Below are 40,559 nucleotides of genomic sequence, written 5' to 3' on the forward strand. Positions count from 1 at the left end.
TGACGACCATAGCGTGCGGGAACCACCTGATCCCTTGCCGAACTCAGCAGTGAAACCGCTCAGCGCCGATGGTAGTGTGGGGTCTCCCCATGCGAGAGTAGGTCATCGTCAGGCACTTATTCCGAGAAAGCCTCGGTGCGAAAGCACCGAGGCTTTTTCATATCTGCCTGGATAATGATGTCAGGGCCTTCCATGGAGCATAGACCTCAGCCTATTCCGTGGGCAGCCCCAATCTTGTCGGACCATGATTCGGAACAGACCCCGGGCTCGAGAGAACTCGGGGTCTTTGCATTCTGGCGCCTTTGCCAGCCGCTAAGGAGAACTCGAGCTCGATGAGTTCGGGGGCTTTCTTGCTTCCCCCCTTCCTGAGTTTCCGGGCCACGTCGGCGACATGACAGGGCGTCATCCGTGGTAGGCAGGGTGACCACCTCCCCCTTGCCACCGCATCCTTGATGCCATGACTCCACACTCACCCTTGCCACAGAGGAGAGCACGGCCGACCCCGGTGTTTCCGGCCGTATCAAGCGCATGAGCCATACCAACGCAACACCCTCGACCCCCGAGACCCAGTCCGCGAGGCGCCTGGGCGATCCCCTGGTGCTTGGCCTGAGTGTCGGCTTCATCCTCGGCTTCCTGGCCCTGTCGCTGTACGACATCGACATGGTGGCCGGCGGGATCGCCAGCGGCTTTGCCTGGACGGCCAGTACCCTGGGCAGCTATTTCCAGCTGCTGCTGCTGCTGACCTTCCTGGTGGCCATGGGGCTGGCCTTCTCGCCGGTGGCGAGTGCCCGGATCGGCAACCTCGACCGCCCCGAGCTCAGCACCTTCAAGTGGCTGTCGATCATCATGTGCACCCTGCTGGCCGGGGGAGGCGTCTTCTTCGCCGCCGGCGAGCCGATCTATCATTTCGTGGTGACGCCACCGGCCTTCGAGACCGAGGCGGGCACCCCGGAGGCCGTGGCCGGCGCCCTGGCCCAGTCGTTCATGCACTGGGGCTTCTTGGCCTGGGCGGTGCTGGGCTCTCTGACCGCGGTGGTGCTGGCCCATGCCCACTACGTCAAGGGACAGCCCCTGCAGCCGCGTACCCTGCTGATGCCGGTGCTGGGCGAGCGCCTGGTGAAGGGATGGCTCGGCGGGGTAGTCGATGCGCTGTGCGTGATCGCCGTGGTGGCGGGCACCGTGGGCCCGATCGGTTTCCTGGCCACCCAGGTCAGCTTCGGCCTGCATGAGCTGTTCGGCGTCTCCGAGGGCTACGGCACCCAGTTGCTGATCCTGGTCGCGCTGGGCGCCGTCTACGTCACCTCGGCCATGACCGGCATCCATCGCGGTATCCAGGTCCTCAGCCGCTTCAATGTCTTCCTGGCGCTGGCCATCGCCGCGGTGATCTTCCTCTTCGGCCCCACGCAGTTCCTGGTCAATGCCTTCACCCGGGGCTTCGGTGAATACCTGACGTCCTTCTTCACCATGGCCACCATGACGGCCCAGACCGCCCCCGATTGGTGGATGCAGTGGTGGACGGTGTTCTTCTTCGCCTGGTTCATCGGCTACGGCCCGCTGATGGCGATCTTCGTGGCGCGGATCTCGCGCGGACGCACCATCCGCCAGATGATCCTTGCCGTGGCGGTCATGGCGCCCATCGCCACCACGGTGTGGTTCACCCTGCTGGGGGGCTCGGGCATCCATTACCAGCTGACCGGTGCCATCGACCTGGCCGCTGCCCTGAACGACTTCCAGTTCGACGTGGCCACCCTGACCGTGGCCCAGGCGCTGCCGGGAGGGCCCTTGATGGCGCTGGCCATCCTGCTGCTGACCACCATCTTCGTGGCCACCACCGGCGATTCCATGAGCTACGCGATCTCGGTAGTGGGCTCCGGGCACGACGAGCCCAACGTCCTGGTGCGGGCCTTCTGGGGGATCGCCATGGCACTGATGGCGGCGGTCCTGCTCTACATGGGCGCCGGCCAGATCAGCGCGCTCCAGCAGTTCATCGTCATCACCGCGATTCCGGTCTCGCTGGTGCTGTTGCCGTCGCTGTGGACCGGGCCTCAGGCGGCCATCGCCATGGCCCAGGAGCAGGGCCTGCTGGCCGCCCACCGGGCCTCGTCCCCGGAGAGCTGAGCGCCGGGAGGCTCACCGCGCGGGCGGCGGTACCGCAGCGCCAGGGCCCCGTACCTGCCCCCCGGCACGCCGTGCCTGGGGGGCAGGGCCCTCCACTCGGCCCCGGGCGAAGAATGGCGTATAATGCGACCAAAGTCGAATACCGGAGAGTGCCTTGACCCTGACCACGCCGGCCCTGCTGTTTCCCGCCATTTCCCTGCTGTTGCTGGCCTATACCAATCGTTTCCTGACCCTGGCCCAGCTGATTCGCAAGCTGGCCGAAGAGGAGCGCGATGCTCATCACGAGGTGGCGATGCGCCAGATCCTGCTGCTGCGCCAGCGGATCACCCTGACCAAGCGCATGCAGATGGCGGGCGTACTGAGCTTCCTGCTCTGCACGCTATCGATGTTCGCGCTCTTCCTGTCCCTCAAGCTGCTCGGCATGCTGCTGTTCGGCGTCAGCCTGATCAGCCTGTCGGTGTCGCTGGTGTTCTCCCTCTGGGAGGTGAAGATCTCGACCAATGCCCTGAATGTGCAGCTGCAGGACATGGAGATGCTGAGCCGCACGCGCCATGCCGGCAAGCCCTCCAACGAAGACGAGGAGCCCCCGCGCGGCTTGTGAGCAGGGTGTGCGCCCGGCTAGACTGGCGGCCTTCACAGGAGGCCACATGACCCCCCAGCAGTTGCTGTTCTATTGTCGCCCCGGCTTCGAGGCCGATCTGGCCAGCGAGGTTGCCACCAAGGCGGCCTCGCTGGGCTGGCAGGGCTACCCCCGTGCCGAGCCTCACGCCGGTCATGTCCGCTTCGTGGTCAGCGAAGAGCGCCCCGTCAATGTGCTGCATCGGGCCCTGCCACTGGCCTCGCTGGTCTTTGCCCGACAGAGCCTGGTCGCGCTGGAGCCCCTGGAAGCGTTGTCACGGGAAGATCGCCTCACGCCCATCGTCGAACAGGTCGTGGCGAGCGGCTGGAGCTTCGAATCGCTGTGGCAGGAAACGCCCGATACCAACGAGGCCAAGGCGCTGGCCGGGCTGATCAAGGCCCTCAAGCGGCCCCTCGAGTCGACGCTGAGAAAGCGCGGGGCCCTGCGGCGCAAGGCCGGTGGCCGGCGCCTGCACCTGTTGTGGACCGAGGGGGACCGGGTCCAGCTGGGGATGAGCTTTCCCGGCAATCGCAGCGAGCTTGCCGGTGGCATCCGCCGCCTGCGTTTTCCCCATGACGCGCCGAGCCGCTCCACCCTCAAGCTCGAGGAAGCCTGGCACGAGTTCGTGCCCCGTGACCAATGGCAGGACCGCCTGGGCGAAGGGATGCAGGCGGCGGACCTGGGCGCGGCACCGGGCGGCTGGACCTGGCAGCTGGTGCATCGGGGCATGCAGGTCTTCGCCATCGACAATGGCCCCATGGACCGCAAGCTCATGGCGACCGGCCTGGTGGAACACCTGCGCGAGGATGGCTTTGTCTGGGCGCCGCCGTCGCGGCTGGACTGGCTGGTCTGCGACATCGTCGACAAGCCGTCGCGGGTGATCTCGATGGTCGAGCGCTGGCTGACGCGCCGCTGGTGTCGGGAGGCGGTGTTCAACCTCAAGCTGCCGATGAAGCGGCGCTGGGAGGCCGTCTCGGAGGGCTTGGCCCGGCTGGATGCCGCCCTCGGCGAGGCCGGGGTCAAGGCGGAAATCGCCTGCCGCCACCTCTATCACGACCGTGAAGAGGTGACGGTGCATGTCCGGCTGCTGAACTGACGAGGGGAGGGGATCAGTAGCTCGGCTCGTAGATGCGGACGTTCTCGTCCTCGGTCAGCAGGGGCAGCATCTGCTGCATCACGCGGCTGCGCTGCTCGCTGTCACGCCACTCCTTCCAGGCCCGCAGGTCACGCCACTTGGTGATCATCAGGCGCCGATCGCTGTGTCCCTTCTCGACGAGGGTCTCGCCGCCCCCGAAGCCCGAGGCGCCGAGCACCTGGCGCATGGCCTCGCGGGCCGCCTCCTCGTATTCTTCCTCCAGCCCGGGCATGATACGACGTTCGATAATGATCTTGATCATCCACTAGCTCCCTAGACGCTTTCACTCTATTCCTTAGGCGAGGTCATCGATGGTTGATTCCGCGAATTCACTGCCCGCTTGCCATGCCGAACTGGACACCACGGGTCTCTACTGCCCCGAGCCGATCATGCTGATGCACAACAAGGTGCGCGACATGCAGCCGGGGGAGGTCCTCAAGGTGATCGCCAGCGATCCGGCCACCACCCGGGACGTGCCCAAGTTCTGCAGCTTCCTGGGCCATGAACTGCTGCAGCAGCAGGAGGACGACGGCCGCTACCTGTACTTCATCCGGCTGGGCTGAGCCGTGACCCGGAGCCGGCCTCATTCCCGCTGGTCGGCATCGGGCATGACCATCAGGGCCAGGGCTTCCAGGGTGGCGGGATCCTCGCGGCGGATGCGGTTGGCGATTTGCCGCTGGAAGAAGTAGACCACCCGGTGGCGGCTGTGGCCGGGGTAGAGGCAGGCATCGCCGGGCAGGATCGGGGTGGACTCGACCAGGCGCTCGTCGGCCAGCAGGGCTTCGATTGCCCCGTCGCTGTAGAGTCGCCAGCCGAATACCTGCTTGAGCTGCCAGGGGGCCCCGCTCTCGTCCATGCACAGTGCGTGGGTACCCTGGGTTTCCGGCAACTGCTGGATCAGGGTCGCCTCCTCGGTCTCCTCATACTCGAAGTAGGCGGCGGCTTGCTCCAGCTCCAGCACCTTGTGCTCGGGCGGCTCCTCGAACAGCTCCTCGGTCTCCGGATCCCGGTAACCGATGAAATGGCCATGCTCGGGGTCATCCAGCATCTGGCAGGGCGTCAGGCTTTCCATCCATGGCACCAGGCCGACCACTTCGCCGTCATCCCGTAGCCCCCAGGCCAGCAGGGGCATGCCGTAGTAGGCCTCGGATTCGGAAGGCAGCCGATAGACCATCTCCAGGCCGTCAAGCTCGGGCGCGAGACGGACCAGGCGTTTCCTGGCCTGTTGGCGTTGGCGCATGGTGTCCAGGTCGATGACCCGGGCGGGGCGGTGTGACAGCGGGATACCCATGAAGTCCCTCCTGCTGCTGCGTGGTCACGGCATTGGCGGTTGGGCCTGTCGGCAGCGCACAACGTCACTGTCCTTCCATCAATAGCACAGAGTGGTGACCGAGGTTAAGCCTCTGGGTCAACCACAGTGACGAATCATGGCCAAACGCAAGCCGCGATGGCGCTCCCGGGCCGCCACCAGCGCGGGCCAGGGCGCCTGGTCGGCCTCCACGGAGAGCCAACGCTGGCGGTAGGCGGCGACGGCCGGAGGCGGGTCGACGAGCTGGGCCTCGATCAGCCGGTCGAGGCCCAGCAGCCAGCGTCGTGACTGCAGCTGGAGCCCGTCCAGCCAGCGGGTCAGCCGGTCGTGTCCGGTGGCGGTGGTCAGGTCGGTGCAGCGCGTCCCGTCGGCCAGCGCCGTCTCGAGCAGCGCCGAGGCCTCCTCAAGGCGCCGCTCGGCCAGCAGCAGGGCACGCAGCAGCTCGGCAGTCAACGGACGCGTCTGCAGGGTCTCGAGATGGCCCTCGAGGGTGGCGGAGTCCGGGGGCCAGCGGCGATCGAACTGATGGAGGACCGCCTCGTGCAGGTAGTGCAGCGCGGGCAGCTGTGACTCGACCGCCGACAGCGCGTCCGGCGCCAGGGGGGCGCTGGCCCGGGAGAAGCTGCCGACCCACTCGCTGGAGTCGAACACGGCATTCCAGCTCGCCCGGGGCAGCTGCTCGGTCTTGGTCCGGGTGAGGCGCGCCAGGCGCGTCCGGTCGGCCTCGCCGAGGCGCTGCGGGACCTCGGTGTTCCAGCAGCCGCTCAGGCGACGCCACAGGGCGAGCTCGTAGAGCCAGCGCTGGCTCGGGGCGGCCACTCGGCCCAGCTGGTTGTTGCGGGCGGCGATCAGGTTGGCGATATGGCAGTCGCGCAGGGCGAAGACCGCCAGCATGCCTTCCCGGGTCTCGCCGAGGGGAAACAGGCGTGCCTCCGGCTCGGGGAAGGCCGCGATGTTGATCGGGCGTCCGGGGGACGGTGGCGCCAGGGCGAGAGCGTCCGCCAGGCGCCGCTGATAGTCCACCAGCAGCGTCTCCGCGGGGCCGTCGCTGCAGCCGCTGAGCAGCAGGACCAGCAGCAGCGTGCCCCACCAGCCGGCTCGGCGGCCCTCAGCCCCGGAGATCGGGAAGTTCCATATCGCCATGTGCCACCGCCTTGCTTCGTCGTCTCAAGCGCTCGCCGAGCAGCATCGCGGCCACGGTGAGCCCGGCGATCAGCCCGATCCAGTAGCCGTACACCCCGAGCGGGGGGACCCAGCCATACAGCCCATACTCGCCCAGCCAATGGCCGCCGCCCAGGCCCACCAGCCAGTAGGCGAGCAGGGTGATCAGCATGATCACCCGGGTATCCTTGTAGCCACGCAGGGCGCCGGCCAGGTTGACCTGCAGGGAGTCGGAGACCTGGTAGAGCATGGCCAGACCGACCAGGGACAGGGTCAGCTGCATCACCGCGGGGTCGTGGGTGTAGAGGGCGATCACCGGCTCGGCCGTCAGCCACAGCAGCAGGCTGTTGAGCAGCGCCACGGCCACGGCGATCAGGATGCCGTTCCAGGCCACCAGGCGGGCCGCCCCGGGGCGTGCCTGGCCGAGGGTGTGCCCCACCCGGACGGTCAGGGCCATGCCCAGCGACAGCGGCAGCATGAACAGCAACGAGGTGTAGTTCAGGGCCACCTGGTGGGCCGCCACGGTCACCTCGCCGAGGCTGGCGATGAACAGCGCGATCAGGGTGAACAACGTCACCTCGACGAAGATCGCCACCCCGATCGGCACCCCGACGTAGAGCAGCTCACCGATCATGCGCCAGCGCGGCGGAGTGGGGCAGCGCCACAGCTCGACGTCGCCATAGGCGCGGCTGCGCCGGGTATAGGCGATCATGGTCAGGCTCATCACCCACATGGACAACGCCGTGGCGATGCCACAGCCGACCGCCCCCAGGGCGGGCAGGGCCTGTAGCGGCCCCGGCAGTCCCTCGCCGAACAGCGCGGTGAGCCCCGCGCCACCATAGATCAGCAGGTAGTTGCTGGGGATGTTCACCGCCAGTCCCACCAGACTGATCCACAGTGCCGGCCGGGTGTGATTCATGCCGTCCGAGAAGGCGCGCAGCGCCTGGAAGATCGCCACGCCGGGCATGCCCATGCCCACCGCGGCCAGGTAGCCGGCGGAGCGGCGCGCCACCTCCTCGGGCACCGCCATCAGCCGGAACACCGGCATCACCGCCAGCCACAGCAGCACGGCGGCGACGATGCCCAGAGTCACGCCGATCCATAACGCCTGGTGCACGTTGTCGCGGATGCCTCCCCGACCACCGCCCAGCAGGTGGGCCACCACCGGGGTCAGGCCCATCAGGGTGCCGGTCATGAACAGCATCAGCGGCAACCACAGGCTCGAGCCCACCGACACCGCCGCCAGGTCGGTGGCGCTCAGGCGGCCGGTCATCATCACGTCCACCACGCTCATGCCCGCCTGGGCGAGCTGGGCGCCGCAGATGGGCAGGGCCAGGCGGATCAGGGGGCGGGTTTCCTGGCGGGTGACGGCGAGCAGGTCAGCGGTGAACGGGGCCAAGGGGCATGCTCCATGCGGGGACGAGACGGCCCCGGGCCTCATGCCGTCGGGGCGGACCGGATAGTCTATCAGGGGCCACGGGACGCCGGGCTACTCGAATCCCGCTCGTCGCAGTCCCTCGAGATAGTGGGCCGCATCGGCCTCGCGCCGATAGGGGTCGAGCGCGGTCAGCCAGTCGAGGCAGCCGATACCGGGAGGGAAGGTGCCCCGCGAGACCTGGTAGCGATAGTGGCGATAGACGGTGTCCCGATAGCCGGCCGCCCGCTCCGGCTGGCCGAGGTGGGCATGGGCCGCGGCGAGGAAGGCGGGCGTGTTGCAGAAGGCCTCGGGGGCCGTGGCCATGGTGGCGATGGCCTCCTCGTAGAGCTGAGCGCTGAAGAAGGCGATGCCCGCCATGCCGGCGTACCACTCGGGCCGGTAGGGCGCCAGGCGCAGGGCCCGGCGGGCCGCCGCCACCCCTTGCTGGGGATCGCCGGCCAGGGCCAGGGCGAAGGAGGCGTGGGCCAGGACATCCGCATCGTTGGGGTTGAGCTCCAGCGCCAGGATGAGTTCCCGGTGGGCGACGTCGTAGTGCCGGGCATAGAGCTCGGCCAGGCCCAGCATGCAGTGGGCCCGATGGTCGTGCTCGTCGAGGCCGACCGCCTTGCGGGCGAGCTCCAGGGCCTCGTGTTGCAGGAAGACCCAGTGACCCCAGGCATAGCAGGCCCACTCGTTGAGGTGGGCCAGGGCCAGGCCCACATAGGCCCGGGCCAGCTGCGGGTCCTGGGCCAGGGCCTGGCGGAAGAAGCCCCGGGCCTGCTGGATGGCCGTGAGCTCGGGGCGGCGCAGGGCGTGCCAGCCCCGCAGCCAGAGGTCATAGGCCTGCCAGTCCCGGGGAGGTTGGCGACGCGCCTGGCGCAGCCGCTCGGCCTCGAGCCCGCCGACCAGGCGACCGACGATCTGCCCGACAATCTCGTCCTGGACCTCGAAGCAGGCCTCGCCCTGGCAGTCGTAGTGCTCCGCCCAGACCTGGTGGGCATCCTCGGTGGACAGCAGGCGAGCGGTCAGCCTCAGGCGCTCGCCGCGTCGCTGCAGGTGTCCCTCGAGCAGGTAGTTCACGCCGAGCTCGCTGCCGATGCGCTGCGGCGCGGCGTTGCTGTCGCGATAGGCCAGCGCGCTGGTCGGGGCAATGACCTCGAGCTCGCGGAAGCGGCCAAGCTCGGTGGCGATATCCTCCGCCAGGCCATCGCCGAGGTGACGGTCCATGGCGTCGTCCGTGGCCAGGGCCAGCACGGCCAGGGACGGGCAGCCGCCCCCCCTGGCACGTCGCCGGGCCCGCTCCCGGGCGGCCGTGGTGATGACGCCGGAGCGCTCGGGCAGGTCATCCCGCTCGCCGTGCGCGGGCGTCGCCGGCGTCGGGTTGCCCGGCTGCAGGGCCAGCAGCGTCTCGCGGAGACGCTCGGTCTGATGGCCTGGCCGTCTGCCGGTCTCCTCGAGCAGCCGTTCCCGGCAGCGGCGATATTGCGCCAGGGCGGCGCCGACCCGGTCCTGATAGAGGTAGAGGCGGATCAGGGTGCGGTGTACCCCCTCGTCCAGGGGATCGTCGGCGAGCAGCCGCTGGGCCAGCTGGATGCCGGGATCGATGGCACCGGTCACCACATAGTGTTCGAGCAGGCGATGCATCAGCTGCTGGCGCCGCTCCTCGAGGGCGAGGCGTTGTGCCAGCAGCCACTCCTCGAACGCCTCGCCGCAGTCGGCCATGCCCTGCAGGAAGGGGCCGCGGTAGAGTGCCAGGGCCCGTTCCAGGGTCTCCGGGGTCCCGTCGCTCAGCAGGCGATCGAAGGCCTCGAGGTCGACCCGGACCTCGCACGCCGCCAGGCCCAGCTCGCGTCGGTCGACGGCGAGGGCCTTCCGGGCCGACGCCGGCAACGCCTGCTGCAGCCGTGACAGGGCCTTGCGCAGGTTGGTGCGGGCCTGGGCATCGGGCATTTCCCCCCACAGCAGCCCCGCCAGCCGGTCTCGGGAATGGCGGCGTCCGGGCGACACCGCGAGGTAGGCGAGCAGGGCCTCCGCCTTGCGGGTCGGGAAGGCGATCGGCGAAGCCTCCGCCGAGTGACAGGCGAACTCTCCGAGCAGCGATAGATGAAGGGTCATGGCGGCGCGCCTCCTACCTTCAGTCTATGTGCTGGCCCGGGGCGCCGCTAAGCCGCCGGTCACGGTCTTGTCACGTCCCGGGGGCGAGGTGCGGCTATAACCGGGGTATAGCCCCTCGGACAGGGCCGTCCGGGGCCTCGCCGCACGAAGCGGCATGCCTCGACGAGCCAGGAGGTGGAACATGGCCACGACAGCCGTTGACACGCGAGAGGCCGGCCCCCGGGAACCGGCCGCCGATGCGCTCCTTGCCTTCACGGAACGCCTGCACGGGACCCTGATCGCACCCGGCGACGCGGACTACGACGGAGCACGCCGGGTCTACAACGCCATGCACGATCGCCACCCGCGGCTGATCGTCCAGGCCGCGGGGGTCGCCGACGTGATGGCCGCGGTCACCTTCGCCGGCCGGCATGCGCTGCCCCTGGCGGTCCGGGGAGGCGGCCATAGCGTGCCCGGGTTCGGCACCTGCGACGATGGCCTGGTCCTGGACCTCGGCCGTCTGCGGGGCATCCGCGTCGATCCGTCGGGACAGCGGGTGCGCGCCGAGGCCGGGTGTACCTGGGCCGACCTCAACCACGCCACGGCAGCCTTCGGGCTGGCGACGCCGGGCGGGATCGTGTCCACCACCGGCATTGCCGGACTGACGCTCGGCGGGGGACTCGGCTACCTGAACCGGCGCTGCGGGCTGAGCTGCGACAACCTGCTCTCGGCGGATGTGGTCACCGCCGACGGCGGCTTCCTGACCTGCAGCGAGGACGCGCATGCCGATCTCTTCTGGGCGCTGCGCGGCGGTGGCGGCAACTTCGGCGTGGTCACCTCCTTCGAGTACCGGCTGCACGAGGTGCCCGACATCCTCGGCGGGCCGACCTTCTATCCCCTCGACGCCGAGGTCATCCGTCGCTACCAGGCCCTGATCGCCCGGGCGCCCGAGGCCCTGGGGACGATCCTCGGCATCACCCTGGGGCCGCCGCTGCCCTTCGTGCCCGAGCGCTGGCAGGGCCAGCCGGTGATCGTCGTGCTGACCTGCTGGAGCGGCCCCACGCCCGAGGACGATGGCATCCGCGAGCAGCTCGACGGCCTGGGGCCCGTGATCGGCCAGGCCCTGCAGCGCATGCCCTATCCGGTGATCAACACCCTCTTCGATGGGCTGCTGCCGGCGGGCCTGCGCCACTACTGGAAGGGCTGCTTCTCCGGCCCCCTCGACGAGGAGGCGATCGCCGTGCACCTGGAGCATGGGGCGCGGATTCCCTGCCTCGAGACCGCAACGCTGCTGTTTCCCATCGATGGCGCCTGCCGGCGGGTCGCCCCCGAGGCCACGGCCTTCGCCTACCGGGAAGCGGCTTTTGCCACGGTGCTGGGGCCGAGCTGGCGCGACGCGGCCGACGACGAGCGCCACCTCGCCTGGGGGCGGGCCTACTATCGGGCCCTGCAGCCGCATGTCGAGGCCGGGGGCTACGTGAACTTCATGTCGGCCGACGATGGCGACCGCGTGCCGGCCAACTATCGCCAGAACTATGATCGGCTGGCGCGGATCAAGGCGCACTACGACCCCGGCAACCTGTTCCGCCTCAACCAGAACATCCCGCCGGCGACCTCGTCCTAGGGGGCTTCGCCGGGGGCGGCCCGTTCGACCCCGGCGAACAGGCTGAGCCGCAGCCAGCCGGCCAGCCGGCGACGCAGCTCGGCGGGCCCCCGCAGGTCGAGCTCGCCATTGCGCCGGGCGGCCTGGAGCGAGCGGTCGCCGAGCCAGATGTCGGTCAGCACGGGCAGGGGGACGGCGAGGCTGAGATCCACGGTGAAACCGGGGTCCTTGAGGCAGACGTCCACCTGGCCGCGGTCGATGACCAGCCAGTAGAAACGCCGCCTGGCGGGCATGTCGGTGAACTCGACGTGCAGTACCGTGCGCTTGGCGGGAAACCGATCGATCCTCAGGCGACGGTGGATGTCCCACATCAGCAGTCCGGGGTCGAGATCGTCGCCGTCGGCCTGGCGACGCACCCAGCGCTTGCCCCAGGCGCCCAGCGACTCGATGACCGGCTGCAGGGCCTCACCGGCCTCGGTGAGCCGGTACTCGCTGCCGCCGCCGGGAGCCTCGCGACGGGTCACCAGGCCCTCGTCCTCGAGCCGCTTGAGGCGCTGGGACAGCAGCGAGGGCGACATCAAGGGCACGCCCCGGCGCAGGTCGTTGAAGTGGTGGCTGCCGCACAGCAGCTCGCGCATCACCAGCGGCGTCCAGCGCTCGGCGACGATCTCGGCGGCCTTGGCCACCGGGCAGAACTGGCCATAGCCCTTGGTCATGTCCCTGACGCTAGTCCACGGTTCCGCAGGGTACAAATTTCGAACTGGTCGGAGGGCGGGGGAGGGCCCAGGCTGAGGGTACGCCATCCGTTCACGTGCCGGCCGCCCCAATCGAGCGCCGGTACCCGAGCAGGGACGACCGCGTCGTCCCGGGAGCACGACCATGGATTCCCTCAGCCATCGGCCCCGGCTGTCGTCGACACAGCTCGCCACCCTGCGCGGCGCCTTGCGCGGGCCCGTCCTGTTGCCCGGCGAGCCGGGCTACGACACCGTACGCACCATCTGGAATGCCATGATCGACCGCCATCCGGCCGTGATCGTCCAGGCCCAGTGCGCGGAGGACGTGATGGCGGCGGTCCGCTTCGCCAGGCAACAGGACCTGGCGGTCGCCGTGCGCGGGGGCGGGCATAACGTGGCCGGCCATGCGGTCTGCGAGGGCGGCCTGATGCTCGACCTCTCGACCCTGGCGGCGGTACAGGTCGATCCCCGGCGGCGCATCGCCCGGGTCGCCCCGGGTGCCCTGCTGGCGGACCTCGACCGCGAGACCCAGGCGTATGGCCTGGTGACGCCGGGTGGCTTCATCTCTTCCACCGGGGTGGCGGGCCTCACCCTGGGCGGCGGCTTCGGCTACCTGTCCCGGCGCTTCGGGCTGACCGTCGACAACCTGCGCTCGGTGGAGCTGGTCAGTGCCGAGGCCGAGCGGCTGCGTGCCGCCACCGACGAGCATGCCGAGCTGTTCTGGGGCCTGCGCGGCGGCGGGGGCAACTTCGGCGTCGCCACCGCCTTCGAGTTCGCGCTCCACGACCAGCCTCCCGAGGTCCTGGCCGGGCCGGTGGTCCACGACGCCGCCGATGCCCCGGCAGTGCTGCGCGCTGTCGCCGAGGTGATGCGCGAGGCCCCCGACGAGGTCGCCTGCCTGCCGGTACTGCGCCATGCCCCGCCCAAGCCCTTCATCCCCGAGGCGTTCCACGGCGAGATGATCCTGCTGCTGGCGATGATCCACAGCGGCGACCCCGCCCACAGCGAGGCCGCGCTGGCGCCCTTGCGCCGGATCGGCCGTCCCATCGCCGACGTCGTGGCGCGGCGGCCCTACGTCGATTTCCAGTCGATGTTCGACGCCACCGCCAATGCCGGGGCGCGCAACTACTGGAAGGGCCACTATCTCGACCAGTTGACCGGGGAGGCCGTCGAGGTGCTGTGTGACCGGGCCCGGCGCATGCCCGGCAAGGAGTCCTCCATCGGCATGCTCTCCCTGGGCGGCGAGATCGCCCGGCACCCCGCGGCCTCGACGCCCTACCCCCACCGGCAGGCCGCCTGGGTGCTCAACATCCAGGCCCGCTGGCGGGCCCCGGAGGAGGATGCGCGGCAGATTGCCTGGGCCCGGGAGACCTTCACGGCCATGGCGCCCTTCACCACCGGCGGCGTCTACGTCAACTTCATCAGCGGCGACGAGGGCGAGGCCCGGGTACGGGCCGCCTACGGGGAGGACGTCCACGCGCGCCTGGTGGCGCTCAAGAAGCGCTGGGATCCCGACAACCTCTTCCACCTCAACCAGAACATCGTCCCGACCCCGTGATCCCATGGCGCGGCGGTTTTCGCCGCCGCGCCCGGCTCGCTATACTACGCCGCCCATGTCCCACGCCCAGGTGCCCGAGTGAGCCATCGCCTCGAGGATGTCATCGCGCTGTTCGACGGCCTCTTCCTGCCCACCTACCGGACCCGGCTGGTGCGGGGCGGTGACGAACCGCTCTACCTGCCCGCCGACGTCGAGACCCCCTGGCACCGGGTGATCTTCGCCCGGGGCTTCTATGCCAGCGCGCTGCACGAGATCAGCCACTGGTGCATCGCCGGAGCCCGGCGCCGCGCGCTCGAGGACTACGGCTACTGGTACCTGCCCGACGGGCGCGATGCCGCCCAGCAGCGTGCCTTCGAGTCGGTGGAGGTGGCCCCCCAGGCGCTGGAGAGCCTGTTCGCCGCGGCCTGCGGGCGGCGCTTCAACGTCAGCGTCGACAACCTGGGCGAGGTGGCGGTCGACCGCGAAGCCTTCCAGGCCCGGGTCGCCGCCCGGGCGGCGCGCTACGAGGCCGAGGGCCTGCCGCGTCGGGCGGCGGCCTTCCGGCGTGCCCTCGAGGGCTTCTATGGCGAGGGCCTCTCCCACGACGCGGCCGTGGCCCGCGGGCGCGAGATGCTGGCCCCGCTGCCGGCCTGATCGGCCGCCTCCCAGGACGCCTTCGCCAGCGCGAGCAGGGGCGCCAGCGCCGAGGATGGCGTCTGCTCCGACCAGGCGATGCCGATGACCTCGTGGAAGGCGTCCTCCGCCAGCGGGCGGCAGCCGAGCTCGCGGTCCCCGAGAATCTGTGGCCACGCCGGCACCAGGCTGGCGCCGACCCCGGCCGCCACCAGGCCCTGCGCATACTCGATGGTGCGTAGCCGGGCACGCACCTGACAGCTCAACCCGGCCGCATCCAGGGCCTTGCCGAGCTTGTCCATGGCGGCGCAGGGATGCCGCCAGATGAAGGGCAGGCCGTCGAGATCCTCCAGGGCGAGCCGGGCCTTCAGCGTCAGCGGGTGGCCGGCGGGCAGGGCGATCACGTAGTCGTCGTGCCAGATCGGCTGGAAGTGTTCCCGGGCGTCCCGCTCCTCCGCCCGGACGATGCGGGCATCGCAGGGTTCCTCCGGGTTCACCAGGGTCAGGGCCAGGCCCTCGACGCGGTTGACGTATTCCTTGAGCAGACGCGACATGCGGTGCGCGCCCAGTGAACGCATCAGGCCCAGCCGCACCGGGGTAGCCGGCGTGGAAGTCCGGAACAGGCCATCGATGGCCCGGAGTTCGGCGCTCAGCCGCATCGCCAGCGGATAGAGGCGATGCCCTGCCTCGGTGGCCGTGATGCCCTGGCGATGGCGCTCCAGGAGGCGTACACCGAGCCGCGCCTCGAGTTGCTGGATCGCCGTCGACACCGACGGCTGGGCCACGTGGCAGCGTCGCGAGGCGCCGCTGATCGAGCCGCACTCGTAGGCGGCGATGAAATAGCGAAGGCTACGGATATCCATAGGTAATGCCTATATTTACTCCAGGATATCAATATTACAGCTTTGGCCGGCCGATGGATTAGGCTTCAAGTCAGTGATTCATTCGCAAGGAGTCCGGCCGTGGCCATCGCCTTTCCCCTGGAAGACGCCTTCTTCACCGCCCTGCAGCGCGACGACTGGCCGCTGCCGAGGCACGCCTGGCAGCTGGAGGCGGCGGGGCTGGATGGCCCCCGGCTGATCGAGCTGTTCGAGTCGCAGCTGCTCAGCCGCCATCTCGACTACCAGGCACGCCGCCTGCAGGCCCGGGGCGAGGCGTTCTATACCATCGGCAGTGCCGGCCACGAGGGCAACGCCGCCATCGCCGCGGCCTTCCGTCCCGCCGATCCGGCCTTCCTGCACTACCGGGATGCCGCCTTCCTGATTCAGCGCAGCAAGGCGCTGCCCGGACAGACGCCGCTGCACGACATGTTGCTGAGTTTCTGCGCCGCGGCGGACGATCCGGTGTCCGGGGGGCGCCACAAGGTGCTGGGCTCGGTGAGCCTCACGGTGCCGCCCCAGACCAGCACCATCGCCTCGCACCTGCCCAAGGCGGTGGGGGCCGCCTACAGCCTGGGCCTGTGGCGCCGGCTGGGCGGGGGCGGCCGCTGGCCGAGCGACAGCGCGGTGCTGTGCAGCTTCGGCGACGCCTCCTTCAACCATTCGACCGCCCAGGGGGCCCTCAACGCCGCCGGCTGGGCCGCCTACCAGGGCGTGCCCATGCCGCTGGTGCTGGTCTGCGAGGACAATGCCATCGGCATCTCCACGCCGACCCCGCAGGGCTGGATCGAGGCCAGCGTGCGCGCCCGCCCGGGCCTCCACTACCTGAGCTGTGACGGCCTGGACCCCCTCGACACCTATCGTGTTGCCCGGGAGGCGGAACGCCTCGCCCGGCGGCGGCGACAGCCGGTGTTCCTGCACATGCGCTGCGTGCGCCTGATGGGGCATGCCGGCTCCGATGCCCAGCAGGTCTATCTCGACCCCGCGCGCATCAAGGCCGACGAGGCCCGCGACCCGCTGCTGATCGGCGCCGGCCTGTTGCGCCGGCATGGCCTGCTTTCCGTTGCCGAGCTGGAGACGCTGTACCGGGCCGTCGGCGATCGGGTGGCGCGGGTGGCCGAGGAGGTGGCGGGGTGTCCCCGGCTGGCCTCCGCCGCCGAGGTGATGGCCAGCATCGTGCCGCCGCCGCGCCCCTCGCGGCGCCGGGCGCTCGCCGCGCCGGCCGTGGCGGACACCACCCCGGCGCCCATGGCCCGGCTGCTCAACCAGGCCATGGCCCGCCTGATGGCGGAGTACCCCCATCTGGTGATGGCGGGGGAGGACATCGGCCGCAAGGGGGGCGTGTATGGCGTGACGCAGCGGCTGCAGGCCCGCTTCGGTGCCAGCCGGGTCATCGATACCCTGCTCGACGAGCAGAGCATCCTGGGGCTGGGCATCGGCCTGGCCCACAACGACCTGCTGCCGATGCTGGAGATCCAGTTCCTCGCCTACCTGCACAACGCCGAGGACCAGCTGCGCGGCGAGGCGGCCACCCTGAGCTTCTTCTCCCGGGGGCAGTACACCAACCCCCTGGTGGTGCGCATCGCCGGGCTCGGCTACCAGAAGGGCTTCGGCGGCCACTTCCACAACGACAATGCCGTCGCGGTGCTGCGCGACATCCCCGGCCTGCTGGTGGCCTGTCCGTCCAACGGGGCCGACGCGGTGGGGCTGCTGCAGGAGGCCGTGCGACTCGCCGACGAGCAGCAGCGCGTGGTGGTGGTGCTGGAGCCGATCGCCCGCTACCACACCCGGGACCTGCTGGAAGAGGGCGACCTGCGCTGGTGCTTCGCCGATCCGGGGCCGGAGCACCGGCTGCCCGCCGGCCACCCCGGCCGCGACGGCGAGGGGCGGCGACTGGCGATCGTCACCTACGGCAACGGCGTCTACCTGTCGCATCAGGCCCGGGCCCGGCTGGGGGCGGCGGGCGAGGACGTGCGCATCATCGACCTGCGCTGGCTGACCGGCCTCGACCATGAGGCCATCCATCGCGAGGTGGCGGACTGTGCCCAGGTGCTGTGCGTCGACGAGTGCCGGCGGACCGGCTCGCCCAGCGAGGAGATCATCACCGCCCTGGTGGAGCGTGGCCTGGCCGGCGACCGGCTGCATCGCCTGACTGCCGAAGACAGCTTTATCCCGCTGGGCCCGGCGGCCACGACGACCCTGCCGTCGGCGGAGGCGATCGCCGGCCAGGCCCGCCGATTGCTGGACGGCGCCGAGCGCGGCCAGGCATCGCCGCCGGCGGTCTCGGTGGCGGGGAGGTCGGCCTCATGAGTGCCTCCCTCGAGACCCGGGCCGGGCCCCGGGAGCGCCTGCTGCTGGTCTGCCCGGGGCGTGGCACCTACAACGCCGCGGAGTGGGGCTATCTGGGGCGCCGTGCCGCCGGCGCCGACTGGCTGGCCCGCTTCGATGCCCAGCGACGCGACCGGGGACTGCCGACACTGAGCGCACTGGATGGCGACATCCCGTTCCGGCTGGCCCTGCACGGACGCGGCGACCATGCCGCGCCACTGATCTACGCCTGTTCTCAGGCGGATGTCCTCGCCCTCGACCCCGAGCGCCACGAGATCGTGGCGGTCACCGGCAATTCCATGGGCTGGTACACGGCCCTGGCCGCCGGCGGGGCACTGGGACTCGACGATGGCCTGGCGCTGGTCGGCACCATGGGCACGCTGATGCAGGAGGCCATGCTCGGCGGCCAGGTACTCTATCCCTGGGTCGACGACGACTGGCGGCCCTGTCCGGAGCGACGCGCCCGGCTGCTGGCGTTGATCGAGCGTCTCCACGGCGAGGACGGGGCCGCGCTGTATCGCTCCATCGAGCTGGGGGGGATGCTGGTGGTAGGCGGCAACGAGGCGGGCCTGTCACGGCTGATCGCGGCCCTGCCCCCGGTCGGCCGCTTTCCCCTGCGCCTGCACCAGCATGCAGCCTTTCATACGCCGCTGCAGGCGCCGGTGCGCGAGCGGGCGCGGCAGGCGCTGCCCGCCGCGCCCTTCGGCCGCCCCCGGGTCCCGCTGATCGACGGGCGAGGCCAGATCTGGACGCCCTGGAGCACCGCCCCCCAGGCGCTCTGGGACTATACGCTGGGCGAACAGCTGGTGGCGCCCTACGACTTCAGCGCGGCACTGCGCGTGGGGGTACGGGAGTTCGCCCCGGACCGCATCGTCATCCCCGGGCCCGGGGCGACCCTGGGCGGTGCCACCGCCCAGGCACTGATCCAGCTCGGCTGGCGCGGGCTGGACGGCAAGGCGGGCTTCCAGGCCATGCAGGCCGACGAGCCGCGGCTGATCTGCATGGGGCTGGACGACCAGCGCGACTGGCTGCTGGGAGGCTAGGGCCTGTGGCGGTTTCCTCCACAGGCCCTAGTCGAGCTCCTGCAGCCGCTGGTGCAGGGTCAGCATCACCTGGATCTCCTCTTCGGGGCGCAGCGGCTCGAGGCCCAGCTCGCCGAACAGCTCGCCCCGGGCGCGCGCCCAGTCGCCCGGGGCGAGACCGCCGTAGAGGCTCTCGGCGGGGGCGAGCTCGACGAAGGGGTCCAGCCCGTAGGTCTCGAACAGCCGGGAGAGCGCCGCCTCGTCGTCGCCCACCCCGGCGGTGTAGAGGGTGGCGTTGAAGTGGTCGGTCTCCAGCTCGCGGATCACGTCCAGCGGGCTCACGCCCATGCTGGTCAGTTCCTCCAGGCTGTAGGCCCCCAGCGAGACCAGCTCGTCATCGAGCCAGTCGTCGTCCGGCTGGATCAGGGTGTGCTTGACGCGGCCATCGGGCAGCGTCCAGGCGATGGAGAGTGGCAGGTCGCCGTCGTCGCCGGTCTCGACCGCAATGAAGGCGGGCAGCTCATCCATGTCGGGGTCCCTCCTCGAGGGCGTGATATGCGTCGTGGTGCGTGTCGAGCCCGAAGAAGGCGAGGGCGGTGGCGGTGGTGGCCTGGGCCAGCTCGGCCTCCGTCAGTCCGCGCCAGTGGGCGATCTCGCGCACGATCCAGGGCAGCAGGGCCGGCTCGTGGCGCCTGCCCTTGAGTTTGGCAGGTAAATTGCGCGGCAGCAGGTAGGGGCAGTCGGTTTCCACCATCAGCCGATCCAGGGGAATCTCGCCGACCAGCTCGCGCAGGTGGTGGCCACGGCGCTCGTCGCACAGCCAGCCGGTCAGGCCGATATGCAGGTCGAGATCCCGGTAGCCGTAGAGGGTCTCGCGGTCGGCGGTGAAGCAGTGCACCACGGCCTGGCTGATGTCGTCGCGCCAGGCATGCAGCATCTCGCGCATGCGGCGGCCGGCATCACGCTCGTGGAGGAACAGCGGCAGGCCGCTCTCCGCGGCCAGGCCGAGCTGGGCCTCGAAGGCGCGCTCCTGCTCGGCGGGCGTCGAGAAGTTGCGGTTGAAGTCCAGGCCGCACTCGCCCACCGCGACCACCTCCGGTTCGCGGTGCAGGTCGCGCATGGCGGCCGCGAGCCCCGGCGACCACTGGCTGGCATCGTGGGGGTGCACGCCGGCGGTGGCATACAGGCCCGGGTGGCGGCGGGCCAGCATCACGGCCTGCTCGGCATGCGCGCGGTCGGTGCCGGTGAGGATCAGGGTCGTCACCCCGGCGGCCCGGGCGCGGGTGATCGTCGCCTCGAGGTCGCGGGCGAAGCTCTCGTGGGTCAGATTGGCGCCGATGTCCACCAGCGGGGCCGGCGAACGGAACCTCAGCGCCTCGGGCAGCACGTCATCGAAGGGGGGCGTTGCGTCGGCCAAGGCGGAACACTCCTGTGAAAGCGGGCGCGCATTGTACCCGGGAGAGGTGGGGTGGGGCCACGTCGGGCCGGCCATGCGTTACACTGGCGCCCTCGATGAACCAAGAGGTGAGCGCGTGACCCTGCTACGTCTGGAACAGCTGCAACTGGCCTACGGTCCCCAGGTGCTCCTCGACGGCGCCGATCTGGTGCTGGAGAAGGGCGAGCGCCTGGCGCTGGTGGGCCGCAACGGGACCGGCAAGTCGACCCTGCTCAAGCTGGTCGCCGGCGAGATCGTCCCCGACGGCGGCAGCATCTGGCGCGCACCCGGCCTCAAGATCGGCGTGCTGGCTCAGGACCTGCCCGATGCCTCTGGCGAGACCATCTTCGACGTGGTGGCCCAGGGCCTGCCCGAGGCCGGGGAGCTGCTCTCGGAATACCACCACCTGGTCCAGCAAGCCGACCCGGACATGGCGCGCATGGCCCAGCTGCAGACCCGCCTCGAGGCCATCGATGGCTGGTCCTTCCACCAGCGCATCGACGTGGTGCTGACCCGCCTGGGGCTGCCCGAGGATGCCGAGATGGCTGAACTGTCCGGCGGCTGGCGGCGCCGGGTCGCGCTGGCCCGGGCTCTGGTGGCCGAGCCCGACCTGCTGCTGCTCGACGAGCCCACCAACCACCTGGACCTGGACACCATCGCCTGGCTCGAGGAACAGCTCGCCGACTTCAACGGCGCGGTGCTCTTCATCACCCACGACCGGGCCTTCCTGTCCCGGCTGGCCACGGCGATCCTCGAGCTCGATCGCGGCCGCCTCGGGCGCTACCCGGGCGACTATGCCCGCTACCAGGAGCAGAAGACCCACGAGCTGGAGGTCGAGGCCCGGGAGAACGCCGAGTTCGACAAGAAGCTGGCCCAGGAGGAAGCCTGGATCCGTCAGGGCATCAAGGCCCGGCGCACCCGCAACGAGGGCCGCGTGCGCGCCCTGCAGCAGATGCGTCGCGAACGCGGCGAGCGCCGCGAGCGCCAGGGGCGCGCCAACCTCTCGGTGGACACCGGCGAGCGCAGCGGCAAGCGGGTGGTGGAGCTCTCTCACGTCACCCAGCGCTATGGCGACGAGACGGTGATCCGCGACCTGAGCCTGGAGATCCAGCGCGGCGATCGCATCGGCTTCATCGGCCGCAACGGCGCCGGCAAGACCACCCTGCTCAAGATCCTGCTCGGCGAGCTCGCGCCCACCGAGGGGCAGGTACGCATGGGCACCAAGCTGCAGGTGGCCTACTTCGACCAGCTGCGTGCCGGGCTGGAGCCGGAGAAGAGCGTCTACGACAATGTCGCCCAAGGCAGCGACCGGGTCACCGTGGGCGGGCGGGACCGCCACGTGATGAGCTACCTGCAGGACTTCCTGTTCACCCCGGAGCGCGCCCGCCAGCCGGTCAAGGCGCTGTCCGGCGGCGAATCCAACCGGCTGCTGCTGGCCAGGCTGTTCACCCAGCCGGCCAACGTGCTGGTGCTCGACGAGCCCACCAACGACCTGGATGTCGAGACCCTGGAGCTGCTCGAGGAGCTGCTGCTCGACTTCGACGGCACCCTGCTGCTGGTCTCCCACGACCGGGCCTTCATGGACAACGTGGTGACCAGCGTGCTGGCCTTCGAGGGCGAGGGCCGGGTCCGCGAATACGTGGGCGGCTACAGCGACTGGGTGCGCCAGGGCGGCAAGCTGCCGCCGGCCCCCTGGGAGGGCGCGGCCCGCCAGGGCGCCGAACCCTCGGCCGAGGCCGCGCCGGCCAGGGCCGAGCCTGTCAGGGCGGCGACCGAGGCGACCCCGGCGACGGCCCCCAAGCGGGTCAAGCTCTCCTACAAGCTGCAGCGCGAACTCGACGCCCTGCCGGCGACGATCGAGCGCCTCGAGGGCGAGGTGGCCGACTTCGAGGCCCGGGTCGGCGCCCCGGCCTTCTACCAGCAGGACAGCGAGACCGTCACCGCGACCCTCCAGGCCCTGAGCGACAAGCAGGCCGAGCTGGAAACCGCCATGGAGCGCTGGATGGAGCTGGAGGCCCAGGCTGCCGGCGAGGCCTGAGCCAAAAAAGGCGCCGCGAGGGCGCCTGATGGAACCAGGAGGGGGAAGGCCTATTCCTCGGCCTCGCCCTCCTTGCCGACACGCACCGCCAGGACATCGCACTTGGCACCGTGCAGCACCCCGGTGGAGGTGGAGCCCAGCAGCAGGGCGAAGCCGTGACGGCCATGGGAGCCGACCACGATCAGGTCGACGCCCTGCTCCTCGGCGAAGCGGTGGATCTCGGTATCGGGCATGCCCACGACCACGTGCTGGTTCTCCTTGGACACGTGGGGATCGGCGATCTCGGCGAGACGCTGCTTGGCGTGCTCGTCGAGCTGGTCCTGGATGCTGGTCAGGTCCATGGGGATATCGCCCCCGTAGGCGAAGCCAAGGGGCTCGAGGGTATGCATGATGGAGAGCCTGGCCTGGTTGCGGTCGGCGATCTGCATCGCGCGTTCCAGCACCTTGTGGGAGTCCTTGGTCAGGTCGACCGCGACCAGGACGTGACGATACTCGTTGCTCATGGCATTGCCTCCGGCAGGGTGTCCAGCGGGTGGTGGAATGCCTTCCACTCTAGGATGCTTGGCGAGCCACGACAACGACTTGCATCAATCTTCGAACAGGAAACGGTTATATGGTCTGGTTGATCATCCTGGGGGTCGTGGGGCTGGTGTTTGCCCCGGCCATGTGGCTGCGCCCGAGTCCAAGACAGCAGCGGCTGATCCAGCTGCGCGAGGCCGCCCGGCATGCCGGGATCATCGTGCGCATCGAGAACTCGCCGCTGCACGACGGCGGCGAGATGCTGCCCGCCTATCGCTGGCCCTATCCCGCCCAGCAGCCGGGGCCGGACTTCGTGCTGGTGCGCGATGCCGTTGCCAGCCAGGCCCTGAAGCGCTACCAGGCCGGCTGGCGCTGGCGGATGGAGCCATTGCGGCCCCTGCCGGACGCCGCCCAGGAACGGCTGCTGGCGCTGCTGGCACGGTTGCCGGAGGATGCGCTGGTGGTGGAGTCGGGGGCGGCGGCGCTGACCCTGTGGTGGGACGAGTCGCTGGATATTGCGTCCCTGGAGTCGCTGGCGGCGGACTTCGCCGAGCTGCGCGACAGCCTGGCCAACCGGCCGGATCGCCCCGGGGCCCATCGCCGCCTGCAATCGCCGCGGGCCTGATCCCCGCCGAGCCGGCGGCGTTCAGGGCTCCTCGCGGGCCTGGATCGCCATGCCGTTGGCCTCGATCCTCGACAGCAGCTCGCTGAGCTGCGCCACCTCCTCGTCGGCGAGGCCGGCGAGCATCTCCCGGCGTGCCTGGCTGACCACGGCATCGATGCGCTCGAGCAATGGCATGGCCGCCTGGGTCAGGAAGATGCGCTTGGTGCGCCGGTCCTGGTCGCAGGGGCGCCGCTCGATGAGCCCCTGCTCGGCGAGCTGGTCGAGGGTGCGCACCAGGGAGGGGGCCTCCACGCCGATCGCCCGGGCGAGGTCACACTGGGGCTGGTCGTCGCCCAGTCGCCACAGGTGGTAGAGGGTGACCCAACGGGTCTGGGTCAGCCCCTCAGGGGCCAGGCGCCGGTCGATGATGGCGCGCCACAGGCGGGGCACGCGGGCAAGCTGGAAGCCGATGTTCTGATGCATGGGACTCTGCATTGCGGGAAAGCCTGGCTGGATTGTCCGGAGCGTTAGCGTGTAATGCAAGTGACACCCTCAGGGCGTCCCGGCGCCGTCCTCGCGCGTCGTGGTTGGCGGCGGCGCGCCCTTATCCGTGTCGCTGGCCGAGGGCCCGGTAGGGCGAGCGATCAGGCGGCGCAGGTCGAGACCGGGAACCCCCGGCGGGGACTGGATCCGGCCGTCGGCGAGGGTCGCCTGTTCCGGCGTCTCGCTGACCCGGAAGCGCAGCACGCCGATGCGTTGCCCGCTGGCAGTCATCACGTCGATCCGCCAGGTTCCCAGCACCGCCTCGGGGAAGTTCTGCTTGTGGGTCCAGGCCCGGTATCCCTCCTCGCGGCCGCCCTTGATCACCAGGGGAATGCGGTCGACCAGCTTGCCCTCGTGGCGCCATTCGTGGACGACCTCCTCGCGCAACCCCCGCGGCGCATGAATCGCCGTATAGGCGTATAGCCCGTGGTCGACCAGCGCCTCGGGGGTCAGGCGCAGGCCGCCCTCCGGAGCCCGGGCTTGCTCATCGAAGCTCGGTGACAGGGCGTGGCCGGACAGCCACAGGCTGGCGGGGGGGACCCATAGGCGGCCGGCCCAGCCGGCGCCGGCGAGCAGCGGCAGCAGGGCCAGCATGGCCAGCCAGCGTCCCCGGGTCATGGGGCGCAGCAGGTGCATCAGGCTCGGCAGGCTGAAGATCACCATGGCGGCCAGCGCCAGCAGCAGGCTCTGGCCGGTGGTCAGGTGGAGCAGGGTCGGCAGCGCCACCAGCACCACCAGGAAGACGCACTGGGCGTGGAAGGCGAAGTACAGCCAGCGGTGGCGATCGGCCAGGCGGTAGTAGAGCGGGTCGAGGATCGACAGCACCGCCAGGCCCAGCATCAGCAGCGTGAACACCGCCTGGCCGCTGGACCACACCGTGGTCGCCAGCAGGAAGGGCAGGGTGAAGAACAGCGTCTCCTGGTGGATCATCTGGGCGATGAAGGTGGTCACACCACGAGGCAGGGTCGGATAGCCCCGTCGCGACAGCAGGCGTCCGATCAGGCTCTCCGAGAGCAGCAGCACCCAGGCCAGCAGCATCCCCAGGGCCAGCATGGCGCCGAGCCACTGCTGGCGCTCCACCAGGAAGAAGCTGCCGACCCCCGCGGCGAAGGCCACCGGCGGCCAGAGCCAGCTCCAGGGCCGAGCGCGCACGGCCAGCCGCTCCAGATGCTGCTGCCAGGCATCGAGACGCCGGCCCTTGGCGGGCGGCGGGGAAGCATCGGACACGGAGCGTTCACTGGACATCCTCGCATCCTACCAGCCCGGCCCCGAGCCCGGGAGTCGCGTCATGGCGACGCCTGGCGGAATGCCGGCACGGGGCTTGACGCCGTCGCCGGACTGGACCAAGCTGTCAAAATCAAACGGCCGTATGAATTCCTGCACGGAGATTCGTGGATGATCTATCAAGGCAACGCCATCACGGTGGCTCGTGGTGACGACGATATCGCCACCCTGACCTTCGACCTGAAGGGCGAGTCGGTCAACAAGCTCTCCACCGCGGTGGTCCAGGAGCTCGATCAGGCGGTGGAGGCCCTGGGTGCCGAGGCCGGCCTGCAGGGCCTGATCCTGGCCAGCGCCAAGGAGGCCTTCATCGTCGGGGCCGACATCACCGAGTTCCACGGCATGTTCGAGAAGGGGCAGGACGAGATCCAGGCCATGCTCGAGCGAGTGCATGGCATCTTCAATGCCCTGGAGGACCTGCCGTTTCCCACCGTCAGTGCGATCAACGGCCTGGCCCTGGGCGGCGGCTGCGAGGTCACCCTGACCACCGACTTCCGGGTCATGGCCGAGACCGCCAGGATCGGCCTGCCCGAGACCAAGCTGGGCATCCTCCCCGGCTGGGGCGGGTGCGTGCGCCTGCCGCGGCTGATCGGTGCCGACAACGCCATCGAGTGGATCGCCGGCGGTACCGAGAACAAGGCCGAGGCCTGCCTCAAGGTCGGTGCCGTCGATGCGGTGGTGACCGCCGAGGCCCTCGAGGCGGCGGCCCGGGACATCCTGGCCCGGGCCAACGCCGGCGAGCTCGACCACCGGGCCCGCCGGGCCGAGAAGACCGGGCCGCTCAAGCTCGACGCCATCGAGCAGATGATGGCCTTCGAGACCGCCAAGGGCTACGTGGCCGGCAAGGCCGGGCCGCACTACCCGGCTCCGGTGGAGGCCATCAAGGTCGTCCAGAAGGGCGCCGGCGAGGAGCGCGCCCGGGCCCAGGCCATCGAGGCCAAGGCCTTCGGCAAGCTGGCGCTCAGCGATGTCTGCTACAACCTGGTCGGCCTGTTCCTCAACGACCAGGTGGTCAAGAAGAAGGGCGCCGGCTACGAGAAGCAGGCCACTGCCATCGACCAGGCCGCGGTGCTGGGCGCCGGGATCATGGGCGGCGGCATCGCCTACCAGAGCGCCTCCAAGGGCACGCCCATCCTGATGAAGGACATCAAGGAGGAGGCCATCGCGCTGGGGCTCAAGGAGTCCCGCAAGCTGTTCGCCAAGCAGGTGGAGCGCGGCAAGCTCTCCGTCGAGCAGATGGCCGAGAGGCTCGCCAACATCCGCCCGACCCTGTCCTACGGCGATTTCGCCCACGTCGACCTGGTGGTCGAGGCCGTGGTCGAGAACCCCAAGGTCAAGGGCGCGGTGCTCGCCGAGGTGGAGGAGCAGGTCGATGATGACACTGTCCTCACCTCCAATACCTCGACCATCTCGATCACCCGCCTGGCCGAGAACCTCAAGCGCCCCGAGAACTTCTGCGGGATGCACTTCTTCAACCCGGTCCACCGCATGCCGCTTGTCGAGGTGATCCGCGGCGAGAAGACCGGCGATGCCGCGGTGGCGGCCACCGTGGCCTACGCCCGCAAGATGGGCAAGACGCCCATCGTGGTCAACGACTGCCCGGGCTTTCTGGTCAACCGCGTGCTCTTCCCCTACTTCGGTGGCTTCAGCCAGCTGATGGCGCAGGGCGCCGACTTCCGGCGGGTCGACAAGGTGATGGAGCGCTTCGGCTGGCCCATGGGCCCGGCCTACCTGCTCGACGTGGTGGGCATGGACACCGCGGTGCATGCCGGCGAGGTGATGGCCGAGGGCTTCCCGGAGCGCATGGGGAGCATGGGCAGCGACAGCGGCAAGAGTGTCATCCAGCTGATGGTCGACCACGACCGCCTGGGCCAGAAGACCGACAAGGGCTTCTATGCCTACGAGGAAGACAAGAAGGGCAAGCCGAAGAAGGTCGTCGACGAGGACGCCATCGCCCTGGTCAAGGACCTGGCCGAGGGCGAGCGCGAGTTCAGCGACGAGGAGATCATCGCGCGCATGATGGTGCCGCTGTGCCTGGAGACCGTGCGCTGCCTGGAGGACGGCATCGTCGGCACGCCCGCCGAGGCCGACATGGCGCTGATCTACGGCATCGGCTTCCCGCCCTTCCGCGGCGGCGCCCTGCGCTACATCGACGCCATGGGCCTCGACGCCTTCGTCGCCCAGGCAGATGAACTGGCCGAGGAGCTGGGGCCGCTCTATGCGCCCACCGACCGGCTTCGCGAGATGGCCCGCGTTGGCGAGCGCTTCTATCAGGATGCCCAGCAGGCCTGATTCACCACGTGCTATTAAGGAGTACGAGTTCGATGAGTTTGAATCCGAGAGACATCGTGGTGGTCGACGGCGTGCGTACCGCCATGGCCAAGGCCAAGAACGGCGCCTTCCGCCACGTGCGTGCCGAGAACCTGTCCGCCGCCGTGATGCAGGCGCTGTTCGACCGCAATCCGGGCCTTGACCCCAAGGAGGTCGACGACGTCATCTGGGGCTGCGTCAACCAGACCCTCGAGCAGGCCATGAACATCGCCCGCAACGCGGCGATCATGACCGGCATCCCGCGCACCGTGCCGGCCCAGACGGTCAACCGCCTGTGCGGCTCCTCGATGAGCGCATTGCATATCGCCGCGGCCAACATCCGCGCCGGCATGGGGGACTTCTACGTGATCGGGGGCGTCGAGCACATGGAGCACGTGCCCATGACTCACGGCGTCGACGTCAACCCGGCGGCCAGCAAACATGCCGCCAAGGCGGCCATGATGATGGGCCTGACCGCCGAGTTGCTGGGCAAGATGCACGGCATCTCCCGGGAAGACCAGGACGCCTTCGGCGTGCGCTCCCACCAGCGCGCCCAGGCTGCCCTGGACAACGGCGGCTTCGACAACGAGATCATCGGCGTCGAGGGCCACGACGACCGCGGCTTCCGCGTCCGGGTGGATCGCGACGAGGTGATCCGCGGCGATGCCAGCCTGGAGAGCATGGCCTCGCTCAAGCCGGTCTTCGATCCGCGGGGCGGCACCGTGACCGCCGGCACCTCCTCGGCGCTGTCGGTAGGCGCCAGCGGCATGGCGGTGATGAGTGCCGAGCGCGCCCAGGCGCTGGGCCTTGCGCCCATCGCCCGGGTGCTGTCCACCGGCGTGGCGGGCTGCGACGCCTCGATCATGGGCTACGGGCCGGTTCCGGCCAGCAAGAAGGCGTTGAAGACCGCCGGGCTGACCATCGACGATATCCAGACCGTGGAGCTCAACGAGGCCTTCGCCGCCCAGTCGCTGCCGGTGCTCAAGGACCTCGGCCTGCGCGATCGCATGGACGAGGCGGTCAACCTTCACGGCGGGGCCATTGCCCTGGGGCACCCGCTGGGTTGCTCCGGGGCGCGCATCAGCACCACCCTGCTCAACGTGATGCGCGAGCAGGACACCACCCTGGGCCTGGCGACCATGTGCATCGGCATGGGGCAGGGCGTGGCCACGGTGTTCGAACGCCTGAAATAGGCGAGTCGCGCTGGCTGCCATGCGGCACCACCACAACGGCACCCTCCGGGGTGCCGTTGTGCGTTTCGCGAGTCAGCGGTCGGACGCCACGGGATCGCCGGCATCGCCGGCACCCGACGGCTGCGCTTCGTCCCCTTCCTGCGCCGGGGCGGCCTCGTTGTCGAGCCAGCCGCGCTCCCGGTAGTAGCGCTTGGCGCCCTCGTGGAGCGGCGCCGAGAGCCCCTCGTGGATCATGCCTTGCGGGGTGAGGTCGGCATAGGCGGGATGCCGGGACTTGAAGGCCTCGAGGTCGTCGAAGACCGCGGCGACGAGGGCATAGACGGCCTCCGGGTCGCTGTCCGCCGAGGCCACCAGGGTGGCGCGGACCCCGAAGGTCTCGACCGCCGGCTGGTCGTCGGCGTAGAGCCCGCCCGGGATGGTGGTATGAGCCAGGTAGGGGGTCTCGGCCACCAGGTGGTCGACCGCCGGGCCGGTCACGTCGACCAGGCGCGCATCGCACAGCCGCACGGCCTGTTCGATGGAGGGATTGGGGTGGCCCACGGTGTAGACCATGGCGTCGATCTTGCCGTGGCAGAGTTCCAGCGACTGCTGGTCGGCGGGCAGCGCGTAGGCGGGCTGGAAGGCGTCGAGTGTCCAGCCCCAGGCCTCGAGCAGGGTCATCATGGTGCCGCGCTGCCCCGATCCCGGATTGCCGACATTCACGGCGTGGCCCTTGAGGTCGGCGAAGCCCTGGATACCACTACGGCGGCGGGCCACCAGGGTGAAGGGCTCGCCGTGCAGCGACATGACGGCCCGCAGCGTGGGGTCCGGTCCCGCGCCCGTGAAGCCCCGGGTGCCGCTGACGGCATAGTGCTGGAGGTCCGACTGGGCCAGGGCGACGGTTACCTCGCCGGTCCGCACCGCCTCGAGATTGGCGGCGGAGCCATCGCTGGTGCGCGCCTCGCAGGGGACATCGAGCAGCCGGCAGAGGGTGCGGCCGGTGGCATGGTAGACCCCGGCAGGGCTCGCGGTGGCGATGACGATGGTCGCGGCGTCGTCCTGGGCCTGCACGGGCGGCCACGCCAGGACACCCAGCAGCAGCAGGGCAGGGCGCAGCCTGGGACGAGCCGGGGCGATGGCCTGCGGCGACCTCGTCCGAGGGGATTGCATGGCGCACCTCCTGAGCAGGCGACGACACAACGGGCGTCGATAGCCTCAGCATAGCCATGCCCCCTAGAGGATGCCGCCGTCGAGCCCTGCGGCCAGATAGAGCCCCAGCTCCTCGGCCTGGTCGACGAAGGCCTCCTGCCACTCGCCGCGGAGAATGAGCGGCTCCTGCACCCAGCGCCAGCGCAGCCCCGTGACGATCCCCTCCACGGCGCGGCGGGTGCCGGTGCCGTCGCGCCCGGCGCGCACGTAGAGCGCGCAGGGCAGGCCCTGCTTCTCCTCCAGCACGGCATAGTAGCTGCGGTCGAAGAAGTCCTTCAGCGCGCCGCTCATGTAGCCCAGGTTCTCGGTGGTGCCGAGCAGGATGGCGTCGCAGGCCAGCACGTCCTCGGGGCCGGCCTCCAGCGGCGCCTTGACCACCACCTCGACGTCCTCGATGTCGGGGTGGCGGGCACCGCGCTCGGCGGCCTCGCGCAGGCGTCGGGTATTGGCAGAAGGCGCATGGGCCACGATCAGCAGTCGCTTCATCCTCTTCCTCCGGTTGAAGACGCGGCTCGCCGCCATCATGCCATGGCAGGGCGTCGTTGACAGTCTCGCGAGCCTCGCCGCCTTCGGGAGGCGGCAAGTCAGGCTGAGTTCACCCGGGACTCGACAATCCGTGAGCCGTCTACTTCTCCCACCACTCGTTCTGAATCTGAGCGAGAGAGAAGCTTCTGCGGCTTCTGACGTCTTGGTAGAACCTTGTCAGCCGAGGGAAGGTGTCCCCGTGAACCCAGTCGGTATAGCCCAGCAGGTCAAGCCGCGAGAGGACCACCGTCCAGATTACATCGGCCAGGGAATAGGTGTCGCCAAGCAGGAAGGTGTTGTCGTTCAGCTGCTTCTCGGCAAACGACAGGGACTCCACAGCCTTTCGCTCGATATCCTTGATATGGTGCTCGTCTACCCGGAAGCTCTTGCTCTTTTCTGACCTTTCGGCGCTTGCCTGGTAGCTGTCCTTGAGTTCGGGGTGTTGTTCAGCCAGCAACCGCGATTTGTTGATGCGGGCATCCAGGATCTTCTCGGATTTCGCCATGGAAGGGTGGCGAGCATAGCTGAGGATCTGAAGGTCGATCCCGTCCGCCCGGTCAATCAGCTCCTCCATCCGCTGAAGTTGTTCTTTGCTGGCGGGGAGAAGCGAGTTGCCTTCCGGCAGCGGAGCGATAAACCGTATGATTCTGGCAGAGTCTGTCACTACCTCCGTCGAGTCATCGTGTGACTCGAGGGTGGGGATGACGCCCTTGGGGTTCAGCTTGATATACCAGGGATCGAGTTGTTCCTGATCCCGGACAATATCGATCACTCGACCCGACCAGTCGAGTCCTTTCTCTACCAGTGCCAGGCGAACCTTCATGGAGCAAACGGAAAGCGGGTGATGGTATAGCGTCAGTGAAGGCATGGCGTCGATCCCGGGGGGCGTGAACGTGGGGTAAAGGGGAAGAAGGAAGGTCAGGCCAGGGAGCTCGATGGTCGACAGAAGCCCGCATGCGAAAGCGCATAAGGTCGCATCGGGGCCTTCCGGCAGCCGCTGGTATCGCCAACGGCTGCCCGTAAAACGACCGTCTTACCAGCCCATGTGATAGTAGGCCCAGATACGCTCGATATTCATCGGCAGCCATTCGTCGTAGTAGCGCCAATGCTCGTACTCTGGGAGAGTAATGGTTTCCTTGAGCTCATCCGGGCTATGGGTGCCGGCGTCCATGGCCTCCTTGACGGCCGCCATCAGGTCCTCCAGGTAGTGGCGCTGTTCCGCGACCACCGCGGCCGGATCAATGGCGGGCTGATCTGCCGGGCCATGCGCCGAGATGACGTAATCGAAATCCATCTGCTCGATTTCCTGGAGCGAGCGGATCCACTCGTCGGGCCAGAAGTCGGGCATGTTCCGGAAGGCCACCCGGCGCGGGGTGACGATATCGACGATGAACAGGATCTTCTCTTCCGGTAGACGCATCACCACCAGACTGTCGCCATGGTTGGGACCGAAGTAGCTGAGCTCCACCGTTCTGCCGCCCAGCTCCAGGGTATAGGTATCATCGAAGGTGATATCCGGGGAGGGGATGACGGGGCTTGGATGGTCGCCCAGCTCTCGCTGCACGTTCTCGTGAGCGATGAATGCCGCGCCTTCGTCCTCGAAGACTGTCCCCCCCGAGATATGGTCATGGTGGTTGTGGCTGTAGATGACGTATTTGACGGGCTTGTCGGTGATCTTGCCGATCTCGTCGCGCAATAGCTCGGCGGCCCTGGGGTTCAGGGGGTCCGTCACGATAACGCCCTCATCGGTCACGAGGAAGACATTCCGGTAGACCCACCAGCGGAACACGTAGAGGCCGTCACCGATTTCCTTCACACTATGCCCGAATGCCTGGCCACCCATCGGCTCCTGGGTGGGGAAGCTATTCGACATGGCGACCGGAGAAAAGAACAGGCTGATCAGCAGTAGCAAATGGAAAAATCGTTGTTTCATGGTGCTATCCTTCCGCTCGAAATGATCATGAAGTGAGGCTCACTTGCCAAAAGTCATCTGCTTCAGCACATGATCTTTCTTGATAAAGTGATGATGCAGCGCTGCACCGACGTGGCCGAGTGTGGCCAACACCAGCAGGATCCAGACGGCTCTATGAATGCTGCGGGCAAGTTCCGCCAGGCCGGGATTCTTGTCGAGAAGGATCGGGAACTCGAAAAGACCAAAGACGCTGACCGGGATGCCCCCGGCCTGCGACATGAGGATGCCCGAGAGCGGCTGCAAGAACATCAGGAGATACAGCACCCCATGCATGCCCTTGGCCAGGATGGCCTGAACCATCGTGGTGCTGTCGGGGAGCTTTGGTGTCTCGTTGATCAGCCGCCACAAGAGGCGCAGCAGGATCAGTGCCAGCAGGAGGGCGCCAAACGACTTGTGCATACCGGCCGCCTGGAGTTTCTCCGGTCCTTTTGGCAGCGCAGCGAGCAGGTTGCCCATGACGATGGAAGAGGCCAGCATCAGCAACAGCAACCAGTGGAAGGTTTTCGCGACGATGCCATAGCTGATGGCCGTATTCTTTAACACGATATGTCTCCCAGTGGGTTGTGCATGTTGCTGTGCCGTGAAATCGCTTGATGACCTGGACTCAATCTCGGTCGAAGCACATGAAAAGGAGTCTAGTGGCTTGCCCTTTGTGCATAAACATGGTAACGAGAAACAAACTGTTTCCCGATTTTAGCCAATATGACGATTCTTCCCTATTTGGAGACATTTGCAGCCGTCGTGGACAATGGCAGTTTTACGGCGGCGGCCCAGGCTTTGGGGGTTTCCAAGCCTGTCGTCAGCAAGCAGGTTGCGTTGCTGGAGAAGCATCTGGGAGTGCAGCTCTTACATCGGACGACCCGGCGCTTACATCTCACCCAGGCGGGTGAGATGTTTGTTGTCCATGCCCGGAAAATCATGTCCGACGTTCACGAGGCTGAGCAATCCATTGTTCCCCTTCAAAGCGAGCCACAGGGGAGGTTGCGAATCTCGGCCCCTGAGAGCCTGGCGATGTTCCTGCTGGCCGAAGCCCTTCCGGCATTTCAGGAGAAATATCCCAAGCTCGAGCTGGATATCCGTATCACGGGCCGTTTTGTCGATCTGGTAGAAGAAGGGATCGATGTGGCGCTTCGGGTTGGCGAGCTACAGGATTCGAGCCTCATGGCACGGAGGCTGATGTCATGCCGGTTTCACGTTTGTGCATCAGCCGGTTATCTACAAAGGTATGGACGCCCAACGAATCCCGATGAGCTCGCGGGACACAACTGTCTGATCTATTCACAGGGGCAAAACCCGGACAGCTGGTTCTTCCAGGACGAGCAGCGAAAGGGTATCAATGTCAAGGTGAAGGGAGGCCTCCATTCGGAAAATGGGAATATATTACTGAGCGCCGCGCTGGATGGCATCGGCATACTCAGGGCGCCGACATTCATGGTGTCGAATGCCTTGAAGCAAGGCCAGCTGGAAACGCTTCTCGACGATTATATGCCGACCAGTACCGGCTTATATGCCGTGTTTCCCAACACTAAGTTTGTCTCGCAGAAAGTGCGGACGCTTGTGGATTACCTTGTTGAAGCATGGAGTCACGACGAGACTGCATAAGAACGAGTGACTTTCATGTGTCATCCTGCGAATCCATCCCGGCGATGGAGGACACACTGGTCGGCCCTGTGGGCTGGACTCATTCACTGCTTCTCCTGCAGTAGTGGGCGTCTCGGTGATATGAACAAGTCCTTCTGAGCGCCTTGATTCCCACCTCGCTGTCCGGGTGGCGGGCGCCGCGCTCGGCGGCCTCGCGCAGGCGCCGGGTATTGGCAGAGGGCGCATGGGCCACGATCAGCAGTCGCTTCCTCCTCTTCCTCCGGTTGAAGACGCGGCTCGCCGCCATCATGCCATGGCAGGGCGTCGTTGACAGGCGTCGACCGGTTGCCGACGCTGAAATCGCCAACCCGTTCCTTCAGGGAGGACCCAACCCATGGCCTTTGCCTTCTCGAAGATGCAGGTGGAAAGCTCCGCTTTCCGGGACAGGGGCGAGATCCCCATCAAGTACACCGGCGAAGGGGACGACCTCTCGCCGCCGCTGAGCTGGTCGAACGCCCCGGAGGAGACCAAGAGCTTCGCGGTGATCTGCCATGATCCGGATGCGCCCCTCGTGCAGCACGGCAGCTATGGCTTCGTGCACTGGGTGCTCTATAACCTGCCCACCGCCGACACCTCGCTGAAGGAGGCCACCGCGGCGGGCACGCGCGGGCGCAACGACTTCAACCGCAACGGCTACGGTGGTCCCATGCCCCCCGAGGGCCACGGCCTGCACCACTACTATTTCTGGGTGCTGGCGCTGGACAAGGCCACTGCCCTGCCCGAGGGGATCTCGATGATCGAGCTGCTCAAGCAGGTCGAGCCCCACCTGATCGGCATGAATCGCCTGATCGGCACCTACCGCCGCGACTGATCGGCGGCCGGGATCCCGCGCCGCCGGCGCGGGGTCAGCTCGCGGCCACCTCGCCAGGCTCCGGGGCGGCCACGTCCTCGTTCTGGGTGACGATACGCTCGAGCTCCTCGCAGAAGGCATCCAGCGCCTCGCTGTTGTGTCCCGGGCGGCGATGCAACTCGATCTCCACCTGGCCCAGTGGCGGCAGGCCTTCCTCATCACCGACGATCCGGCAACCCGTCGGAATGCTGCGTGGCGTCTTCACGGTCACGGCCAGCCCCGCCTGCACCGGCAGGTTGATGCCGGTGGGAGACTGGCTGGTGTAGCTCGCTTCCCAGCGCCGCTCCTCTCGGCCCAGGGCCGAGAGCGCATGGGCCCGGAAGATGCAGCCCTCCGGGTTGAGAGCCAGCGGCAGCGTCTCCCATTGATCCACTCGGCAGTCCTCGGCCACCACCCAGACCATGGGCTCCCAGCCCAGCAGCTGGCCGGACTGGGTGGGCATGTGGCGGATCGACAGCACCACGTCCAGCAGCCCCTCCTGGAACTGGCGCACCAGGTCGGCGCTGATATCGCAGTGCAGCTCCAGGCGGGTATCGGGGAAGCGCCGGGCATGACGGGGCAACAACTCGGGCAGGTAGGCGCTGGCCTGCTCCTCGGAGGTGGCGAAGCGGATCAGCTCGCCGCGGCTCTCCTCGCCGAGGGCCTCGCGAGCCTCGTCCTCCAGCTTGAGCATGTGCCGGGCATAGGGCAGCAGCCGCTCCCCATGGGCGGTGAGCAGCACGCTGCGGCTGGTGCGCTCGAACATCGCCTGGCCCATCTGGTCCTCGAGCCGCTTGATCTGCAGGCTCACCGCCGACTGGGTGCGATGCAGCACCTTGCCGGCGGCACTGAATCCCTGGCACTCGGCCACGGTGACGAAGGTGCGGAGTAGCGCGGTATCCATTATTGATGAGCCTTTGAAATTGGTTGTATCTCAATCATTCATTTTTATTATGAGGTGATGGGTTCTAAGGTGTCTAGCGTGTATTCGGAATCGGAGATCCTTCATGCCTGTAGACACCTCGGTCAATGCGCACGACGCTTCCCTTCAGGGGCTCATCGATCTAGCCCGCTATCCCCTCGATGACCTCGACGGCGCGGCGGGGCGCGAGCTGATCGACCGCTGCCGCCGCCAGCTGGAGGTGGACGGCTGCGTGGTGCTCAAGAACTTCGTTCCCGAGGCGGCCCTGGCGCGCCTGGAGCGCGAGACCGAGCGGCTCTCGCCGGCGGCCCACTACAACCAGACCGAGACCAACCCCTACAACAGCGCTGCCGATCCCGACAAGCCGGCCCACCACCCGGTGAACCGCTTCGACGACCGCACCAACGGCTTCGTCGCCGGCGACCGCATCGGCGACGAGACCATCATCCGCCAGGTCTACCAGAACGCGGATTTCCAGCGCTTCATCGCTACGGTGGTGGGCATGGAAGACATTCACCAGTATGCCGACCCGCTGGCCGACCTGGTGGTCAACGTGCTGCGCGAGGGTTGTCAGCATCCCTGGCACTACGACACCAACGAATTCATCGTCACCATGATGACCCGCCAGTCCCACGGCGGCGGCCGCTTCGAGTATGCCCCGGGCATCCGCAGCCCCGAAGGCGAGAACTTCGAGGAGGTCGAGCAGGTTATCGACGGCGATCGCTCGCGGCTCAAGTCCCTGGACCTCCAGCCTGGCGATCTGCAGATCTTCTTCGGGCGCTATTCGCTGCACCGGGTCACCCCGGTGGAAGGTAACAAGGAGCGTCACACCGTGATCTTCGCCTATGCCAAGGAGCCGGGCTTCATCGGGCGTCCCGAGCGTGCCCAGCGCATCTTCGGTCGCATGGCACCGGTGCACGAGCGGCTGCTAAAGGAAGGCATGCAGCGCAGCGACGCCCTGGCCGACTGAATCGCCTTCGCCATTTTTCCCGCTCCTGCCTCCGCGGGATGCCCCATACCGACAACGGAAAGAACTGGACCCTGATATGAGTATCGTGGATTTCGAGAAGCTGACCGACAACGAGCCGGAGCGGATTCCGGTGGTGCCGTCGGCGCCCATGGCCAACGGCGACAGCATCCCCACCGCCTTCGACCCCAAGCAGCTGCGGGCCGGTCGCCTGCAGCGCCTGCGCGCCATGATGGCCGAGCAGGGCTACGCCGCGGTGGTGCTCTTCGACCCCTACAACCAGCGCTATGCCACCGGCTCGCGCAACATGTTCGGCTACTTCCTGCGCAATTCCACCCGCTACATCTACGTGCCGCTCGACGGCCCGGTGATCCTCTTCGAGTACCCGGGCAGCGCTCACGTCTCCACCTGGCTGGAGACCATCGACGAGTCGCGGACCTCCAAGGTGGTGTGGTCCGCGGTCAACCAGCGCGACAACCTCTCCTCCGATCCCTTCGGCATCGAGATCGCCGAGCTGATCGAGGAGCACGGCCGCGGCAACAGGAAGATCGGCCTCGATCGCTGCGCCCTGAACCTGGCGCGTTCGCTGGAGGCCCAGGGCCTGGAGGTCTTCGACTGCATGCAGGACACCCTGCACTGCCGGCGTATCAAGACCCCGGAAGAGGTGGCCTGCCTGGCCCAGTCCATGGCCGGTAGCGAGGCCGCCGTGGCCGAGGTGGAGGCCGCCATCAAGCCGGGCGTCACCGAGAACGAGCTGTTCGCCATCATGTACGGCGATGTCATCCGCCAGGGCGGCGAGTTCATCGAGACTCGCCTGCTGTCCTCGGGGCCGCGCACCAACCCCTGGTTCAACGAGGCAAGCGATAGGGTGATCCGTCCCGGCGAGCTGGTGGCCCTGGACACCGACACCATCGGCTGCCATGGCTACTACTCCGACTTCTCGCGCACCTTCCACGTCGGCCCCGGCAAGCCGAGCGCCTACCAGAAGCACCTGTACCGCATGGCCTATGACCAGGTGCACCACAACATGGGCATCCTCAAGCCGGGCATGAGCTACCGCGAGATCGCCGAGCAGGCCTGGAAGATCCCCGAGCGCTTCCTCGACCGCCGCTACCCGTCGATTATCCACGGCGTGGGCATGCACGGCGAGACGCCTCTGGTGGCCCACCACATGGACTTCGACCGCTTCTCCAAGGACGGCATCCTGGAGCCCGGCATGGTCGTCTCCGTGGAAAGCTATATCGGCGAGGTCGGCGCCGCCGACGGCGTCAAGCTGGAGGAAGAGGTGCTGGTCACCGAGACCGGCATCGAGAAGCTCTCGCGCTATCCCTTCGACGAGGCCCTGCTCGACCAGGAAGTCTGAGAACGCCACCGCTCAGTAGTGCTGTGCCAACGAATCCAAGAGAGACCCCATGACAGACATCCCCCACTGGATCGCCGGCGAGCGCGTGGCCGGCGGCCGCCCGCTCGACGTGTTCAACCCGGCCACCGGCGAGGCCATCCGCCAGGTGACCCTGGGTGACGCGGCCACCGTGGAACAGGCCATCGCCGCCGCCCGCGAGGCCCAGCCGGCCTGGCGCGACCTGCCGCCCGCCAAGCGCGCCCAGGTGATGTTCCGCTTCAAGATGCTGCTCGAGCGCGATGCCGACGAGATCTGCCGGATCGTCGCCGAGGAGCACGGCAAGGTGCTCGAGGACGCCATGGGCGAGCTCAAGCGCGGCATCGAGAACGTCGAGTACGCCTGCGGCGTGCCGGAGCTGCTCAAGGGCGAGTATTCCCACAACGCCGGCCCGGGCATCGACACCTGGTCCAACCACCAGCCGCTGGGCGTCGTGGCCGGCATCACGCCGTTCAACTTCCCGGCCATGGTGCCGCTGTGGATGTACCCCATGGCCATCGCCTGCGGCAACGCCTTCATCCTCAAGCCCTCCGAGCAGGTGCCTTCGGCCGCGCTCAAGATGGCCGAGTTGCTCGACGAGGCGGGCCTGCCGCGCGGCATCTTCAACGTGGTCCATGGCGACCGCGAGGCCGTGGAGGCGCTGATCGACGCGCCGGACGTCAAGGCGCTGTCCTTCGTCGGCTCCACGCCGGTGGCCAAGGCCATCTACCGGCGCGGCGCCGACAACGGCAAGCGCGTCCAGGCCCTGGGCGGCGCCAAGAACCATGCCGTGGTGCTGCCCGACGCCGACCTGGACAATGCCGCCAGCACCCTGATCGGGGCCGCCTTTGGGAGCGCCGGCGAGCGCTGCATGGCGATCTCCGTGGCCGTCTGCGTGGGCGACGACACCGCCGACGCCCTGGTCGGCAAGCTCGCCGACCAGGCCCGCACCCTGAAGATCGGCCCCGGCACCGAGCGCGGCCTCGACATGGGCGCCCTGGTCAATGCCGCGCATCGCGACAAGGTCGCCGGCTACATCGCCCAGGGCGAGCAGGCCGGCGCCGAGCTGGTGATCGACGGCCGCACCCATCCGCTGGTCGAGGGGTCGCCGGGCTACTTCCTCGGCGCCACCCTGTTCGATCGGGTGACCCCGGCGATGGACATCTATCGCGACGAGATCTTCGGCCCGGTGCTGTGCGTGGTCCGCGTCGAGACCTTCGAGGAGGCCATCGCGCTGATCAACGCCCACCAGTACGGCAACGGCACCTGCGTCTTCACCCGCGATGGCGAGGCCGGCCGCCGCTTCAGCGATGCCATCGAGGTGGGCATGGTCGGCATCAACGTGCCGCTGCCCGTGCCGGTGGCCTTCCACAGCTTCGGCGGCTGGAAGGAATCGCTGTTCGGCGACCTGCACGCCTACGGCCCCGACGCGGTGCGCTTCTACACCCGCCGCAAGGCCGTCTCCCAGCGCTGGCCGCAGCGCGCGGAGCAGGAGACCGCGCAGTTCAACTTCCCGTCGAACTGACCGTGTCGGACTGACCGTGTCTCTACGGCTCCTTGGTGGGCCGGTACCCATGACGCCCCCGTGCCCTGCAGCGCGGAGGCGTCGTCGTTTGCCGAGGCTCGATGTCGGAAAAGTGTCCCGAGGTGGCGTCTTCCTGCCGCTCGAGAGGAGGGGGAGCATGGTTTGATGTGCCGCACATTCTTGCCCGGTCGACCTCGCCGATGATCGCTCGACTCGCCCCTGAACACCGCCAGGCTCGGCACGCTCCCTACCTGCACTTCCTCGAGGCCCTGCGCGACGCCGACTTCGAGGGCGACATCGCCCCCGACTACGCCAACCGCACGGTGCTGGCCACCGACAACTCCCTCTACCAGCGCCTGCCCCAGGCGGTGCTCTATCCGAGGGGCGCCGAGGACCTGGAGCGCATCGCCCGGCTGGCCGGCCGCGACGACTTCCGCCGGGTAGTGCTGGCGCCCCGCGGCGGCGGCACCGGCACCAACGGCCAGTCGCTCACCGACGGCCTGGTGGTGGATGTCTCCAAGCACATGACCGCCATCCTCGACATCGACGTCGCGGCCCGCCGGGTGCGGGTCCAGGCCGGGGTGGTCAAGGACCAGCTCAACGCCGCGCTCAAGCCCTTTGGGCTGTTCTTCGCCCCGGAGCTCTCCACCTCGAATCGCGCCACCCTCGGCGGCATGATCGCCACCGACGCCAGTGGCCAGGGCAGCTGCGAGTACGGCAAGACCCGCGATCACGTCCTCGCGCTCGACAGCGTGCTGCTCGGCGGCGAGCGGCTGACCACCCGGCCGGTGGACGAGGCCGAGCTCGACGCCCTGTGCGAGCGCGACGACGCCGTGGGCCGGGTGCATCGGGAGGCCCGGGCGATCATCGACACCGAGCGCGAGCGCATCCGCGACACCTTCCCGCCGCTCAACCGCTGCCTGACCGGCTATGACCTGGCGCACCTGCGCACCGTGGACGGCAAGTTCGACCTCAACAGCGTGCTGTGCGGCGCCGAGGGGTCGCTGGCCTTCACCAGCGAGGCGGTGCTCAATGTGCTGCCGATCCCCGCCCACTCGACCCTGGTCAACGTGCGCTACGCGGGCTTCATGGACGCGCTGC

37 protein-coding genes and 1 rRNA gene are annotated in these 40,559 nt (G+C 68.5%); 20 read left to right on the forward strand and 18 right to left on the reverse strand.

Annotation, left to right across the window (positions count from 1 at the left end):
- The 4 genes from rrf to rlmM form a co-directional block, all read left to right on the forward strand.
- Positions 1-114 (forward strand): 5S ribosomal RNA (rrf, locus tag EKG36_RS19045); the annotation flags it as partial.
- 414 nt (positions 115-528) lie between these two features.
- The gene (locus tag EKG36_RS19050; protein WP_126486860.1) at positions 529-2,118 is read left to right on the forward strand and encodes a BCCT family transporter; all 1,590 of its coding nucleotides are present in this window, start codon (positions 529-531) and stop codon (positions 2,116-2,118) included.
- 154 nt (positions 2,119-2,272) lie between these two features.
- A complete protein-coding gene (locus EKG36_RS19055; protein WP_126486861.1) occupies positions 2,273-2,719 on the forward strand; it encodes a DUF2721 domain-containing protein in 447 nt (148 codons plus the stop codon).
- Between the two features lie 46 nt (positions 2,720-2,765).
- Positions 2,766-3,833 (forward strand): 23S rRNA (cytidine(2498)-2'-O)-methyltransferase RlmM, encoded by a 1,068-nt coding sequence (gene rlmM, locus EKG36_RS19060; protein ID WP_126486862.1) that lies wholly within the window; start codon positions 2,766-2,768, stop codon positions 3,831-3,833.
- A 13-nt stretch (positions 3,834-3,846) separates the two neighbouring features.
- Here the strand turns inward: rlmM and EKG36_RS19065 are convergent, their stop codons facing one another.
- A complete protein-coding gene (locus tag EKG36_RS19065) occupies positions 3,847-4,134 on the reverse strand; it encodes an antibiotic biosynthesis monooxygenase family protein (RefSeq protein ID WP_126486863.1) in 288 nt (95 codons plus the stop codon).
- 49 nt (positions 4,135-4,183) lie between these two features.
- Between EKG36_RS19065 and tusA the strand changes: the two genes are divergently transcribed.
- Positions 4,184-4,435: a sulfurtransferase TusA gene (gene tusA / locus EKG36_RS19070; RefSeq protein WP_126486864.1), complete on the forward strand. Its 252-nt coding sequence runs from the start codon at positions 4,184-4,186 to the stop codon at positions 4,433-4,435.
- A gap of 20 nt (positions 4,436-4,455) precedes the next feature.
- Here the strand turns inward: tusA and EKG36_RS19075 are convergent, their stop codons facing one another.
- From EKG36_RS19075 to EKG36_RS19090, 4 genes are all read right to left on the reverse strand, one after another.
- Positions 4,456-5,163, reverse strand: a complete 708-nt coding sequence (locus EKG36_RS19075) for a hypothetical protein (RefSeq protein ID WP_126486865.1) — start codon at positions 5,161-5,163, stop codon at positions 4,456-4,458.
- A 117-nt stretch (positions 5,164-5,280) separates the two neighbouring features.
- Positions 5,281-6,324, reverse strand: a complete 1,044-nt coding sequence (locus EKG36_RS19080) for a DUF3080 family protein (RefSeq protein WP_126486866.1) — start codon at positions 6,322-6,324, stop codon at positions 5,281-5,283.
- Complete coding sequence (locus EKG36_RS19085) at positions 6,290-7,741, reverse strand: MATE family efflux transporter (protein WP_126486867.1); 1,452 nt, start codon at positions 7,739-7,741, stop codon at positions 6,290-6,292. Before EKG36_RS19085 ends, EKG36_RS19080 begins: the two co-directional genes overlap by 35 nt.
- A gap of 90 nt (positions 7,742-7,831) precedes the next feature.
- Positions 7,832-9,874 (reverse strand): BTAD domain-containing putative transcriptional regulator, encoded by a 2,043-nt coding sequence (locus EKG36_RS19090; protein WP_126486868.1) that lies wholly within the window; start codon positions 9,872-9,874, stop codon positions 7,832-7,834.
- A 181-nt stretch (positions 9,875-10,055) separates the two neighbouring features.
- Here EKG36_RS19090 and EKG36_RS19095 point away from each other — a divergent pair, with 181 nt between their 5' ends.
- Positions 10,056-11,477: an FAD-binding oxidoreductase gene (locus EKG36_RS19095; protein WP_126486869.1), complete on the forward strand. Its 1,422-nt coding sequence runs from the start codon at positions 10,056-10,058 to the stop codon at positions 11,475-11,477.
- Here EKG36_RS19095 and EKG36_RS19100 read toward each other — a convergent pair.
- Positions 11,474-12,172, reverse strand: a complete 699-nt coding sequence (locus EKG36_RS19100) for a winged helix-turn-helix transcriptional regulator (protein ID WP_126486870.1) — start codon at positions 12,170-12,172, stop codon at positions 11,474-11,476. The genes EKG36_RS19095 and EKG36_RS19100 overlap by 4 nt on opposite strands.
- A 163-nt stretch (positions 12,173-12,335) precedes the next feature.
- On the opposite strand from EKG36_RS19100, the gene EKG36_RS19105 reads away from it, so the two are divergent.
- Positions 12,336-13,748 carry an FAD-binding oxidoreductase gene (locus tag EKG36_RS19105; RefSeq protein WP_126486871.1) on the forward strand — a complete coding sequence of 471 codons (1,413 nt, stop codon included), beginning with the start codon at positions 12,336-12,338 and terminating at the stop codon, positions 13,746-13,748.
- Positions 13,749-13,826: 78 nt separating this feature from the next.
- Complete coding sequence (locus tag EKG36_RS19110; protein ID WP_126486872.1) at positions 13,827-14,381, forward strand: elongation factor P hydroxylase; 555 nt, start codon at positions 13,827-13,829, stop codon at positions 14,379-14,381.
- On the opposite strand, the gene EKG36_RS19115 is transcribed toward EKG36_RS19110, so the two are convergent.
- A complete protein-coding gene (locus EKG36_RS19115; protein ID WP_126486873.1) occupies positions 14,309-15,223 on the reverse strand; it encodes a LysR family transcriptional regulator in 915 nt (304 codons plus the stop codon). The two genes, EKG36_RS19110 and EKG36_RS19115, sit on opposite strands and share 73 nt — an antisense overlap.
- Before the next feature lie 99 nt (positions 15,224-15,322).
- On the opposite strand from EKG36_RS19115, the gene EKG36_RS19120 reads away from it, so the two are divergent.
- Positions 15,323-17,548: a thiamine pyrophosphate-dependent enzyme gene (locus EKG36_RS19120; RefSeq protein WP_126486874.1), complete on the forward strand. Its 2,226-nt coding sequence runs from the start codon at positions 15,323-15,325 to the stop codon at positions 17,546-17,548.
- Positions 17,545-18,609 carry an ACP S-malonyltransferase gene (locus EKG36_RS19125; protein WP_126486875.1) on the forward strand — a complete coding sequence of 355 codons (1,065 nt, stop codon included), beginning with the start codon at positions 17,545-17,547 and terminating at the stop codon, positions 18,607-18,609. Before EKG36_RS19120 ends, EKG36_RS19125 begins: the two co-directional genes overlap by 4 nt.
- 27 nt (positions 18,610-18,636) lie before the next feature.
- On the opposite strand, the gene EKG36_RS19130 is transcribed toward EKG36_RS19125, so the two are convergent.
- Together EKG36_RS19130 and EKG36_RS19135 are read right to left on the reverse strand one after the other, a co-directional pair.
- Positions 18,637-19,116, reverse strand: a complete 480-nt coding sequence (locus tag EKG36_RS19130) for a hypothetical protein (RefSeq protein WP_126486876.1) — start codon at positions 19,114-19,116, stop codon at positions 18,637-18,639.
- Entirely contained in the window at positions 19,109-20,005 is an 897-nt protein-coding gene (locus tag EKG36_RS19135) for a TatD family hydrolase (protein ID WP_126486877.1), read from the reverse strand. The genes EKG36_RS19130 and EKG36_RS19135 overlap by 8 nt, the downstream gene beginning before the upstream one ends.
- A 115-nt stretch (positions 20,006-20,120) precedes the next feature.
- On the opposite strand from EKG36_RS19135, the gene EKG36_RS19140 reads away from it, so the two are divergent.
- Positions 20,121-22,061 (forward strand): ATP-binding cassette domain-containing protein, encoded by a 1,941-nt coding sequence (locus tag EKG36_RS19140; RefSeq protein ID WP_126486878.1) that lies wholly within the window; start codon positions 20,121-20,123, stop codon positions 22,059-22,061.
- A gap of 50 nt (positions 22,062-22,111) precedes the next feature.
- On the opposite strand, the gene EKG36_RS19145 is transcribed toward EKG36_RS19140, so the two are convergent.
- The gene (locus tag EKG36_RS19145; RefSeq protein WP_126486879.1) at positions 22,112-22,564 is read right to left on the reverse strand and encodes a universal stress protein; all 453 of its coding nucleotides are present in this window, start codon (positions 22,562-22,564) and stop codon (positions 22,112-22,114) included.
- 110 nt (positions 22,565-22,674) lie between these two features.
- Here EKG36_RS19145 and EKG36_RS19150 point away from each other — a divergent pair, with 110 nt between their 5' ends.
- Entirely contained in the window at positions 22,675-23,205 is a 531-nt protein-coding gene (locus tag EKG36_RS19150; protein ID WP_126486880.1) for a preprotein translocase subunit YajC, read from the forward strand.
- Positions 23,206-23,226: 21 nt separating this feature from the next.
- Here the strand turns inward: EKG36_RS19150 and slyA are convergent, their stop codons facing one another.
- Positions 23,227-23,667, reverse strand: coding sequence for a transcriptional regulator SlyA (gene slyA, locus EKG36_RS19155; RefSeq protein ID WP_126486881.1), 441 nt, complete (start codon positions 23,665-23,667; stop codon positions 23,227-23,229).
- A 69-nt stretch (positions 23,668-23,736) separates the two neighbouring features.
- The gene (locus EKG36_RS19160) at positions 23,737-24,972 is read right to left on the reverse strand and encodes a DUF5924 family protein (RefSeq protein ID WP_126486882.1); all 1,236 of its coding nucleotides are present in this window, start codon (positions 24,970-24,972) and stop codon (positions 23,737-23,739) included.
- A 150-nt stretch (positions 24,973-25,122) separates the two neighbouring features.
- Between EKG36_RS19160 and fadB the strand changes: the two genes are divergently transcribed.
- Positions 25,123-27,300, forward strand: coding sequence for a fatty acid oxidation complex subunit alpha FadB (gene fadB / locus EKG36_RS19165; protein WP_126486883.1), 2,178 nt, complete (start codon positions 25,123-25,125; stop codon positions 27,298-27,300).
- A 32-nt stretch (positions 27,301-27,332) separates the two neighbouring features.
- Complete coding sequence (gene fadA, locus EKG36_RS19170; protein WP_126486884.1) at positions 27,333-28,511, forward strand: acetyl-CoA C-acyltransferase FadA; 1,179 nt, start codon at positions 27,333-27,335, stop codon at positions 28,509-28,511.
- A gap of 72 nt (positions 28,512-28,583) precedes the next feature.
- On the opposite strand, the gene EKG36_RS19175 is transcribed toward fadA, so the two are convergent.
- The 5 genes from EKG36_RS19175 to EKG36_RS19195 form a co-directional block, all read right to left on the reverse strand.
- Complete coding sequence (locus tag EKG36_RS19175; RefSeq protein WP_126486885.1) at positions 28,584-29,660, reverse strand: TAXI family TRAP transporter solute-binding subunit; 1,077 nt, start codon at positions 29,658-29,660, stop codon at positions 28,584-28,586.
- Between the two features lie 63 nt (positions 29,661-29,723).
- On the reverse strand, positions 29,724-30,185 hold the full coding sequence (locus EKG36_RS19180) for a flavodoxin family protein (protein ID WP_126486886.1): 462 nt from the start codon (positions 30,183-30,185) through the stop codon (positions 29,724-29,726).
- Positions 30,186-30,324: 139 nt separating this feature from the next.
- Positions 30,325-31,092 (reverse strand): glutathione S-transferase family protein, encoded by a 768-nt coding sequence (locus tag EKG36_RS19185; protein WP_126486887.1) that lies wholly within the window; start codon positions 31,090-31,092, stop codon positions 30,325-30,327.
- A 165-nt stretch (positions 31,093-31,257) separates the two neighbouring features.
- Positions 31,258-32,157 carry an MBL fold metallo-hydrolase gene (locus EKG36_RS19190; RefSeq protein WP_126486888.1) on the reverse strand — a complete coding sequence of 300 codons (900 nt, stop codon included), beginning with the start codon at positions 32,155-32,157 and terminating at the stop codon, positions 31,258-31,260.
- Between the two features lie 39 nt (positions 32,158-32,196).
- Positions 32,197-32,739 (reverse strand): cytochrome b, encoded by a 543-nt coding sequence (locus EKG36_RS19195; RefSeq protein WP_126486889.1) that lies wholly within the window; start codon positions 32,737-32,739, stop codon positions 32,197-32,199.
- 159 nt (positions 32,740-32,898) lie between these two features.
- On the opposite strand from EKG36_RS19195, the gene EKG36_RS19200 reads away from it, so the two are divergent.
- Positions 32,899-33,798: a LysR family transcriptional regulator gene (locus tag EKG36_RS19200; RefSeq protein WP_126486890.1), complete on the forward strand. Its 900-nt coding sequence runs from the start codon at positions 32,899-32,901 to the stop codon at positions 33,796-33,798.
- Between the two features lie 373 nt (positions 33,799-34,171).
- On the forward strand, positions 34,172-34,648 hold the full coding sequence (locus EKG36_RS19210; protein ID WP_126486892.1) for a YbhB/YbcL family Raf kinase inhibitor-like protein: 477 nt from the start codon (positions 34,172-34,174) through the stop codon (positions 34,646-34,648).
- Between the two features lie 34 nt (positions 34,649-34,682).
- Here the strand turns inward: EKG36_RS19210 and EKG36_RS19215 are convergent, their stop codons facing one another.
- On the reverse strand, positions 34,683-35,570 hold the full coding sequence (locus EKG36_RS19215) for a LysR family transcriptional regulator (protein ID WP_126486893.1): 888 nt from the start codon (positions 35,568-35,570) through the stop codon (positions 34,683-34,685).
- 103 nt (positions 35,571-35,673) lie between these two features.
- Here EKG36_RS19215 and EKG36_RS19220 point away from each other — a divergent pair, with 103 nt between their 5' ends.
- From EKG36_RS19220 to EKG36_RS19235, 4 genes are all read left to right on the forward strand, one after another.
- Positions 35,674-36,558: a HalD/BesD family halogenase gene (locus EKG36_RS19220; RefSeq protein ID WP_126486894.1), complete on the forward strand. Its 885-nt coding sequence runs from the start codon at positions 35,674-35,676 to the stop codon at positions 36,556-36,558.
- A gap of 76 nt (positions 36,559-36,634) precedes the next feature.
- Positions 36,635-37,918: a M24 family metallopeptidase gene (locus tag EKG36_RS19225; protein ID WP_126486895.1), complete on the forward strand. Its 1,284-nt coding sequence runs from the start codon at positions 36,635-36,637 to the stop codon at positions 37,916-37,918.
- Positions 37,919-37,967: 49 nt separating this feature from the next.
- On the forward strand, positions 37,968-39,458 hold the full coding sequence (locus tag EKG36_RS19230) for a CoA-acylating methylmalonate-semialdehyde dehydrogenase (protein WP_126486896.1): 1,491 nt from the start codon (positions 37,968-37,970) through the stop codon (positions 39,456-39,458).
- Positions 39,459-39,658: 200 nt separating this feature from the next.
- Positions 39,659-40,559, forward strand: a 901-nt coding sequence (locus EKG36_RS19235) for an FAD-binding oxidoreductase (protein ID WP_148113490.1), incomplete at its 3' end; no start/stop codon positions are given.

It is taken from the genome of Halomonas nitroreducens, from assembly GCF_003966155.1.
In the GTDB taxonomy this organism is placed as follows: domain Bacteria; phylum Pseudomonadota; class Gammaproteobacteria; order Pseudomonadales; family Halomonadaceae; genus Halomonas; species Halomonas nitroreducens.

Coding starts and splice junctions, on each gene's coding strand:
- EKG36_RS19230 (WP_126486896.1), top strand. CDS start 37,968: ATGACAGACATCCCCCACTGGATCGCCGGCGAGCGCGTGGCCGGCGGC.
- EKG36_RS19105 (WP_126486871.1), top strand. CDS start 12,336: ATGGATTCCCTCAGCCATCGGCCCCGGCTGTCGTCGACACAGCTCGCC.
- EKG36_RS19185 (WP_126486887.1), bottom strand. CDS start 31,092: ATGCCTTCACTGACGCTATACCATCACCCGCTTTCCGTTTGCTCCATG.
- EKG36_RS19115 (WP_126486873.1), bottom strand. CDS start 15,223: ATGGATATCCGTAGCCTTCGCTATTTCATCGCCGCCTACGAGTGCGGC.
- EKG36_RS19190 (WP_126486888.1), bottom strand. CDS start 32,157: ATGAAACAACGATTTTTCCATTTGCTACTGCTGATCAGCCTGTTCTTT.
- EKG36_RS19080 (WP_126486866.1), bottom strand. CDS start 6,324: ATGGCGATATGGAACTTCCCGATCTCCGGGGCTGAGGGCCGCCGAGCC.
- tusA (WP_126486864.1), top strand. CDS start 4,184: ATGGTTGATTCCGCGAATTCACTGCCCGCTTGCCATGCCGAACTGGAC.
- slyA (WP_126486881.1), bottom strand. CDS start 23,667: ATGCATCAGAACATCGGCTTCCAGCTTGCCCGCGTGCCCCGCCTGTGG.
- fadA (WP_126486884.1), top strand. CDS start 27,333: ATGAGTTTGAATCCGAGAGACATCGTGGTGGTCGACGGCGTGCGTACC.
- EKG36_RS19215 (WP_126486893.1), bottom strand. CDS start 35,570: ATGGATACCGCGCTACTCCGCACCTTCGTCACCGTGGCCGAGTGCCAG.
- EKG36_RS19210 (WP_126486892.1), top strand. CDS start 34,172: ATGGCCTTTGCCTTCTCGAAGATGCAGGTGGAAAGCTCCGCTTTCCGG.
- rlmM (WP_126486862.1), top strand. CDS start 2,766: ATGACCCCCCAGCAGTTGCTGTTCTATTGTCGCCCCGGCTTCGAGGCC.
- EKG36_RS19100 (WP_126486870.1), bottom strand. CDS start 12,172: ATGACCAAGGGCTATGGCCAGTTCTGCCCGGTGGCCAAGGCCGCCGAG.
- EKG36_RS19145 (WP_126486879.1), bottom strand. CDS start 22,564: ATGAGCAACGAGTATCGTCACGTCCTGGTCGCGGTCGACCTGACCAAG.
- EKG36_RS19160 (WP_126486882.1), bottom strand. CDS start 24,972: ATGTCCAGTGAACGCTCCGTGTCCGATGCTTCCCCGCCGCCCGCCAAG.
- EKG36_RS19095 (WP_126486869.1), top strand. CDS start 10,056: ATGGCCACGACAGCCGTTGACACGCGAGAGGCCGGCCCCCGGGAACCG.
- EKG36_RS19130 (WP_126486876.1), bottom strand. CDS start 19,116: ATGGATGAGCTGCCCGCCTTCATTGCGGTCGAGACCGGCGACGACGGC.
- fadB (WP_126486883.1), top strand. CDS start 25,123: ATGATCTATCAAGGCAACGCCATCACGGTGGCTCGTGGTGACGACGAT.
- EKG36_RS19175 (WP_126486885.1), bottom strand. CDS start 29,660: ATGCAATCCCCTCGGACGAGGTCGCCGCAGGCCATCGCCCCGGCTCGT.
- EKG36_RS19125 (WP_126486875.1), top strand. CDS start 17,545: ATGAGTGCCTCCCTCGAGACCCGGGCCGGGCCCCGGGAGCGCCTGCTG.
- EKG36_RS19180 (WP_126486886.1), bottom strand. CDS start 30,185: ATGAAGCGACTGCTGATCGTGGCCCATGCGCCTTCTGCCAATACCCGA.
- EKG36_RS19050 (WP_126486860.1), top strand. CDS start 529: ATGAGCCATACCAACGCAACACCCTCGACCCCCGAGACCCAGTCCGCG.
- EKG36_RS19065 (WP_126486863.1), bottom strand. CDS start 4,134: ATGATCAAGATCATTATCGAACGTCGTATCATGCCCGGGCTGGAGGAA.
- EKG36_RS19225 (WP_126486895.1), top strand. CDS start 36,635: ATGAGTATCGTGGATTTCGAGAAGCTGACCGACAACGAGCCGGAGCGG.
- EKG36_RS19200 (WP_126486890.1), top strand. CDS start 32,899: ATGACGATTCTTCCCTATTTGGAGACATTTGCAGCCGTCGTGGACAAT.
- EKG36_RS19090 (WP_126486868.1), bottom strand. CDS start 9,874: ATGACCCTTCATCTATCGCTGCTCGGAGAGTTCGCCTGTCACTCGGCG.
- EKG36_RS19075 (WP_126486865.1), bottom strand. CDS start 5,163: ATGGGTATCCCGCTGTCACACCGCCCCGCCCGGGTCATCGACCTGGAC.
- EKG36_RS19150 (WP_126486880.1), top strand. CDS start 22,675: ATGGTCTGGTTGATCATCCTGGGGGTCGTGGGGCTGGTGTTTGCCCCG.
- EKG36_RS19220 (WP_126486894.1), top strand. CDS start 35,674: ATGCCTGTAGACACCTCGGTCAATGCGCACGACGCTTCCCTTCAGGGG.